Raw genomic sequence first — 57,671 nt, 5'->3', positions numbered from 1 at the left:
GCAGCGCAGTCTTTAATTCTTAATTCAGAACAAGCACAGGAATCACGATATGATTCCTTGAAGCGTGTAAAGCTGAATCGAGTTGAAGGGATCAGAAGCTTTTATCGGACATTGTATACGAATTTTGACGTTACTGAGGACGCTAATGGGCAATCATTGCTTGATATTTACATCCCTGTCATTGCGATGATCGGATATGACGGATATTATATCTACGCGGATGAAGAGTTCAAGAACGAACAGGGTGAGACTGAGATTCGCCATGTCTGGAGTATCAAAAAGCCTTATGCTTATCAGGATAACGCAGGGAATACCATTGCGTTTACACTGGATAATTATGTTATTGCCTACGATCAGATCAATAGGACATGGGTCAAAGGGTTCCAACGTGAAATTGGAGAGTCGACTTCGATATCCTTATTGCAGCCTAACGCGATGTTTGAGCAAGTGCGTCGACAGTCGATCGTACATTTGATTCAGGAAGATCTGCGTTATTACTTACAGAAACACAATACATATGCGAAGCAACTGGGAATTACGTATACCTTCACATTGCCTACAATCAGTCAAGAAGCGTGGAACAATACAATAGATGATGTTGGGGTCATTGCTTTTGTACAAGGAATTCCAATAGGGGATCAGCATTACAACAATTATGCTTTAGGCGGAGCCAGATTAGTGAAAGCATCTACGTACCGAGGGATACAAGCGAACGGTGTGAAATATTATTACCGGGAAAGGGACTGTGCATCAACGCTTCCTACGATTGAAACCTTCCTCTCAGAGAAAGAAGCAGCCCTGCAGGGGTATTATCCATTGTCATGTCAACGCTAGTTTGTTACAATTAACAATTGTAATTTTGAAGTATTCGTTGATTCTGATTTGGATAAGGAGCTTTCATTTAAATATGAGTTTATTAACAGTAGAAGATGTGTCCCATAACTTTGGCGAACGGCAGCTGTTTAAGCATGTTTCATTTCGTCTTTTAGCAGGAGAGCATGTTGGTCTTGTGGGCGCAAACGGTGTTGGGAAATCTACGCTTATGAATATCCTGACGGGCAAGCAGCTTAAGGATCAAGGAAAAGTGGAGTGGATGCCGAAAGTACGATATGGCTACTTAGATCAGCATACATTGCTGACGCCTGGTAAAACGATCCGTGATGTTTTGAAGGATGCTTTCTTGCCTTTGCTCGAATTGGAAAAGGAAATGATGAACATCACGGATCAGATGGCAGATGCCAATCCCGATGAACTGGATATCTTACTGGAGCAGATGGGTGAGATTCAGGAACAGTTGGAAATCGGAGATTACTACATGCTGGATGTTAAGGTGGAGGAAATGGCGAATGGCCTTGGACTAGATGTCATTGGACTCGATCGTGACGTAGCGTCGTTAAGCGGAGGTCAGCGTACCAAAGTTCTATTAGCCAAGTTATTGTTGGAGAAACCAACGGTATTGCTCATTGACGAGCCTACGAACTATTTGGATGTAGAACACATTCAATGGTTGACGAACTATCTGAAGGAATATCCGTATGCGTTCATTTTGATCTCACATGATACCGAATTTATGAATCAAGTCGTAAATGTCATTTATCATTTGGAATTTGCCAAAATGACGCGATATACGGCAAACTACGAGAAGTTCTTAACCATGGCAGATATGAATAAGAATCAGCACATCGAAGCCTATGAGAAGCAGCAGGAGTATATCAAAAAACAAGAGGATTTCATTCAGCGTAATAAAGCCCGTTATTCTACATCCAGTCGTGCCAAGAGCCGTGAGAAACAATTGGATCGGATTGAGCGAATTGATCGTCCGGAAGAAGCATCCAAGCCAACCTTTCAATTCAAAGAATCACGGGCAAGCGGTCGTACGGTGTTCGAAGGTACTGATTTTGAAATTGGATATTCACATGCTTTGCTGCCTAAAATGTCGATGACCATTGAACGCGGGGAGAAAATTGCGATCGTTGGTTGCAACGGGGTAGGTAAGTCCACGCTGCTGAAAACCATTCTAGGCAAAATCCTTCCGATTAGCGGAAAAACCTATCTTGGGGATTACTTGCAGCCTGCTTATTTCGAACAAGAAGTGAAATCTGCCAATATGACACCTATAGATGATGTATGGAATGAATTCTCCTATATGAATCAGCATGAAGTTCGCGCTGCACTTGCACGTTGCGGATTAAAAAATGAGCATATTACACGCCCATTGCGTATGTTGAGTGGGGGAGAGCAAGCCAAAGTCCGTTTATGTAAGCTTTTGATGCATGAGAGCAATTGGTTGCTTTTCGACGAGCCTACGAACCATTTAGATGTTGTGGCAAAGGAAGAACTTAAACGCGCCCTGAAAGAATATAAAGGTACCATCTTACTTGTATCCCATGAACCTGATTTCTATGAAGATTGGGTCACGAAAATTTGGGATGTAGAAAAATGGTCGCTGCAGAATGCCTAATCCATATAACCGCTCGGAGACGAGCGGTTTTTTGTTGTTCTGATGCATGTTTTTATCGGCTTGTGACACACTATTCAAGATAATAACGGACTGACGGGTGGAATTTGAGGTGCCAGAACGGATTTTAATTATTGAGGATGACACGGATATCGCCAGATTGGTTCAACAGCTATTCGAATCAAATGCGTATGAAGCTGTGGCCGTGCATGATGGAGAAATTGGGCTGAAAGTGGCATTAGAAGAGACGTGGGATTTAATTCTGCTGGATTTAAGTTTGCCTGAAATTAGCGGTATTGAATTGTTAAAGATCCTTCGTGATCGAGGCAAGAAAGTGCCCGTTATTATCGTGACCGCTGTGGACCGAACGGAAAGCGTTGTGGAAAGCTTTGAAATCGGTGCAAATGACTATGTAACCAAACCATTTAATACGAGTGAATTGTTGGCCCGAGTTCGTAATATGCTGAACATATTCAGCCATATCCAGGACCGACAACCATCAAAGCATCCCATTACGGTTGGAGACTTACATATTGATCCAGAATCCCGCAAAGTAACCCGTGGGGAGGATCAGATGGAGCTGACACCCAAGGAATTTGATCTATTATGCTATCTTGCCAGCCATAAAAATAAAGTATGCTCCCGTGAAAACATTTTAAATGATGTCTGGGGCTATGATTTTATGGCAGATACCAATGTCATTGATGTCTTTATTCGATACTTGCGTCAAAAAATTGATAAAGGCCGAAAACATAAAATGATTCAAACGGTTCGTGGGATCGGATATTCCTTGCGCGACCCAGAGAGTACTGAAATGAACGAAGAGGAACAAGAAGAGAATTAATACGCATCAAAAGAGCCTTTTGCATGATCGCAAAAGGCTCTTGGTCATTTATATGGATAGGTGGGTAAGCTATAATACACGTCGCGCACCGACATAACCATCTTTCCATGTCGGAGCATCTAAATCCGAAAACGTTACACCTGGACTGCCGTACGTATGAAGAATACGCCCATTGCCTGCGTAGATAGCAACATGGTTGACGTTCCCATGACCGTTGCGATCGGTTGTAGAGAAGAAGACGAGATCGCCGACTTGAAGATCTGATTTAGATACCTTTTGACCCACATGGGATTGTTCAATGGATGAACGCGGTAAATCAATTCCAATCTGTTTGAATAGATATTGCGTAAAGGATGAGCAGTCAAATGTGTTGGTATCACCGCTGCGTGCACCGAATGTATAGGGAACGCCCATAAAACGCGAGCCTGATTTGATAATTTGATCTGCTTTCGAAGAAGAAGTGATTTGAGCGCTTGGGTTTGCGTAAGCTTGGTGATGATTTGAATCTGCGAAAAGTACGCCTGTTAACCCAAATGTCGCACATAGTCCGATAGCGATAAGTTGTTTGATGTGTTTTTTGTTATTCATAAGAACCTCCGTTTATCGTGAAGTTATGTTTGACACACAAGGAGTATAACAGACAAAACCTCTCCTATAATTTACTAATCCCTATTACATACCAGATGCCGCAAGGCATTCGGACGTATTATTAAAAAATGATAAAAAGTTTTCATCTTTCTTTTCTTGACAGCGTTTTCTTTGCGTACTTTTTTGCTAGAATGCTTGCGTGATAAGAGTTTAAGGATGCGAATGAAACATGACAGAACTGTCATGATGTTTTTTTTATTTCATCTTCAGGAAAAATTTATGTTAAATTCAGAAACCATGACAAGAATAGAACGTGTAGATGTGCAGCACCATCGCATGACATATTCAGGAGGAATAAGGAATGAAAAAAAATGTTGTTTGGTTCGCAGCAATGGCTGTGATGTTATTTGCTATACCAATGCATACTCAAGCCGCTACGGACGAGTCTATGACTGCGACACAAAGCCTAGAAGCGACGAGTCAGACTGAGAAGCAAGCCTTCCCCGGTCCTGCTCATCATGGACATGCATCCAAGAAAATATTCAGCGCGAAATTGCAGACATTGTTGAAGCTGGATGAGAAAGCGCTGCGGGAACAACTAAAAGGAGGCAAGACACTGGCCCAAATCGCCGAAGCACAAGGCGTCTCTCGTGCTGATTTAAAGGCAACGCTAATTGCAGCCAATAATGAATCATTAGATCAAGCCAAAGCCAAGTTTGTCGAACACGTAGATCGCATCATGGATTCTACACTGCAAGATCATGGTAGACATAAACGCCATATGAAGCTTGATTTTGCTGAGACGGCGAAATTGCTTGGGATGAGCAAAGAGGATTTGAAATCTGAGTTGAAGAAAGGAACAACACTTGCTGATTTAGCGAAGCAAAAAGGGGTAGAAGTTCAGAAGGTCATTGATCTCCTCGCATCGCAGATGATCACGCGTGCTGACCAAGCCTTGAAGGATGGAAAGATCACACAGAACGAATATAATGAGCGAAAGACCAAAATCAAGGACGTGGCTACAAAAATCGTGAATGGCGAGTTCCATTCTCGACATGAGCAGTCGAATTCCAAATAAAATCTTACGTGTAAGAGATGCTGCACAAAACGAGAAAAGGCCGTCGAAATTCGACGGCCTTTTCCAACTATATTCTAATCTTTCGATTGAATGACAAGAAGTACGCCATCGGCGATATGAATGATTCCCTTTTCGCCAACCAATTCATTACTGACGGACAGAGACTTCCCTAACGTTAAAGTTGCTTGGTGAAGGGGGTATTGGAAACCTTCTAAGGTAACCCCGGTCACTTCCATGGATAGGGGCAAGAGTGAGACATATGTAAAGCCGTGATCCATCACCGTAAATGATTGTCGAGCGTCCATTAAACATATTTCATTATGATCATCTGCGAGGGTGCATTGAATCCCTAATTCTAAGGTGCGCCGCAGAAGATGAACATTGGACAATGAATGATCAAACCGAGTTCCTAGGGCACCCAGCATCATGATCTCGACAGGTTGTTGTTCAAGTGCAATCTCAAACGCCATCTCCGTGTCCGTTAAATTCTTATAGACGGGATCACAGTCAATAAAGCGATCGCAATTTATCGCAATGTCTATTTTCATTTCCTCTGTAACAGAATCAAAATCCCCAACTGCAATATCCATATGTATGCCATGTTTCGTTAAGAACGCGGCTCCACGATCAGCTCCAATAATGAAATCTTCGGGTTGAATATATTTCAAAGCTTGCTCCGATAACTGACCACCTGAAAAGATCACAACTTTTGTTTTAGTATGCTGCATCATTCTAGCCTCCGACATTTACAATTCGATCCCATAGGGTCTTGCCAATAGCTTACCAATCTCCTAACCATCTCGCAATGTTTTCGCCCTAATATTAAGTGTTGGCAATTGTCGAATATCCATATAAAATGAAAAAAACGAATTTTATTCATCAAGATGGAGAAAGGATGCATAGCGTTGGATTTGGAAGTGTTTGAACTTTTCAGCATCATTGGCACCATAGCCTTTGCCATGAGCGGAGCGGTAGTCGCTATGGAAGAAAAGTATGACATCTTGGGTGTGTTCGTTCTTGGCTTAGTAACCGCGTTTGGCGGGGGCGTCATTCGTAATGTGCTGATTGGCGTGCCGGTTACCACCTTATGGAGTCAAGGTTTATTTTTGAAAATTGCTATTGTTGCGACAGCTATTGCATTCGTCTTACCGCTTAAATGGATTCGTCATTGGAAACGGATTGAGGCATTCTTTGATGCGATCGGCTTATCTGCCTTCGCGATTCAAGGGGCCTTGTATGCTACACACATGAATCATCCTGTGAGTGTTGTAATGGTTGCTGCCGTTCTTACGGGGATCGGGGGCGGAATGATTCGGGACTTATTGGCTGGTCGAAAGCCACTCGTACTGCGAGATGAGATTTATGCAGTGTGGGCCATGCTTGCCGGATTATTGATTGGGCTTGGATGGTTAACGACAGATATTGAAATGCTGGCCTTATTCGTTGTTGTTATTGTCTTACGTATGTTCTCTGTATATTATAAATGGAAGCTGCCTCGTCGTTCGATTCAGAAGATGGGCTAACACGTAACAAAAGGAGGGTTTTGCGATGAAGCAAATCCATGTATTATTCGTATGTCTAGGAAATATCTGTCGCTCGCCGATGGCCGAGGCGGTATTCCGCCATTTGGTTCATGAACGTGGATTAGATCAACAAATCATGACCGATTCCGCAGGCACGGGAGATTGGCATATTGGGAAACAACCTCATGAAGGTACAAGGGGGATCTTGGACACCTATCAGATTTCCTATGAGGGAATGAAGGCACGTCAATTTTCAGATCATGATTTTAATGGGTTTGATTACATCGTATGTATGGATAACAACAATCTGCGCGATGTGAAGAATATCCCCGGTAGTCAACAACATTCGCACATGATTCGATTTATGGATTTACTTCCTGAGGAGAATGAAGAGAATGTTCCGGATCCCTATTACACAGGGAACTTTGAAGAGGTCTATCGGTTGGTAAGTACGGGTTGTGTGAGACTCTTAGATCAGATCCAGCACAGCGCATAGCCATTTTTAGACATAAAAGGAGCGACATCCATCATGGAATGTCGCTTTTGTTTTGGATATAGTAGTGTCACATGTAACCGTTTTATTGTAAAAAGTATTTCAGAGCTTCCGGGATGTGCTGCTGCCAGAATCCCCATAAATGATAGCCGTCTCGTTCGTCGTATTGGATCTTGGCATGCTTCTCAATAAATAGATCTCGCGTTGCCCGGTTATACGCGACGAAATCAAACGTACCGTGATCGGTCTCAAAGGACGTCTCTTGTAAGCCGACCAGCATCCATATTTCTAGCCAAGATAAATCCGGTTGTAGAGCAATGATCGATTGTGAGTCTGGATAGAAAGCACCGGAAAGGGAAATAACTTTCTTGAATAAACTCGGGAACCTGAGCGCAATATGCAGGGAGACACTTCCGCCAAGCGAGTCGCCAGCAAGAATCCGAGAGTCCGCATCATTGCGAACGGGATACTTACCTTCTATATAAGGGATGAGTTCATGAGCAAAAAACTGTACATAGTTCTCATGCCGTTCACCGCTAGGCGAATACTCTGAGGTGCGTATTCTTTTATCCACTTCAACCCCAACAATAATAAAGGGTTCAATATCATCATCCAAGATGATTTGATTGGCATGTGTCGCTACACGTCCAAAATTGAAGAAGTCTTCGCCGTCTTGGCAGTAGACGACTGGATAACTTAGCCATTCTTGATAACCCGGCGGAAGATATACTCTTAAATTCCGAGTTTCGTTTAAATAGGAGCTTTGTACCTCTTCTTTGACAATGGTTCGTTTCAAATAACGATCGTCTGTCATGGAATCACCTTTTTCGTAGTAGTATCCGTATGTTTTGTAAATAATAGGGGGGATAACCCAACATTTTCACGGAATCTTCACAGTTGTATTAATCTGTACTATATAAATGTTGGGACTGTTATACATACAAAAGAACAAAATATGTCGTTTAAAGCGATATTTTTTGACCAATTGCATATAACAGGTGTATAATAAATTCTATAACAGAGGAAAATGATTTTCAAACTTTTTGTTGAGGTGAAGAAAATGAGTAAGCTTTCTTTCGAAGTTCAGGCGGACGCAGTTGAAGCATTATCTGTACTATCCCCTGATGGTGAAATTATTAATGAAGCAATGATGCCGTCTTTAACAGATGAGCAGTTAAAAGAAATTATGTACCGTATGGTATTTACTCGTACTTGGGACGAGCGCGCAGTAAATCTTGGTCGTCAAGGACGTCTTGGATTCTATGCACCTGTATCTGGTCAAGAAGCATCCATGGTGGGTAGCGTATACCCATTGCAAAAAGAAGACTTCGTTGTTCCTGCATATCGTGATATGCCGCAAATCGTATGGCACGGACTTCCGCTTTATCAAGCGTTCTTGTATTCCCGTGGTCATCAACATGGCGGACAAATTCCAGCAGGCGTTAACGTATTGATGCCGCAAATCATCATCGGTGCACAAATTTTGCATGCGATGGGTCTTGCAATGGGCTTTAAATTGAAAAAACAACCACAACTAGCAATCACATACACAGGTGATGGTGGTTCTTCCGAAGGTGACTTCTACGAAGGTCTTAACTATGCTGGCGCATTTAAATTGCCGGTTATTTTCTTTGTACAAAACAACGGTTATGCAATTACGACACCATTCGCAAAACAAACCGCTGCGCAATCGATCGCTCATAAAGCTCTTGCAGCAGGTATTCATGGCTTGCAAGTAGATGGTATGGACGTATTGGCTGTTATTAAAGCCGTTGAAATCTCTGCTGAACGCGCTCGTAAAGGCGAAGGCGCTACATTGATCGAAGCGTTGACTTACCGTTTCCGTCCACATTCCATGGCTGACGATACGACAAAATATCGTACGAAAGACGAAGAAGCTGAATGGAGCATCAAAGATCCACTTGTTCGTTTCGGTAAATTCCTTGAGAAAAAAGGTCTTTGGTCTGACGAAGAAACAGCTCGCGTAAAAGACGAAGCAAAAGCAAAAGTAAACGAAGAAATCAAGCGTGCTGAACAAACAGAAAAAATGACTGTTGCAGGATTGATTGACAGCATGTTCGAAGTAACTCCGAAACATCTGGAAGAGCAAAAAGCAGACTTCCAATAATATAGATTCGAATTGATTCGGCTTAAATGATGGACACGACATACAAGTTCGAAGCAAAGTGCTTCCGAACACGTTTAAGGGAGGAAACGAAGCAATGGCACAGATGAATATGAAAGAAGCAATTCGCGATGCAATGCGCGTAGAGTTAAACCGTGATCCTAACGTTGTGATTTTCGGTGAGGACGTAGGTCATGTCGGCGGCGTGTTCCGTGCGACTGAAGGTTTACAAAAAGATTTTGGTGAAGAGCGTGTATTCGATACACCGCTTGCTGAATCCGCAATTGGCGGTATGGCATTAGGTCTTGGTATCCAAGGTTTCCGTCCGATCGCAGAAATTCAATTCGTTGGATTTATTTATGAAGCACTAGATCAAATTTGCGTTCAAGCTGCACGTCTACGTTACCGTTCTGGCGGTCGTTATAATGCACCAATCGTATTCCGTACACCATTTGGCGGCGGCGTTAAAGCTGCGGAATTGCATACAGATTCTTTGGAAGGACTTCTTGTTCAAACACCAGGGATTAAAGTGGTTGTTCCATCGAACCCATATGATGCAAAAGGTTTGTTGATCTCAGCAATTCGTGATAACGACCCTGTATTCTTCATGGAGCATTTGAACTTGTACCATGCATTCCGTGATGAAGTACCTGAAGGCGAATATACAGTTGAGCTTGGAAAAGCAAATGTTGTTCGTGAAGGTAAAGATGTAACGATCATTGCTTATGGACTTATGGTACGTACAGCAATGAAAGCTGCAGAAGAACTTGAAAAATCCGGTATCCAAGCAGAAGTGATCGATATTCGTACGCTTGTACCGCTTGATATCGATACGATCGTAGCTTCAATTAAGAAAACAAACCGTGCAATCGTGGTTCAAGAAGCACAAAAAACATCAGGTGTTGCTGCTGAAATCATTGCCCAAATCAATGAAAAAGCAATCTTAAGTCTAGAAGCACCGGTTCTTCGTATTACTGGTCCAGATACGGTTTATCCGTTTGCACAAATTGAAGACCAATGGCTTCCGAACCCTGCGCGTATTATTGCGGGTGTAAATAAAGTACTTAACTTCTAAGAAACAGACATCAAAGAGCAGTGATAAAGGATAAGGGAGGTTTCTCGCGTGGCTAGATTTGAATATTTGTTCCCAGAATTGGGCGAAGGCTTACACGAAGGCGAAATTATTAAAATGCATATTAAACCAGGTGATACCATCACAGATGAAGATATCATCATGGAAGTTCAGAATGATAAAGCAATTGTAGAGGTACCAAGCCCGGTTAACGGTAAAGTGCTTGAAGTTTTAACAAAAGACGGTCAAGTATGTCATATGGGTGAAATTGTTGCCATCATCGAGGCTGAAGGTGATATTCCTCATCAAGAAACTCCAGCAGCAGAAGCTCCGGCGGCAGCTGCACCAGCAGCTCCAGCGGCTGAAGCAAGCGCACCTGCGGCAGCAGCGGCTCCTGCACCTGCAGCACCGAGCAAAGAAGTTCTAGCAACACCAAGTGTACGCAAATTTGCACGCGAACAAGGCGTTGACATTGCACAAGTGAACGGTTCTGGCAAAAACGGAAAAATCACTCGTGAAGATGTTCAAGGATTTGCTAACGGCGGAGCGCCTGCAGCAGCGGCAACAGCTCCAGCAGCTGAAGCTCCAAAAGCAGCAACTCAAGCAGCTTCAACAGTAACTGCGAACGGTGAAGAAGAACGTGTACCATTCAAAGGAATCCGTAAAGCGATCTCCAATGCGATGGTTAAATCGGCTTACACAGCACCGCATGTTACCATCATGGATGAAGTTGACGTTGCAGAATTGGTTGCATTCCGTACTCGTATGAAACCAATCGCTGAGAAGAAAGGCATTAAAGTAACTTACTTGCCGTTCATCGTCAAAGCGCTTGTTGCGGCTTGCCGTCAATTCCCTGCTATGAACGCAATGATCGACGAAGTGAACAACGAAATCGTCTACAAAAAATACTACAACATCGGTATCGCTACAGATACAGATAACGGATTGATCGTTCCTGTCATTAAAGACGCAGATCGTCGTAACATCTGGACAGTTGCAAGTGACATCAAAGATTTGGCTACTCGCGGTCGTGACGGCAAATTAGGCCCTAACGAATTAAAAGGCAGCACAATCACAATTACGAACATTGGCTCTGCGGGCGGTATGTTCTTTACACCAATCATCAACTTCCCTGAAGTTGCAATCTTGGGTACAGGCCGTATCTCTGAGAAAGCCGTTGTTAAAAATGGAGAAATCGTTGCTGCACCTGTGATGGCATTGTCCTTGAGCTTTGACCATCGCCTAATTGACGGCGCGACAGCACAAAACTTCATGAACTACATCAAGATGTTGCTCGCTAACCCAGATCTATTAGTAATGGAGGTGTAATCAATGGTAGTAGGAGATGCTTCTTTAGAAATTGATACAGTCGTAATCGGTGCAGGTCCTGGTGGTTATGTCGCTGCGATTCGCGCAGCACAATTAGGACAAAGCGTATTGATCGTAGATAAATCCGAGTGGGGCGGCGTATGCTTGAACCGCGGATGTATCCCTTCAAAAGCGTTGATCTCTGCAGCGCATCAATATGAAACAGTTCAAAACGCTTCTTCCATGGGAATTACGATGGAAAATGTGAAAGTGGACTATTCGAAAGTTCAAGAATTCAAACGCGGTGTCGTTAGTAAATTAACTGGCGGTGTTGCTGGCTTGTTGAAAGGTAACAAAGTACAAATGTTCAAAGGTGAAGCTATGTTCATCAATGAAACAGAAGTACGTGTGTTCAACGATCAAGAAGCTCCACGTTACAAATTCAAGAACTGTATTATCGCTACAGGTTCCCGTCCAATCGAATTGAAACCATTCCCTTACGGCGGACGTATCTTGTCCTCCACAGAAGCTTTGGAATTGCCTGAAATTCCAAAAAGCTTAATCGTTATCGGCGGTGGTTACATCGGTGCGGAATTGAGCCAAATGTTCGCGAAATTCGGAACGAAAGTAACAATCATCGAAGGCGCAGATATGGTATTGCCTGGATTTGATAAAGACTTAACTCAACTTGTGTCGAAGAACATGAAGAAACATGGTTTCGAAATCTTCACAAAAGCACAAGCGCAAAGCGCAACACAAACCGACAAAGACGTAACTGTGAAATTCACAGTTGACGGTAAAGAACAAGAAGTTACTGGCGACTACTTGCTCGTAACTGTAGGACGTCGTCCGAATACGGACGGTGAACTTGGTCTAGACATGATCGGTGTGAAAATGACAGATCGCGGCTTGATCGAAGTTGACCACCAAGGTCGCACGAGCATTCCTCACATCTACGCGATCGGTGATATCGTGCCTGGCTTGGCACTTGCTCACAAAGCTTCTTATGAAGCTAAAGTGGCAGCTGAAGCTATTGCTGGATTGCCAAGCGTTGTAGACTACAAATGTATCCCAGCGGTATGTTTCACAGATCCAGAATGCTCCAGCGTTGGTTACAGTGAAGCAGAAGCGAAAGAAAAAGGCTACAATGTAAAAGTGGGTAAATTCGCTTACGTAGGTAACGGTCGTGCATTGTCCTTGAACGCACCAGAAGGCTTTGTTAAGATCGTTGCTGATGCTGAAACAGGTCTTGTCCTTGGCGGACAAATTGTTGGTATCGAAGCATCTAACTTGATTTCTGAAGTTGCTCTTGCGATCGAGAATGCTTTAACTCTTGAAGATATCGCATTGACAATCCATGCGCATCCAACGCTTGGTGAGCTTGTGATGGAAGCAGCTGAAGTGGCACTTGGCCACCCAATCCATGCAATCGTAAGATAAGATTGTAGGATCAAGTTTTTTCACATATGATAAGGAAGAGGCTTGTCGCTCCGGGCGCGAGCCTCTTTTTTCTTTCCATTGATACAATTAAACGTTAGATCAGGAGGATTCTTATACATGGAACCAAAGTATGTTCGTGAATCACGCACCATCTTAACACAACTGGTATTTCCGTCAGACACCAATATGCATGGCACGATGTTCGGCGGTATCGTCATGGAATATATCGATAAAATTAGTGCCATCGCAAGTATGCGTCACGCCCGTAAGGCGGCTGTAACCGCATCTAGCGATAGCTTAGACTTCTTAGCACCTATTCGTGTTGGGGAAGCTATTGAGCTAGAAGCGTTTGTCACATGGACGCATAAAAGCTCGATGGAGGTTTATGTGAAGGTTGTCTCCGAGAATTTGATAACAGGGGAACGAAAATTGACCATGAGATCCTTTTTGACGTTTGTTGCCGTGGATGAAAATGGCAAATCTTCACCCGTCCCACCCATCATTCCCGAGACGGATGAAGAGAAGAGACTCTTCGCGACAGCACAGGAACGCTATGACCAACGTAAGCTCAGAAGACATAAATCGATCTAGATTGAACAGAAATTGTATATCAGGTTGACAGAAAATCTGTATCAACATCGGAGATTTTCTGTGCTACACTAGAAGAAGTAATTGTTACAGAAGCAAAGAATAAAGAGGTGTCTTTGATTTGAAAAACTATTTAGATTTATTACAAGATATTCTGGATCACGGTGAGAAGAAAGAAGACCGTACGGGCACGGGGACGATTTCGGTGTTTGGCCGCCAACTTCGTTTTGATTTATCCCAAGGTTTTCCGCTCATGACCACAAAAAAATTGCATTTGAAATCGATTGTCCATGAACTATTGTGGTTCCTGAAAGGCGATACGAATATCCAATACTTAAAAGATAACGGGGTTACCATTTGGGATGAATGGGCTGACGAGGAAGGAAATCTCGGTCCTGTATATGGCTCACAATGGCGCAATTGGGAAGCAAAAGATGGGCGTACCATCGACCAAATCGCGAATGTTATTCATCAAATCAAGACCAATCCGGATTCACGCCGGATTCTAGTCAGTGCTTGGAATGTAGGGGAGATTGACAATATGAAGCTCCCACCGTGTCACTTGTTATTCCAATTTTATGTTGCGAATGGCAAGCTGTCGTGCATGCTTACCATGCGTTCGGTGGATACGTTCTTAGGCCTTCCTTTCAATATTGCAAGCTATGCTTTACTAACGCATATGATCGCGCAGCAATGTGATTTGGAGGTCGGAGAGTTCGTCTGGTCTGGCGGGGATGTGCATATTTATTCCAATCACTTTGAACAAGTGGAGCGCCAATTAGCTCGGGAACCTTATCTATTGCCTAAGTTAGTGATCAAACGCAAACCAGAATTCATTTTTGATTATACGTACGATGATTTTGAATTCGAAGGTTACCAACATCACCCAGGGATTAAAGCGCCTGTGGCGATCTAGGAGGTCTAATATGGGATTAACGTTTGTATGGGCGATGGGAAAAAATCGCGTAATTGGTGCGAACAATCAACTTCCGTGGCGTCTGCCAGCGGATTTAGCTTATTTTAAACGCGTAACGATGGGAAAGACGGTTCTCATGGGTCGAAAGACGCATGAATCCATTGGCAAGCCTTTGCCGCAGCGTCGGAACGTTATACTGACAAGAAGTATGGAATTTGAGGCTCCTGGTTGTGAAGTGATTCATACGTTGGACGAAGTTTCTCTTCTTGCTGCGCAAGAAGAGATCATGGTCATCGGAGGTGCGGAAATCTACAAACAGCTTCTGCCTCTGGCAGATCGTCTGCATGTGACAGAAATTGGAGAATCGTTCGAAGGCGATGCTTTCTTTCCTGTGTTCTTCTTAGAGGACTGGAAAGTTATTGAGCGTACGCCAGGGATTCAGGATGAGAAGAATATCCATCCGCATGAGTTTGTCGTCTATGAAAGATTGTCCTGATTCTAGGTAAAAAGTACAAATTGTTGTCTTGAAAATCCATTTCAAGAACCTGACACCGAATGATACGATATTGAGAAATTCTCTTGGGATTGTAGAGATAGATCGGATGGAGGAACGAACATGTCAACACCGACAGGATTTATGGAGATTACAAGACAACTTCCGGCAGATCGTGATCCGTTAGAACGGATTAAAGATTGGGAAGAATTTCACTTACATTTATCGGAAGAAGAATTGCGCAGTCAGGGTGCTCGTTGTATGGATTGCGGTACACCGTATTGTCATACAGGGATGGAGATTAGCGGAGGTACTTCGGGTTGTCCGGTGAACAATTTGATACCAGAATGGAATAACTTAATCTATCGCGGTCAATGGAAAGATGCATTGGATCGCTTGCATAAGACGAATAACTTCCCGGAGTTTACGGGGCGTGTGTGCCCGGCTCCATGTGAAGGAGCTTGTACGGTTGGCCTGATCGGCAGCCCGGTAACGATTAAGAATATTGAAAATACAATTATTGAGCGCGGATTTGAAGAAGGTTGGGTTGTCCCTCAACCGCCGACACAACGAACAGGCAAGCGTGTGGCAATTGTTGGTTCGGGTCCCGCAGGACTTGCAGCTGCAGCGCAGCTCAATAAAGCTGGACATGAAGTAACCGTCTACGAACGTGCTGATCGCATTGGCGGATTGTTAACGTATGGCATTCCGACGATGAAATTGGATAAAAACGTGGTTCAGCGCCGTGTAGATCTCTTGGAAGCCGAGGGCGTTACTTTTGTAACGAATACGGAAATTGGGAAAGATATTCCTTCCCAGCAGCTTGTAGATGAATTCGATGCGGTGGTTCTTTGCGGCGGTGCAACGAAACCTCGTGAGTTCGATATTGAAGGCCGCGAATTACAAGGCGTTCATTATGCGATGGACTATTTGAACGGAACCATTAAGAGTTATCTGGATTCGAATTTGGAAGATGGCAACTATATCTCGGCTAAAGGACAAGACGTGATTGTCATTGGCGGCGGGGATACGGGTACGGACTGCGTAGCAACTGCGCTTCGTCATGAATGCCGCAGCATAACCCAGTTCGGTACGCACACGAAAGCGCCATTGACGCGGGATCCAATTGCGAATCCATGGCCTCAATTCCCGAACGTGTATACATTGGACTACGCGCAAGAAGAAGCGAAGGCACTCTACGGTCAAGATCCACGCGAATTCTCGATTATGACGACGAAGTTCGTCGGTGACGAAAACGGTCATGTGAAAGAGCTTCACACGGTGCAAATTGAACGGATCGTGGACGAGACAGGTCGTAAAGTGTATAACCCGATTCCAGGCACAGAGCGTGTATTTCCAGCTCAATTAGTCCTGATTGCGATCGGGTTTGACGGACCGGAATCGACCATCATCGATCAATTGAATTTAGAGCAGGATCGCCGTTCCAACGTGAAGGCGGCATACGGTAAATACCGTACAAATACGGACAAAGTATTCGCAGCCGGCGACATGCGTCGCGGTCAGAGTTTGGTCGTATGGGCGATCAACGAAGGTCGTGAAGCAGCGCGTGAAGTGGATAAATTCTTGATGGGCTCTTCCCTTTTGCCCTAAATTCGGTCATAATTAGATAACGCACGACAAGTACGGAGCTGCGCAAGGCGCGGCTCTTTTTGTCCGTAAACATAGGAAAGAGCGGTATATAAGTCTCTTTCTATGTCTAGTTGGAACGTATTTCGTTATGGTGAAGTATCGATTGGCGTTCCAGCTTGGATGAACGGATTGAAGGGGAGGCGCTTAAGCTTGAAGACGTTAGTTATTGCCGAGAAGCCAGATATGGGGCGGACGATCGCTGCTGTTATCGAGCCGAAAGGCAAGAATAACCGAACGTATATTGAAGGAGAACAATATATTATTACATGGGCCATTGGTCATTTGGTTGGACTTGCTGAACCGGATCTTTATGATGATAAATATAAGAAGTGGAATTTTGGAGATCTGCCGATTATTCCAGATCAATTCAAGATCATTGCAAATCCGAAGACGAAAGATCAGTTAAAAGTCATTGGCGAATTGGCCAAACGCTGTGATCATGTCGTTAACGCATGCGATGCTGGACGGGAAGGGCAGTATATTTTTGCGCTTATCCAACAATATTTGAAATTATTTCAGCCGGTACAGCGATTGTGGATATCTGACTTGACCGCGGAGACGATTCGATCTGGTTTTGCATCGCTTCGAAACGGTGTGGATTTTGAAAACCTATCCTTAGCTGCGAGATCCAGAAGTGAAGCGGATTGGTTAATTGGCATGAATGCATCGCGTGCTTTCACGACGAAGCATCGGAACTTACTATCCGTTGGCCGAGTTCAGACACCTGTTCTCGCGTTGATTTATGATCGTCAGAAGGAAATAGAAGCATTTGATTCTTTAACGTTCTATGATTGTATTGCAGATTTCGCTCAAGCGAATTCGAACTATCAAGGAACCTGGCAGGGGGAGCGAATCACCTCGAAGGAGCAGGCTGAAGCTCTGGCTGCCAAAGTAAAGGGACAACCGGCTGCAATCTCCAGTTATGATGTGAAGGAAACCAAGGAATACCCGTATAAATTATATGATTTGACCTTATTGCAACGGGATGCAAATGCAAAGTTCGGTTTCTCAGCAAAAAAGACGCTAGATATCGCTCAGGCGTTATATGAGAAACATAAAGTGATTTCATATCCAAGAACGAACTCGAACTATGTTACTGAACAGAATATAGAGCCCATGCATAAGACGCTTCACATGCTCAAATCAACGAACTATAAGGAATATGTAGAAGGTGCAACGCCATCGATTGTACATATTAACAATAAGTCGATTTGTAACCCTTCGAAGGTGGAAGACCACCATGCTATTCTGCCGACGTTGAAAAGACCAGGGACGTTGGCCCCGGATGAACAGAAGATTTATGATTTGGTCGTTCGTCGATTTCTGACGCAATTTTATCCACCAGCGGAGTATAAGCAGCATACGTTGATGACGGAGGTTGAAGGGGAGACCTTTAAGACCAACGTAAAGGAATTGCTCTTTATCGGTTGGAAGGCCGTGGTCGGTGATGATCCGAAAGGAAAATCAGCGAAAGCCAAAAGTAAAGGGAATGCCAATAAAGAAGGCGAAGACGATGAATCGGAAGAAGTGTCCCTTGATCCTTTTGCCGTCGATCCGAACGCTGCAACACAATGTACGGATGCGAACATGAAAGAGAAGAATACGCAACCGCCAAAATCATACACGGAAGGTACGTTGCTGAAGGCGATGGAGAGCGCGGGAAAGCAGATCGAGAACGAAGAAGTGCGTGATGCGATGAAGGATGCCGGCCTAGGAACGCCAGCGACTCGGGCAGCTACGATCGAGCGTCTGAAGCATGTTGGTTATATTACCATGCAAGGAAAACGGATTACGGTCACCCAGAAAGGAAGAACAGCCATTGAATTGATTCGTCACGCTGGTGTAGACTTATTAACATCACCAGAAATGACGGGTCAATGGGAACGTCGGTTGAATCAGATTTCTAAGGGTGAGGCTTCGAATGATCGGTTTATGGAGAACGTGAAGAAATTTACGATGTTCATTATCGATAAAGTGAGGACGCAGCGTCCTGCTGCCAAGGAAGCGTTCGGCGACACGGAAGATTCGAACGCCAAAGGAAAAGGGAATGCCAAAAGCCGAGCCAAAAAACCTACATCCTCGACTTCTGCGTCACCTTCGGGGTCAACGCGCTCGTCTAGTGCTCCACTAACCCTTGAACCCATTGGTCCGTGTCCGCGTAAAGGCTGTGGTGGATCGATTATTATGGGGCGAAAAGGATACGGATGTAACCATTTCAAAGAGGGTTGCAAGTTTGTCATCTGGAAAACGAGTCTCGGCAAAACCTTGACGGATGCCATGATCAAATCATTAATCGAAAAAGGAAGTACGCAAGTACTATCCTTTAAGCAAGAGGATGGGACAACCCAGAAAGCACGTATTGTGTTATACAATCCGGAGACAGGTGAGCTTCAGATAGAACAAACGTAAGGAGTGAAGTGTCATGGCTTCACAGCGAGTACGCGCAACTATACCGAAATCATTAACCGAGATATGGCATGATGTCATCAGTATTGCAGTCATTTGCGTTCTTATTCTCTATGTAGGTCTATTGTGGACGAACGTACAGGATATCATTCCAATTCATTTCAACGTAGCAGGAGAAGTGGATGGATGGGGAAGTAAATATTTGATGTTGTTTCTTCCAGCTACGAACTTATTGATATTCAGTTTATTGTCGATGATCAGCCGATATCCGCATACGTTCAGTTATCCCGTTGAAATAACAGAAGTGAATGTGCAAGAGAAATATGGGTTGGCTCGCATGATGCTAAGCTGGTTGAAGCTTGAGATTACCTTACTAAGTAGTTATGTCGAATGGAGTATGATGCAGGTCGCGCTTGGTGAACGGATGGGATTAGGAAGTTGGTTCCTACCTGTTTCGTTCATCGCGGTATTTGGCACAATCGGTTGGTACTTTTACCGACTCATGCGAAAATGAGAAAACCTCTATCGAGGTCTTTCGAAGATGAGCGACCGCAAATAGATGTAGGTCTTGTGGTAAAAAAGCCTCTGACGTAGATGGTGTCTACGAAAGAGGCTTTTTGTCACGGCGCCGTGTGCTTGGCAATAACGTTGGGCACTTCGGATAAGGATTTAATGGTGTACATGGTTGCATCTGGACCGAGTTTGTAATCAACGATGTTGAATTTCCATTCGTTCTCCTGTTTGATATATATGGTTCGAATCCCCGCAGTTAATGCCGGCGTAATGTCGGTACGCAATGAATTCCCGATCATCCACGTCCGTGTGCGGTCAAATTTCCCGTCGGTTAGAATGGCTTCCAACGCTTCCTGATTTTTATGCTGACGAATATAGATTCGATCATCGAAGAAATCATGGAGTTTCATCGCTTCGATTTTACGCTGTTGAATGACAATTTCTCCACCTGTGTACAAGTAAAGCTGATGCCCTTCATCCCGAAGGTGTGTAAGGGTTTCAAGCATCCCTGGATAAGGTTCAACGGGCTGTTCGTACACGCTTAATCCTAATTTGTAGAGAAGATTCTCTTCTGAAGAATGAACGGTTCGGCCAAGCAAAGTGCTGAAATAGCGATACGTATCCACAAAGGATTCAGGGAAATGTTCACTGACAAACCCGTCTCGACTCACGCGAGCTAAATCAATCTCAATTTGCTTCTGTTTGAACTGCTTGGCTGTAACGTCATAGGTATGAAACCACGTCTCCATCAGATCCAGAAATTGTTCAATGATAAGATAGAAGTATTTGTTGGTGTATACGAGTGTATCGTCTAGATCAAACATAATTTGCTGTATATTCTTAGGTTGCAAGGTGGCTTCACTCCTTTCTAGCTGCCATTCGTTGCTGCGTTATAAGCGAAGGTATGACTCTAGGAATAGCTGCATCTCAGCCACGCCGTCCAATCGGATACTAAATCGCTCGTTGGAATCGTTCAAATGTGTCCGAAGAAGTCCAGCGGCACGTAGGGTCCGTATATTCGAGGAGACGGCTTCCGGCGTCATTTGCATCATGTTCGCAATATCAGAGGTTGTACGCAAATCATGAGCAAGATAGCGAAGGATGCGCAGTCGCTTCTCGTCGGATAGAGCACGTGTAAATCGGGTTAACCCCGTAGGTACTTGATCTTCATTCGTCTCTGGAATATCAATCGCATATTGAATGATGAACATGCCTTGATATCGGCTGTAGTAATTCACAGGCCGACAGTGAATCATCGGCATAATGACAATGGTATGTATATCCTCATGCGGTTCAATGACGACACCGTTGGTCGCATATTCGACGAGATCTTGAGGCTCCATTTTTGAACTCAAAAGCCGCTTCTCGGCAGCGTCCTCTTCAAGCAATGGAATTAATGTATGCTCGATTCCAACAAAATATTGCGTGTTCCATGCCCTTAATAATGGAATATAGCCATCTCGTATCCGGGTTGCTTCAGAAAGCGTTACATCTGTGATATAAGGAAGTGCTATCTCATAAAGCTCCTCCATTGGAGTTTCCTCCAAATACGTAAGACATGATTCAACATCCGTATACGGATCACGTAAAACCGTCCATAGATATAGAATGTCATAGTCCGTCAATTCCCATGTGTGAATCTTCTCAATGCGCTGAACTAAATCAGGATCAAGCTGTTGTGTGACCTCATCAAGCCATTCATTGCTCCAATCTAAATTTTCTGTCCATTTTCGAGTCGAGTATATTAAGAAGCTGCACAATAGCTCATACATTGGAGAGTGATATACTTTGATCTCATAACTCATGAACCAATTCCTCCCATAAAGTGACAATCCGACAGACCTACACTTGTTATTATGGCTTGTTTTACAGCGAATTGTCCACTATTATGTTCAATATAACGATAGTTCTGCAGAAGGAGATTAACGTGATGATTAAAGTTGATAAATTGGTCAAAAAAATTCCGGAGTCGACACTGCTGGATCATATTCATATGGAAGTTGAAGAGGGCGAATTTATTGCGGTCATTGGTCCAAGCGGCAGCGGGAAATCCACATTATTGAAATGTCTGGCATTACGCGAGAAATGGACTTCCGGAACGTACATCGCAGATGGGGTCGATATTTTTGCGAACAAAATGACGGGCATGCGTAAAATTCGCCGTGAATGTGCCTATATTGAACAGAATCCTACGTTATACCCGAAAAAAACTGCACTCAAGAACGTGCTGATCGGACAATTGTATCAGACGCCAATCTGGCGGATGGTGACGGGGATGGTGCGTTCGGATGATTACATGGGCGCGATGGATATTATCGAACAAGTAGGTTTGCTGGACAAGGCCCATGCGAAGATCGAACAACTGAGTGGTGGTGAACGTCAACGTGTTGCCATTGCACGATCATTAGCGCATGGAGCGAAGGTTATACTGGCCGATGAACCGGTCTTGGGACTTGATCCGCAATCGGTCGACGGCGTCATGCAGCATTTGCAGAAGCTTTGTCGCGAACAGAAAATTACCGTGATCGCCGTCATTCAACAAATCGAATTAGCTGAAAGATTTGCGAGCCGCATCATAGGTTTGGAAGCCGGGAAGATTGTTGTTGATGTCAAAGGACGCCGTTTAACGCAGATGGAGAAAAATAAGATATTTTCATAGAGCAACTATTTTTCATGAAATAATTAAATATCATCCCATACGGGGCGAAAGAGTGATAAAATTGACGAGTATTGTAATGTCTTTGTCACTCTTTTTGTGTTGCCCTCTTTTATAATTTGATAGGGACAACGATTCCAAAAATCACATAGAACAGGATGCGATTCTAGTGAAAAAAATTACTAAACTAACACTGGTTGTCATGTTAGTCGCTTGTGCCTATGTTATTTTTCAAATGACGGTTCTTGGCGATTCTTCAAAGGAAGTGAAAGATTCATTTCAAAATCCAACAACAGTAACGGATAAGCCTTCAGTAGACGGTACGGTTGATACATATGGAGATGAAGGGGATAAGCAAGTTCCCCCAGTGATTTCGAATTCTAAAGATCCTGTGAAGAAAGATGACAAAGAAACTTCGAAAGATAAGGAAGATACGTCGAAGCCTTCAAAGTCGGAACAGGGTAAGCCAGCGAAGAAGCCTGATCAGGATAAAGCCGTAGAACCAGCACAGCCGACAGAACCTACACCACCAGCGGCAAAAGAAACGAAGCCACTCACCGGTAAAATTGCGTATTTGACCTTTGATGACGGTGCAAGCCCGTATACGAACCAGATACTGGATGATCTGGATGAGTATGATGCGAAAGCGACATTCTTCATGCTCGAGCCGAACATGCGTAAACATCCAGATGCTGTGAAACGTATCGTAAAAGATGGCCATATGCCTGCCATGCACGGTGTGACACATCAAGTCAAGAAGTACTATGCTTCCCAAACCTCGGTTGTCAACGAAATGGTAGCAGGACAGCAGCGAATTAAGACACTCACAGGTGCCGATACTTCACTGATTCGTACACCTTATGGCAGCGCTCCTTACATGAAGAAGGAATATATGCGTGCTGTTAAGAATGCTGGCTTTACACTTTGGGATTGGAACGTAGACAGTCTGGATTGGAAATATCGGGATGCCAGATTTGTGAATACAGTCAAACAAGAAGTTACGGCATTAGAGAAGAAGAATGTATCTCCTGTAATCTTAATGCATGATCGGAAGGAAACCATGAAATATTTGCCTGAAGTGTTGAAATTTCTGAAAGATCGCGGTTATCAATTTAAGACATTAGATGACACGCTTAAACCGATACAATTCAGTAAAAGCTAATTGCAGGAAAGAAAGGAAGTGTGATTGAGCTTGAAATTTAGGTTGGCCACCATACTGTTGTGTTGTGTGATGCTCGTGCTAAGCGGTTGCGATTTGACGAAGGATCCCAGATCCCTCATGAGCATTCCGCGCCTTCCCGAAGATAAAGAGAATCTAAAGAGTTTGATCATGGCTCAACTTCCTGAAGGAGCATCCATTATCCGACCTACGAATATTAAAGATACGAGTGCGATTCGTATCGCTGATTTGAACAATGACGGGGTTAGCGAGGCCGTCGTCTTCTATCGCACGCCAGATCAAGCTGTCCGAATTCATGGGATGATCTGGGAGAGTGACGGTACCACTTGGAAGAAGAAGCTTGTATTCGACGGAGAAGGATTAGAGCTGGATTCCTTTGACTTAGTAGATATTATGCATGATGGCAAAGTCGAACTCGTCGTTGGTTATTCCAGCGGGGATACGGAAGTCCAAAAAGGTCTTATCGTTTATTCGTATGAAGATGATCAGCTCCAAAAAGTGTTTGAGAAATCATATACGAATTATGTGATCAATGATTTGAACGGAGACGGCAAGTTCGAGATCAGTATTTTAACATTTAAGCCGAATCAAATTGCTGAATTGACATCGATTCAATACAATGAACACGTAAATAAATTTGAACCCCTCAGCACGCTGCAGTTGGAACCGAATGTAACCGGATATTATAATGTCATCACAGGCATGGTTGCAGAGAATGTCCAAGGAATCGTGCTAGACGTCGGCGTCGGTGCACATTCCGCGTATACCGATGTCGTGATTATGAAAAATAATACGTTAACGAAAGTTCTCTCTTCCGAGGAGACGTATAAACCATATGCAACGATCAGTTCTGATGAGAATAAGGATGGGATCATTGAAATCGCCATGCTTGAAACGCCATATGGCTGGGAGGATATTGCCCTTTCGTCAATCCCATGGTTTATTACATACCATCGATGGGATGGGGAACATGGACTAAAATTCGTGTTTGAGCAATATCGTGACTTACAGGATCGCTTCTACTTCAACTTCCCGGCGGAATGGCATCACAAAGTTACCATATCGATTGATTCGAAGCTGGAAGAATACTTGAACTTTATTAATATTGAAACCGGTGAGACCATGGCTGAGATTCGCTTCTTTAGCTTATCGGCTTGGGAACGGAATCACGAAGGCTTCAAGTTACTGGCGAGAACAGAAGAGAAGGTCATTGGACTGCGTTCCACAGTTGACTTAAATGCAGGAAAAGGGAAGGTTGAGATTACACCAGTCGTCTCCATGAAATAAAGGAAAGGGTGACTTCGAAGATGAGTAAAGTATTAATATTGGAAGATGAAGAATCCATCCGTAGTTTTATTGTCATTAACTTGAAGCGAAATGGGCTAGAAGTCGTTGAAGCGGCTACAGGTGAAGAAGCATTGCAGAAATTCCATGCTGATCCGACGTTCGATATCGCGTTATTGGATGTCATGGTACCCGGCATCGATGGCTTTGAAGTATGCCGCCGTATTCGTGAAACGAATGAGCGTATTGGGATCATTTTTCTAACGGCAAAAGTGCAAGAGCAGGATAAGGTATATGCATTGTCCGTCGGGGCAGATGATCACGTCAGCAAACCTTTTAGCCCGACGGAATTAATTGCACGGATTCAATCCTTATTGCGTCGTGTCAATGTGCATAGCGAGTCAGGGGCGAAGGTAAGCTTCGAGTCTGGACCTTTCACATTAGACCTTATCGCAAAACAGTTCAAGAAGAATCATCAGTCGATCGAGCTGACGCCAACGGAGTTCTCCTTGGTTCAATTGTTCCTAGAACGTGAGGATGTCCCCTTAAGTCGTGATGTCTTATTGGATCACGTATGGGGTAAGGAATATATGGGAGATCCCAAAATCGTTGATGTGAATATTCGACGGTTGCGGCAGAAGCTAGAGGATGACCCATCAACGCCAATGTACATTGAAACGGTATGGGGTCACGGATATAAATGGAAGGGAAGTCGTCATGTTTAAAAAAGGATTGCGGCGATCCGTCGTTATGCACTATTTCATCGTAGTGTTCTTAACGATCATGATCGTGGAAGTGATCTTCATGATCTCCATTCAAGCGTATTACTACAACAGTATTTCGAACGTCATGACGAACCAGGCATATAGTTCAACATCTTATTATCAGAAATTTATAGGGACATCCTACACAGAAAATGATACGAATTACTTGCCTGATCTTCTGAAAATGTTCGCACTCGAGAATACGGAGCTTCAGATCTTGAATACGAAGGGCGATGTGATCATCAGCTCTTCAGGCTTCCAGGTTGAGAAAGGACTCCAGACATCGGATGTGATTCAAGCGAAGAATGGAAGTCAATCCAGGTGGATTGGCAGTCAGACAAGTACGGGAGAGCAGGTTATGGCGGTATCTACTCCGCTGATTGACCAAGGACAGACGATATATATTCTTCGATATGTCACTTCATTAGAAGCGATCAACAATAAAATAACCAGTATCATTCTGATTGCAATAGGCGTGGGAGTTGTCGTACTTGCTGTCGTACTGCTCATTAGCTTCGGACTTGCGAACTCCATCGTCAAACCCATCAATAACATCACAGCCTTCTCTGGTCAAATGGCAAAAGGGAGGTTCGATGTACGCGTTGAAGGGGACTATAGGTACGAGCTAGGGGAATTGGCCTCCTCCTTGAATTACATGGCCGAAGAGATTGTGCGAAGCGATCAGGTGAAGAATGATTTTATATCTTCCATCTCACACGAGCTGCGGACGCCACTTACGGGGATTAAAGGCTGGACAGAGACGTTGGTTTCAGGCAATTTCTCAGACCCTGAAGAGACGAAATTAGGCATGACTATCATTGCGAAGGAAACCAACCGATTGATTGGGCTCGTGGAGGAGCTGCTTGACTTCTCAAGACTTCAGCAAAAAGAAGTAAGGCTTAATCAAGACCCTGTAGATATCGTAGCGCTATTAACGGAGACGAAATTGCAGGTGAAAACAAAGGCAGATCAGAAGCAAGTTCGTCTAACATTGAATGTCAGCGGCATACCTGTACCCATCATTGGGGATACGAACCGCTTGAAGCAAGTGTTCCTGAATATTATCGATAATGCACTGAAATTTTCACATACGCAGTCGAACATCTTCATTCATATTGAATACGAACCAAAGGAATGTATTATTACCGTTCGCGACACCGGCATAGGTATAGGCGAAGAGCATATTACCAAGGTGACGGAGAAATTCTACCAGGTTAATCCTTTGGGGGGTGGAACGGGCTTAGGACTAGCTATAACGCGTGAGCTCGTCGAACAACATGGAGGTCGTTTATCGATTACGAGTATCTCCGGTGAAGGGACCTCAGTGATCGTGTCGCTGCCTATTTGTGACAAGGTCCATGATATCATTAAAGACCAGGCAGAAGAAGAAGAACTACAAGCTTAAGATTGAAATCGATCCAGAATCATATGATGACGGATCGGTTTTTTTGTTGTTTTTTCGCTAGCATAGTTCTATTCATGGGAAGGGTCTCCTATGGACGATCTATGGATTCGAATCGAATTGACAATTTAACCACTGTAAGATTAACCAATCTTAGAATTGTCGAAGAGAGTTGAAATGTGTTGAAAAAAGTTATTGTATAATCATACAGTCTGCTGTATAATTAGCCTTGCGTATTAATTTCAGGCATAAAAGGATTGATAAAATGAAGAAAATTCAAGCTTTATTGGTATGTTTATTCGTGTTCACATGGATTACCGGATATAGCACTCCGGCGTTAGCAGCATCGGATAATCAGACAAAAAGTAAAAAATTGGTATTAGGGACGAGCGCAGATTATCCTCCCTATGAGTTTCATAAGAAGATTAACGGCAAAGATCAAATCCTCGGGTTCGATATTGAGATCGCTAAAGAAATTGCCAAGGACATGGGTGCGGAATTAGTTATTGAGGATATGAAGTTCGATAGCTTGCTGCTTGCGCTAAATGCAGGCAAAGTCGATATGGTCATGTCAGCCATGAATCCGACAGAAGAACGACGTAAAAATGTTGATTTCTCGAATATCTATTATCAATCCGATCAAGCGGTGTTAATCCGTGCGGAAGATAAGGATAAATATACAACGATGGATGATCTCAAAGGGAAGCATATTGGGGCTCAAAAATCGAGTATCTATGAGGATATGGCACGTGCTGTGCCAAATGCAACGGTTGATGCGCTGGCGAAGATTTCAGATCTTGTCTTGAGTTTGGAATCGAAGCGTATTGATGCCATCGTGTTGGAGCTGCCTGTAGCAGAATCCTATGAGAAGAATCGTTCAACATTGGCTGTAGCTGAAGCGAAACCGGAATCTAGTGAAGATGGTTATGCGATTGCCTTCCGTAAAGGCAGTACAGACATGGTGAATCAAGTCAACACGACGATTGACCGATTAGAGAAAGCAGATATGATCAATAAATACGTCGCGGATGCGTCGAAACTTGCAGAAGCACCTAGCGGAACGAATATCTTTACCTACTTTAATCAGAACAAGCAGTACTTCTTAAGCGGGGTAGGCTGGACGTTATTATTATCTTTAGTCACGGTCGTTTTCGGATTAATTCTCGGGATCATTCTGGTATTAATGCGGTTATCCAAAGTTAAACCGTTGAAATGGATCGCGGTAGCTTATATTGAGTTCTTGCGCGGTACGCCGCTTATGGTTCAGTTATTTATCATTTATTTCGGATTACCATCCATCGGTATAGAATTCCCAAAATTTCTTGCGGGTGCCATTGCATTATCCTTAAATAGTGCGGCTTATTTGGCGGAGATCTTCCGTGCAGGGATTCAATCAATCGATAAAGGGCAGTTGGAAGCTGCTCGATCACTCGGGATGGGTCATAGTATGGCCATGCGTTTCATTATCCTGCCCCAAGCCTTGAAGCAAGTATTGCCGGCGATTGGGAATGAGTTTGTCGTCATCATCAAAGAATCATCCATTGTATCCCTGATTGGGATTACCGATATTATGTATCAAGAAGAAGTCGTTCGGGGAAGCACGTACGCAGGATTGCCGCCGTTACTTATCGCAGCAGTACTATACTTTATTCTAACATTTGTGTGCACGAAGTTACTCGGCATTGCGGAACGGAGGCTGAAGACTAGTGATTAAGATTACGAATCTACACAAGCATTTTGGCAAATTAGAAATCTTAAAAGGCATAGATATGGAGATCGCGAAGGGCGAGGTTGTCGTCGTGATCGGACCAAGTGGATCGGGTAAGAGTACGTTCTTGCGTTGTCTGAACTTGTTGGAGGTACCGACGAAAGGAACGATTGAGTTCGAAGGGGCCAATATTACGGATAAGAAATATAATATCAATGAAACACGCGAAAAGATGGGCATGGTATTCCAACAATTTAATTTATTCCCTCATATGAGTGTAATGAATAATATTACGTTATCTCCCGTTAAAGTGAAAAAGATGGCAAAACCGGAAGCAGAGAAAATCGCTGCAGATTTGTTGAATCAAGTTGGTCTAGCCGATAAGAAGGATGCTTATCCGTCGCAATTGTCCGGAGGGCAGAAGCAGCGTATCGCCATTGCTCGCGCCTTGGCTATGCAGCCGCATGTGATGTTGTTCGATGAACCAACTTCGGCATTGGATCCGGAGATGGTCGGCGAAGTGTTGGATGTAATGAAGCATCTGGCGGCGGCAGGGATGACCATGGTTATCGTCACCCATGAAATGGGCTTTGCTCGTGAAGTAGGCGATCGCATTGTGTTTATGGATGGGGGCTTTATCGTGGAAGAAGGCGACCCGAATGAAGTCTTTAACCATCCGAAGCACCCACGTACGCAGGAGTTCTTAAGTAAGGTTCTATAACTCGTTGATCCTCCGTCCTTTTGGACGGGGGATTTTTTTTTGAACATTTTATGATGAACTGAATATCGTAGGGTTAAACGCCTATTTTTTTGAGTAAAAAGTTGCGCGAAGGAAAAACCTTTTGTCCGATGCACAACTAGAAGAACGAACTGAACCATCAATTGGGAGTGAATGAGATGGAGAATAATGTTGAGTTAAAACAGCAGCCATGGCGCCAAGATCGGCACCAAGCTTCCTTGCCCGAAGTGCATCGATCCATGAAAATACCCACGAAAGGGTCTTGGATTAAGAAATTTCTTGCTTTTGCAGGTCCTGGTTATCTTGTCGCTGTAGGCTATATGGACCCGGGAAACTGGGCGACGAGTATCGCTGGCGGCTCCATGTTCGGATACACCTTACTGTCCGTTATTTTCATCTCCAATCTCATGGCTATGATCCTGCAAGCTTTAGCCGGCAAGCTGGGCATCGTAACAGGCAGGGATTTAGCGCAAGCTTGTCGTGACCATTACACGAAGCCCGTCAATTTTGTACTATGGATTCTTTGCGAGCTGGCCATAGCAGCCTGTGACTTAGCAGAAGTCATCGGATCAGCGATAGCACTTTATTTACTATTCGGGATTCCTCTCGTGTATGGTGTTTTGATCACGGCAGTGGATGTGCTGATTGTCCTTCTACTGCAAAATAAAGGGTTCCGTTATATTGAGATCCTTGTAATTGTGTTAATTGCCACAATCGGCGGGTGTTTTCTGGTCGAATACTTTCTGGCGAGACCGAATTTTGGCGCAATAACGCAAGGTTTCGTCCCTTCCGTTGAAATAATCACCAATCCGACGATGCTGTATATCGCGATCGGGATTCTCGGGGCAACGGTCATGCCTCATAACTTGTATTTGCATTCTTCGATTGTTCAGACGAGAAGGTTCGATCAGAGCTCAAGAGGCAAACGGCAAGCAATCAAATACGCGACGTGGGACTCGTCCATTGCCTTAATGTTCGCATTGTTCATTAATGCATCCATTCTCATCATCGCAGCAGCAACGTTCCACGAAGCCGGGATGACGAACATCGCGGAGATCGGCGACGCATATCATATGCTCACACCGCTGTTGGGTACGACGCTAGGCAGCATCGTATTCGGCGTAGCTTTGTTGGCATCGGGCCAGAATTCCACATTAACAGGTACGTTGGCAGGACAGATCGTCATGGAGGGATTCTTGAACATTCGAATGAAGCCGTGGCTTCGCCGATTGGTTACGCGAATGATTGCCATCGTTCCAGCTGTGATCGTGACAATGATGTATGGAGAGAAGGGCGCAGGAGAGTTGCTTATTCTTAGCCAAGTGATATTATCGTTACAATTGTCATTCGCTGTCGTACCGCTCGTCAAATTTACAAGCGATCCTGCAAAAATGGGAGAGTTCGTCAACAAACCTTGGATGAAATGGCTCGCTTGGTTCGTTACATTTGTGATTATCGTGTTGAATGTGTACCTCTTGTACAATACCTTTTTCTAATCGTTAGCAGGTAAAAGAAGAACCAATTTAGGCCGCCATTTGGGATGCTTAAATTGGTTATTTTCGCTGTGTAAAGACAATAGTTTCAAAAATTTAACCGAAAAAAACGTTGATAAACCGCGTGGTTGAGCGAATTGTAAATATTTGCTTGCGCGTTGGTTACAAATTTGTGATATATTGAGTTAGCCGAAACTTTGAAAGTAAAGTGCGGGGGATGATTTAAAGTTCATTGCGCGATAAGAATGGACAAGCGTAAGAGCTAGGGGTGAATCGTATAGACGACGATGGGTTGTTTCCTCAATCCAAACCCGACAACTAACCTCGTAGGTGATTAAAAGGAGGAACTATGAAATTCAATTTATTACAGAAACTATCGGTTACTTTTGTGGCTGGATTCCTAGCGATTCAGACTGCACCTGCTTTCGCCGCTGCTCCCTATTACGCAAAAGATGGGGATACGTTTTATAAAATCGCGCAGCAGGCTAACATGGATGTCAATACGTTAATGAATGCAAATCCAACGGTCAATCCATTAAATATTTATCAAGGGTTGCAAATTGAAATGCCTGAGAAAACAGTCAAAGCAGCATCCGCAGATACGAAAATGATTGAAACGCCTGTGAAAACACAAGATGCGGCTGAAGCTCCTGCTAAAAGTCAAGCGGCTCAAAAAGCACCTGCTAAGAAAGCTGCTGTGACAACGAACTCCGTGAATGCGGATGAGAAAATCATCAATGTAGCTGGCAATGAACTTAACTATAAGAAAGCAATAAATGTGAAGGCAACTGCTTATACGGCTGCAGCAAGTGAAAACGGCGCGTGGGCAGGGTTGGATTACTTCGGTAATGCATTGTCACATGGTACGATTGCCGTCGATCCGAAGATGATTCCGCTAGGTACAAAAGTATTCGTAACAGGTTATGATTTCAACGGTCTGCCTACCGGCGGATTTGTGGGAACTGCGAAAGATATCGGAGGCAGCATTAAAGGAAATCGTATTGATATCTTCGTAGGAACAAGCCAATCGAATGCATCCAAGTTTGGAATTCAGAACGTTAAAGTTTTCATCCTAGAATAAGTAAAAAGAGAGCGAATGCTCTCTTTTTTTTGTATCCATCGATCCTATCGATTTCTCGGAATATGGAACATCTCTGTCAAGGTAACAAATTGATAATTCTGACGCTCAAGACGCTCAATGATATAAGGAAGGGCTTCAAGCGTACCATTTAGAGCGCCACCTTCATTTCCACCTGCATGTTGAAGAATGATGGATCCTGGTTTCGTCGTAGAGAGGATGTTTTTAGATACTTTGCTTGCGCTCAGACCGCGCCAGTCTTGCGAATCCACATTCCAATTAACAATGATGTATCCTTGGCGTCCTGCCCATCGCACTTGCTGTTCATTAATTTCGCCATATGGCGGGCGAATGAATTTGGGATGATATCCTACAATTCGGTAGAGGATTGCATCCGTTCGTAGAATTTGACGTTCGAATTTAGCCATGGGTATTTTGGTGAGCAAGGGATGGTTATAGGAGTGATTCCCAACTAAATGTCCTTCGCGCACCATCCGCCTTACAATTTCAGGATGAGCTTCGGCTTTATAGCCCACGATAAAGAACGTAGCTTTCACATTATACTTTTTCAGAGTATCAAGAACCTTGTTCGTAAAGGCATCTGGAACATCATCAAAGGTAAGCGCGATTTTACGAGATTGCGATGAACCGTTGTTCTTAAAGATCTGAGGGTACTTGTGACGAAGTCTAGATAAAGCCGCATAGCTCTTATGAGCGCGTGATTGCGATTTGCGGGTTGTAACGCGTTTACTGGTTTCTCGTGCGGGCTTCTGTTCCAGCTTGGATGTGTGATTCGTTATCGCGGTGGTTGACGGTTTGCTGGTCTGCTGCGATGTGGTTGACGTATCCTGCGAGCATCCGGTACAGCATATGAGAAAAGTGAGAAGCACGATACCATAGATACGCATCCGGATAACCCCCCCTTTGGTAGCCATAATCATGAACAAGCGACCCTAATGGTATGTCCTTAATGCACCAGAATTATGCGAAATCTACCATGGAATAACTGTGAACTATGTTACAGCAAACTTCTTCGATCCCGTTGCATAGTTAAGAAAGTTAAAAATGCAGCTAAAGGAGTCTGAACGTGCCAATTGTAAAATCAAATGTCAAAATTGCTGAACACACGTATATGTTGACCATTGAAGGCCAGTTTGAAGGACGAATGGGACAATTCTACATGGTAAGAGCATGGTCGGATTATCCTGTTCTGTCGCGTCCGATCAGTATTTATGATATTCAACCCGAATCTATTGTTTTTCTATATCATGTCGTAGGTGAAGGCACGGAGCGTTTCGCAGCCCTTGAACAAGGGGACTCAATAGATCTAGAAGGTCCTTTCGGTAATGGATTTCTCGAGGTGTCAGGGAAGGTTGCGCTCGTCGGAGGCGGGATTGGAATCGCCCCTTTGTATTTCGCAGCCAGACAGTTGAATAAACCAGATATTTATCTAGGCTTCAGTCGGGAAGCTTATCTTGTTGAAGCATTTAAACCGCATGCGAATGAAGTAGTATGTAATGTTGGCGGCATGATTGTCAACGAAATAGACTATTCCCAATATGATGCCATCTTGACCTGTGGTCCCCACGTGATGATGAAGGCGCTGGCTGAGCGTGCGAAAGATTCGGATGCTGAAGTCTATGTCTCATTAGAGAAACGTATGGCTTGCGGAATTGGTGCCTGTCTTGTATGCAGTGTCATCTGTCAACACGGGAATAAGAAGGCTTGCGTCGATGGACCGGTTTTTAAGGCGAAGGAGGTTAATTTTGATGCGGAATATGGCGTGTAAGTTAGCTGGCGTACATTTCAAAAATCCCATTGTCATGGCATCGGGCACGTTCGGATTCGGAAAAGAATATACCAGATTGTATGATATTCAACAGTTAGGCGGGATATCGGGCAAAGGATTGACCCTTCAGCCAAAGGCAGGGAATACAGGGATACGTGTATGGGAGACGCCTTCCGGTATGTTAAATAGTGTCGGGTTAGAGAATCCAGGCGTGGCGGCCTTCTTGCGTGATGAGACACCGAACTGGGAATCGCTAGATACAGCACGAATCGTGAATCTGGGCGGGGGGAGTATTGAGGATTATGTTACGGGTGCGGAACTGATTACGGAACATGAAAATCGCCTGCGCCGATTAGGACGCTCTTCGATTGATATGATTGAGTTGAATATTTCCTGTCCGAATGTAAAAGAAGGCGGTATTGCTTACGGGGTTCAGACGGAAACGGCCCGTGAAGTGGTTCGCCAGGTTCGAAGAGCAACTTCCCTGCCTTTGATCGTGAAGCTCTCTCCGAATGCGGAGAACATCGCGGGGATGGCAGTCATGTGTGAAGATGAAGGCGCAGACGGAGTTTCCTTAATTAATACGATTTCGGGCATGAAGATCGATATTAAGCAACGCAAAAGCGTATTTAACAACGTATATGCCGGTCTATCCGGACCTGCGATCAAACCCGTAGCCCTGCGGATGGTGCATCAGGTGGCACAGCATGTGAAGATCCCGATTATGGGAATGGGAGGCATCGCTTCGGCTCATGATGTCATCGAATTTATTATGGCAGGTGCAAGCGTCATTCAAGTAGGAACCTACAATTTCATGAATTTACGCGCGGGTGAGCAGTTGGTATCAGGCATCATGCAATTCATGGAACAAGAGAATATTTCGTCTTTGGATGAAATTCGAGGCATTATTTAAACAAAACGTTGATACAATGTACAGGGAACGAGTCTCGTTTCTTGTACTTTTTTTTTTTGTGAAAAAGCGGAACCAAATGGTAAATCATTGCGTAATAACTTAACATAATACAATAACCGAATTTTCGAGGAGGATTTACAAATGTCTATTTTTAAAAGATTAAGAGACCTTACCTTGTCCAACGTGTACGCGCTAATTGAAAAAGCAGAAGATCCGGTGAAGCTAACTGACCAATATATCCGTGATATGACGGAAGATTTAGAAGATGCCGAGAAGGCCGTTGCACAACAAATCGCGATTGAGAAGAAATTCAAGCAGCAATACGAAGAACAAGAAGCACTTGTAACGAAACGTACGGAGCAAGCGCACATGGCGGCTCAAGCTCAGAACCTTGATCTCGCGCGTCGTGCATTAGAAGAGAAAAGATCTGCTGAGCAAAAACGGGATGAATTCAAAACAGCGTATGATCAGAACAAAGCGGCTGCAGATAATCTTCGTGCAAAACTAGATGAAATGCGCAAGCAATTGACTGAAATGAAAAACAAACGCGAGACATTAGTTGCTCGTTTCAACGCAGCCAAAGCACAGAACGAAATCAATAAAGCCATGACCGGGTTCAGCTCCGATACAGCTGCAGCGGGATTGAAACGTATGGAGGAGAAAATGCTTCATATGGAAGCGCAAGCCGAAGCAAGCAACGAAATGGCTTCGAAAGACAAATCACTCGATGATGAATTTGCCGCACTAGGCAAAGATAAAGCCGTTGAGGATGAGTTAGCAGCGCTTATGAAGCAATACGAAAATAAGCAATAATGTATAAAGCAAGAAACTAAGAAGGAAGGAGAGCGTCTAACAGGCGCTTTTCTTCCTTCTCCAATGAAATCGTAAATGGGAGGATTACAATGACAATTGTATGGGCGGATTTAATGCGAATCCTGGTTTGGACAGGTGCTGGGGCCGTTTTGCTCTGCATGATTATGTTCGTAGATTCACTTTTTACGCCATATAAAGATATGGAAGAAATGAAGAAAGGCAACACCGCCGTGACGCTCCGATTCGTAATGAAGTTGGTCGCGCAAGGCTATATCCTGTCATCCTCCATTGCTAAATCGGATAGTCTTTGGGATGGCCTTGTCATCTCAGTCGTGTCCTTCATTATTCTATTGGTATTGGAATGGCTTGTACGCATGGTATTGCGCAGTGCTTTCGGATTGAAGCTGGATGAAGGTACGAAGGAAGGTCTAATCCCACATGCGCTATTTGGAGGTTCACTACATATCGTAGGTGCATTAATTATTGCAGCTTGTCTGTAAGGAACGAGCTGTATTTCGACCATGAAGGAGCGTTCGACATGAGTATTTTCAAACGAATTAAGAATATTATTGCCAAGCCTGAACCGCCTAAGGCCGAAAAAAGCGTTTTGCAACTGAATCCCGGTGACGTCGTGGAGGTATCCCTCGTGACGTATCAGATTACGGGGCGCACGAACAATCGGCAGCGGAATGCCGTTGTCCTAACGTTGCAAGACGGGAATACCATCCGTTATTTGCATGTAGAAGATCGCGAACAAGTCGTGTATGCTTTGTACGAACCGATTGATGGTCGGCTGGATTCGCCAGATGAAGTACCGACAACCATTGAGATGGAAGATCGGACTTATTATTTAGAAGAACAATACTCTGGGAACGTCCTCGTAACTGGGAAAACTCCATTCATGCAAGCAGGTGAGCAGTATGTATGGCAATATCAATCCGATGATTACAAGCTGCTGCGCATTGAATGGCAGAACGGCAGGTTCATGTTATATGAAGGTGAGAAGTTATTAAATGCCGACGTACAAGTTATGAGAGGGACGTAATCGCATAAAAAGCAAGGAGCGTGAGACGATGTCGAAGCGGCTGCTGTATGCCATCAAAAGTATTCTTATTGTTGCCCTTATGGCCTCGGTTCTTAGTGGTTGCGGCTCACCAAAAGTCAGCGATACGTACCCGCTCGAATCGGTCAATAAAGACGGCGCTGAAACCTCGTACGTGTATCGGGCCGAAGGCAAGACCGTGCCCGTCGTTGCGACGGAGCTGAAGGATCAGCGCAAGCCAAAGGAAATATCGAAGGAAGATCCAGACCACATGTTCCTCGTCTATTCCGACGAATGGATTCATGTGATGAAAGACGAGAAGAAGCCGGAGGATTCACTCATTGAAGTGGATTCCAAAGCCTATGTTCAACGAAATTATAATCCGAGTTTTCTAGAAGCTTATGTAATCGGCAGTATTGTCGGGAACTTATTCGATTCATTCGGCGGGAAACGGTATGGCGATTATCGGGGATATTCGAGTTCTGATACGTATAAACCTAGTAAGAAATATCATGCGCCAACTGCAAGCGAGAAAAAGGCTATTCCTCCAATGACCGTAGACCGTACAGGTTCCATCTTCAAGCGGGGATCCACGAGCGGCACATCCAAATCGGATGATGGCGGATTGTTCTCGAAGAAGAAGTCATCAGGTTCGATAACGAAGAATAAAGGTTCTACATCCGGTTCCTTCTTCTCCCCGTCCAAGTCCAAAGTTCCTCGAACCAAGTCAGGTACAGGGAAAATATTTAAGCGGAGTCGAAGATGATTCGGTTTTATTTATCCCAAAAAACCTTCAGCGCAAGAACATGGATATCACATGTTCGCTCAGAAGGTTTTTTTGTTGTCTCTCACGAAGAAATGTTATTTCATGATCCATTGACGCGACGCTCGATAGCATCGGACATTGTCTTATCCGTCAAATGTGCATAGACTTCTGTGGTCTCGGTGGATGCATGACCTAGCTGTTCTTTGGTCTTGTAGATATCGTTCTGCAGATAATAATCGGTAGCAAAAGAATGACGAAGTTTATGAATGGTTAGATACGGTTTGCCAAACGCTTTCGCATATTTGATAATCATCGCTTGCATAGCGCGTTTTGTCATTCGTTTGCCTTCCTTTTGTCCGTTAGGTACCGCGAGGAATAGGGCTTTTTCTCTTTTGGGTGCTATATATCGAACAGAGCGCATTTCCATATAATCCACTAGATCAGGCCGAGCATCTTCCCGAAAGTAGACAGGGGCTTTAAAGGTCTCATCGTGATTCCCTTTACGATATACATAGACAAGTTTATTGTTCAGGTCGACATCTTCGATGTTCAAATTCACGACCTCCGAGACCCGAAGCCCGGAATTCAAGATAAGACTCGTAATACATGCATCACGTTGTTTATTGATTTCATAAGCATAGATAGCCTGTTTGTTCTTCGCAATATCGACGCCGTACCCTTCTTGAATATAATGGATGAATTCGTTTAACTCATGTTCTTCAAGCAATTTCCCTTTGAGCTTGGCTGCTGTATCTTTGGGTTTATGTATGCGTTTGATTTCAACTTTGGCCATAATATTACGTTTCAGCAACGGATAGAAGTTCTCATCTTCTGCAATTTGACTTAAGTAATGGAAAAGTGAACGAAGTGAGGACAATTTCCGAGAAATCGTAATTTTCGCATTTGCTTGTTTCTTGAAGGTCGAGAGGTAGATCCGATAGTTTACAATACTCTCCATATGGAGCACCTCAAGCTCTTGCAGTGTAATCTCTTTCATCTCCTTGGCCGAGGTCAGCCCTTCAGCCATGAGCCAGCAAAAGAAGATTTCATAGTCTCTTGTATATTCCAGTAAAGTGGAAGGGGATAGGTCCGGTAATTTGTAATCAATAAATTGTTGTACATACCAAGGGAACAGTGGAACCTTCTGGTCCAGCTCTTGGCGGTCTTTGATCTTCTGGATATTCAAAAGTCTCACTCCCCAAATCGTTATGAAGTACTATGATCTATATTATAAGAGATTTCGCGGTTGAATCCTAGGTTGGTGTGCTTGTTCGTCATGTAAGGTATCGTGTACAATGATGAGGCAGAGGCATGAGAAGGGACGGGTTCGAAGATGACCTTACGGATTGGCATGATCGGATTAGGAGATATCGCACAGAAAGTTTATTTACCACTATTGTCCACGAACAGCAACATTGAAATCGCGGGTGTCATGAGTACGACGCAGCGTACGGTGGACCATATGATGCAGCAATACCGGCTTCCTTTCGGCACGACGAATATATCGCAACTGTTCGAGCGTAACTTAGATGCTATGTTTATTCATAGTCCAACACCATCGCATTACGAGCTTGTGATGGCTTGCTTGGCCAAGCAAATTCCAGTGTACGTGGATAAACCGCTTTCGTATGATCTACATGAATCGCAAGCAATGGCAGCGATGGCAGAGGAGAAAGGGGTATTACTCGGCGTGGGCTTTAATCGAAGATTCGCTCCGCGGTATATCGATGCCAAGCAGTGGATTGAACAGAACGGGGGCTTTGAATGGTGTGCCATTCAAAAGCATCGGACACGTCAGCAGAATCATCACGCGAAGCAAAGTGTGTACGATGATTTGATACATATCCTGGATATGATGTTATGGTTAGGCGGTACAAGGTATGAGCTTGGAACCCATTCACTTCGGATCGACAACGACGGCAAAATGCGCAGTGCCTCGGGTTTTGTGAATTTCGGTGAAGCAGAAGGATCCTATAGCATGGTTCGGAAAACAGGATTTGACTTAGAAAAGCTGGAGGTTTACGGGCATGGCCGTTCGGCTGAAGTCGTGAACATGGAGAATGCAGTATTCTATGAAGCGGGTACGCGTCCTGAACAGCTCTATTTTGGCAGTTGGGATACCGTACTTCATCGGCGTGGGTTCGAAGGGGCAGTGAATCATTTCTTATCGAATTTGAATACACCGGAACAATGTTCCATTCGAGCGGATCTCGTGATGGAGAGCCACGTGCTTGCTGAACGAATTAGTTCATTATGAAAGGAGTCGTCATGAATCATGGCGTATCAAGTGATTTCCTTGAATGTGGGGAAACCTGCACCTTTACAGGATCAAAAGCGTGAAGTTTTGAGTGCTATTCATAAAGAGCCTGCCCATGAACGTCTATATTTGTCCAAAGTGAATTTCACTGGGGATGAACAAGCGGACAAGGTGCATCATGGCGGCGAGGATAAAGCGGTATGTGTATACAGCTTGGATCATTATCCTTACTGGGAGAATGAACTGGGGTTGAATCTTCCTCGTGGTGCATTCGGTGAGAATTTAACCGTTCAAGGCATGCGTGAGACAGATATACATATAGGAGATGTTTTTCAATTAGACGAGGCTGTGGTACAAGTCAGTCAACCTCGTCAGCCTTGTTACAAACTGGCTGCGAAGTATCGAATCCCGGATTTAGCAGTTCGCGTACAAGATACGGGATTCACAGGTTTTTATTTCCGTGTTCTGCAAGAAGGGTGGGTATCTCCCCAATGTACGATCCTTCCTTTGGAGAGGGACACCGCTTTCGTGACCCTCGAATATGCGAATCAAATCATGCATCACGACAAACGAAATCTCGAGGGCATTGAACGGATCTTAGCTGTGCCCGCTCTATCCGAAAGCTGGCGATTGACCTTAGAGAAGAGAAAGTCTAAGGAGTAGGAGGATCTTTCCTTAGGGAAGTTGTTTTCGGATCGATTGACGCAGGTTTTTGTTCTTATCATCACCTTGATCGTCTTCTTCCTGTTTATCTTCCTTTTCTTCGTGAAATTCCGTAGCGGATTGGCCCATGATGTAATCGAATGGGGTATAGTGGCTGTTCGGAATTTCTTTGCGACGAATCATTTTGACCGTAATGATCCCAAGCAAGACAAGAATGGGTACGATGAGCGATAACATGACGAAGGCTGGGAAATCATCCATGGACTTTTCCTTCTTTCCATAATGTTTGTGTTCTAATACGTTAGGTAAACCACAAAGTTTCAATGTAGAACGAGTGAAGTGACTGAAGTCATTTTACCCTAAAGTAGCCGGAGTCTCCCGTTGGAGGTTGCGGCTATTTGTTCGTTCATAAGGAATCGAGCGAATGGACATACTTAGGGAACCATGGAGGTGGATGAATGTGGAACAGACGGTACTTTCTGAGGTCCTGCAAGACAATGTTGAACAGTTGAAGCAAGTATTTGAACGTAATAGTGATTGCATCTTTCAGTCGATCATGATTGCTGGACGCTTCCCAGCGATGATTACTTATTTTGATAACACCTGTGACACGAAGGAATTGAATCGATCTGTGATCACACCTCTGCACCGGATGCAGCAAATTCGCCAGGTCAACATGGATGATTTACGGAATGTCATTGACCTGTCCCATATGAAGACGATTCAGAACCTTGATGAAGCGGTTCAAAATATATTGAGCGGGAATCCGGTTCTCCTTACCGATCAAGTGCAAGGAGGGCTTGTGTTTAGCCTTGCGCAGTGGGAGCAGCGCGGGATTGAAGATCCGATGGCAGAGAACGTCATTCGTGGTCCGAGGGAAGGGTTTACCGAATCGGTGGGCGTTAATATTTCTATGGTTAGAAGGCGGTTGAAAACGTCCGATTTCAAAACAGAGGAATGTACCATCGGTACGATGACGAACACGAAAGTCGTGGTGGCTTACTCTGACAGTTTATCGCATCCGACCATTCGTGAGGAACTCAAAAAACGATTGCAAAAGATCAAAATCGATAAATTGATCGAAAGTGGTGAATTGGAAGAGTTAATTGAGGATCAGCCTTATTCTCCATTCCCAACGATTATTGCATCCGAACGTCCGGATGTGATTACAGCAGCCATCACGGAAGGGCGAATCGCCATATTTACAGATGGTACACCATTTGTGTTAGTTGTACCTAGTACCATGAATTCATTCTTTCAGTCGCCGGAGGACTTTAATCAGCGACTTCTTATTGGATCCTTTATCCGTTTCTTGCGATACGCGTTTTACTTTATATCCTTATTGGCACCGGCTACTTACGTGGCGCTTTTATCCTTCCATCAAGAAATGATTCCGACTTTATTATTACTGAATATTGCTAGCAGTCGGGAATCCGTTCCTCTACCCGCTGTTGTCGAAGCCCTGCTCATGGAAATTATGTTCGAAGGTCTTCGCGAGGCTGGGGTCCGGCTGCCGAAACAGATCGGGGCTGCAATCAGTATCGTTGGAGCTTTGGTCATCGGGCAAGCCTCGATCTCAGCGGGGCTCGTCACCGCACCGATGGTGGTTATTGTGGCAATTACAGGCATCGCTTCGTTCATGGTGCCTCATTATGCGGAAGGCATTGCCCCCCGGCTGCTTCGATTTCCCTTGATGATCATGGCGGGTACCATGGGTTTGCTCGGACTAATGCTCGGGACGATTGCCGTCGTTATTCATCTATGTTCATTGCGGTCTTTCGGGGTACCGTATCTCGTGCCCGTCCGAGCGAAGGATTTAAAAGATACAGTCATTCGTCTGCCGATATGGAGTCTAGATGAGCGGCCAAGTACGGCAGTACCCGAAGAGATAACCAGACAAGCTCCACATCAAAAACCAGAATAATGGGAAGGAAAGGAGGGGTTTCATTGGGACAGAAAGAACAGATTTCAGGATTGCAAATGGCGCTATTGATGTATACGGCGATATTGGCAACGGCCGTATTACTTATTCCATCGATATCTGCAAGCTTTGCGATGCAAGATATGTGGATATCGCCCTTATGGACCGTGTTTGTGGGCGCTACTTTAGTGTTTGGGATGTATCGGCTTCACCTCAAGTTCCCAGGGGAGAACTTGATTCAATACATACCTCGGATTGTAGGTCGTGTACCTGGGGTTGTGATGACCATGGGATTGATTCTCGTACAAGTCTTATTCACTGGAGTTATCGTTAGAGAGTATTCTGATTTTGTCATTGGAGCTTATCTGAACAAGACGCCAGATATCATGATCATGTTCGTCATGATCGCTGTCTGCGCGTATTGCGTATATCAAGGCATTGAGGTGATGGGGCGGTGTGCCATATTTTTCGTCCCAATCTTTATTTTTTTGATTTTCATCGTAAGTGTGTTATTAATTCCAGAGTTTGATGTGACGAATTTTATGCCCGTTCTTGGGAACGGAATCCTCCCTTCCATGAAAGGTTCCTTTGTCATACATGAATGGATTAGTGAGTTTGTTCTCATATCCTTCTTGTTTCCTTTTCTTGGGAAGAAGGAAAAGGCATTGAAATGGGGGATGATTTCGTTAGGTGCTGTGATATTTAGTATGGTTATCGTGAATTCAGTCGGTCTATTATTGTTCGGGAGTATTGCGGCAAGGCTAAACTATCCTGTCATGGCAGCTTCTCGTTATATCAGTTATGGGCAATTCGTTGAGCATGTCGAATCTGTCGTGCTGACCATATGGGTGACCGGAACCTTCTTGAAGATTACGGTATTTTATTATGTCTCTGTGATCTCGATCTCCCATTTTCTCAAGTTGAAAAATTACAGAACACTGATTTTTCCTGTTGGCTTATGGATCATCGTACTAGCGAAATGGACGGGGCATAGTGCATTAGATGTCTCTATTGGTATATCGACTACTTTGGTCGTTATTGCAATGGTGATTTTCTATCTCTTTCCCATGTTATTAGTTGTCATCGCGGAAATGAGATTTCGAAAACCGAAAGAAGGCGCGCGGTGATGAGGATCCGGTTCGTGAGTTGTCGAATGCGTAAGTTAGGGGTTATACTATTGATCTGCGCAACCACGGTGGGAATTACTGGATGTTGGGATCGGAAAGAGATTTCAGATTTGGCGATTGTCTTAGCGATAGGTATTGATGTGATAGAAAATGATCAGGTAGAAGTTACACTTCAATTCTTTGCTCCATTAGGCAACAAGAGCGGTTCTGGAGGAGGTGAGAGTGGAGGCCAGGGGCAGAAATCGCAAGGAGGAAGCTCAACAACGATAAATCGATCCGGTGTCGGGGTAACGGTGTCCGATGCAATTCATAATTTGCAGAAGAAGGTGCCGAGAAATATATTTTTAGGTCATAATGAAGTGTATATACTTGGGGAGAAATTAGCGAGTAAAGATCTTCGAGAGCCGCTAGATTACATGTTGCGGGAGACGGCTTCTAGAGAACGTGCTGATGTATTCATCTGTGAAGGACGCGCAAAAAATGTATTAAAAGCGCCGTTATATTCGGAAGCGAGCATTGCGCAAGTCCTTCGAGCGAAGATGGCAAATAATCCTGGAATGAGTAAATCAGTCAAAGAATTGGCCGACGATTTATTAGGAGACTCCGGATCGACAACGTTACCATATATCAAATTCGCGAACGTCAAAGAGGATAAGCCCGGAACCTTTAATTTAGACGGTCTTGCCATCGTCAAAGATAATCATTTTATCGCACATTTTAATGAGCAACAAGCGATGGGATTATTATGGATACGGAACAAATATCGCACCATGAACATTACTTTACCTACAGGCCAGGAAGGGTATATTACATTACAGATGATGAAAAGTCGTACCCGATTAAAGCCTGCGTTCCGGGATGAAAAATGGACCGTGAACATCGATTCGCGGGTACAACTCGTTGTGGATCAGAATACGACTTCAGAGAGTGCAACGTCCATTCGTTATGTACAAGAGCTTGAGTTGCGTGCTTCTAACCATATCCAATCTGAGATCAAGAAGACGTTGGAGGTCTTACAACACCAATATAAAGTGGATGTGCTGGATATTCATGGGATGTTCTATAAGAGCTATCCGAACTTATGGAGACAGAAGATAAGAGGTAAATGGGAGACCGTATATCCGAATGTGAATTTTGACTATAAGGTGCGAGTAGACTTAGTGAACGCGGGAATGGAACATCGTGGTGGCAAGACGAAAGGAATGAACAAACCGTGAATATCGCGATGTGTATTATTTTAGCAGCCTGTATCGCTTTTGTTAGCAAGTTATTATGGAAGCGAATTGGAACGCAGCGAGAGAAAGTTACATTTCTAACGTTAACCGTCACGGGTTGGATCATGGCCAGCATTCTAATTATTAATCCGGAATTCCCGGGAATCGTTGAAATGCTGGATCAGCTCTTTCATCCTTTCATCGGCAACATGCCATAAACGAATTCGAGGGGGAGAAAACATTTGACATCGATGATGATTGAAATTTTTGGTATTGCCATCTTAGCTGGTATTGTTGGCGCGGTACTGGGACTAGGTGGAGGTATCGTCGTTACGCCGGCATTAACACTGCTATTTGGCGTGGATATTAAGACCGCGATCGGAGCCAGTATTATATCGGTTATTGCAACTTCTAGTGGTTCTGCCATTGCATACATACGAGATCGTATTACAAATTTGCGCGTCGGTATGTTCTTGGAAGTGGCCACGACGGTGGGGGCCATCACGGGAGCTTTTATCGGAGGATTAGTGGCGCCGAATGTATTGTATATGATTTTTGGTTTATTATTGCTGTACTCGGCTTACGCGATGGTGAAGAAGACGAAAGATGAGCTTCCGCAGGAAGTGAAGTTGGACCCGCTGGCAGAGAAATTAAACCTGCAGGGAGAGTATTATGATAAAGCCCTCCAGAAAACGGTCAAATATAATGTAGATCGGGTATACGGCGGATTTGGTGTGATGTATGGTGCTGGCGTGATTTCCGGGTTGCTTGGGATCGGTAGCGGGAGCTTTAAAGTTATGGCGATGGATGTGTTCATGAAATTACCGTTAAAAGTATCCAGTGCAACAAGTAATTTCATGATGGGTGTTACAGGAGCCGCAAGTGCGGGGGTCTATTTATTCCGGGGAGACATTAATCCGTTCTATGCGGCACCCGTCGCCATTGGTGTTTTAGTGGGTGCAACAATTGGGGCGAGAATCATGCAACGATTGAAAAGTAAAACGATTCGTAAAATATTCATTCCGGTGATGGCTTATGTCGCGATCCAAATGATTCTACAGGGGGTTGGCATTAAGATATGAGTACGAACCCAACCAATGAACAAAAAATGCAAGAGGAAATCTTTACAGCAGAGCTGTTCGTAAGTCGCGTTTTACGGATCGGTGTATTGTGCAGCGGTTTTGTTATTCTTGTGGGAATCCTGTGGTTCCTGATCTCGGGGGATAGCGGTTATCCAGGAGATGTCTACCCTACAACACTCATGGAGATGTTTGAAGGCGCTGTTCAAGGCAAACCTTTTGCCGTCATGTTAATCGGATTATTCTTATTGATCCTGACGCCGATACTCCGTGTGGGGATCACTGTTCTTGTCTTTGTCAAGGCGAAAGACAGCCTCTATATCGGAATTACGTCGTTGGTCTTTGTTATTCTTATCATTAGTTTATTGTTAGGGAAAGTAGGCTAAATCAACGGTTGATGTGATGTTTGTACTTCTTGTGTGATTTTTTGTACAGACAGCGCACAAATTGTTTGCTTTCTCAAGTTGAAACCTTATAATGAACAATGGATAGGAAAAAACAATAGAGGAGAGGACAAATGCATGGCGACACTTCAAGGAGATACGAGTCAACAAGAGTTCTCATTAAAGGCCATTATAGGGCCACTTCTTGCTGTCATTATCGGAATGATTATGGTTATTCTGGACAGCACGGTTGTCAATGTCGCAATTCCTAAGTTCGTAGAAGATTTTAATACGGGATTGTCGACAATTCAATGGACCATCACAGGCTACACGTTAGCATTATCTGCTGTTATTCCCTTAGCAGGATGGATGGTCGACCGATTTGGTGCGAAGCAAGTGTTTCTGGTTACAATTGCTTTGTTCACGCTCGGATCTTTATTATGTTCGCTTGCAACAACGCCGGAACAATTAATTGTTTATCGAATTATTCAAGGGATCGGCGGAGGTATGGTATCACCAATCGGGATGGCTATGGTGTTTAGACTTGCGCCTCCTGCGAAGATGGGTTCCATCATGGGGATGCTCGGTGTACCAATGCTGCTAGCACCTGCGTTAGGACCTGTATTATCGGGTTATTTCGTTCAGTACGTCACCTGGCACTGGATTTTCTTGATTAACCTTCCAATTGGTATTATTGCTATCTTAGTTGGGTTGAAGTATTTGCCGAAGATCGAACGGAAGACCGTTCCTTCATTAGATTTGCTTGGAATTATTCTGGCACCAATTGCGTTTGCTTCATTAGCGTATGCTGTGAATGAAGGCGGGAAGAGCTGGACGTCTACACAGGCTATTACGGGTCTTATCGTAGGTGGCGTGGCGCTGTTGTTATTCATCATCGTTGAATTGCGTCACAAACAACCATTGCTTGAATTGCGCGTGTTCGGATCGTCTGATTTTACGCGGGGAGTTATCATCTCATGGGTATCTCAAATTGCCTTATTTGGCGCGATTATTCTGATGCCGATCTTCTTACAACAAGTCAAAGGATATACGCCAGTCGAGACAGGATTAATTTTACTTCCTCAAGCATTAGCTTCCGGAATTTTTATGCCGATCGGCGGGAAGCTTTTCGATAAGTATGGAGCACGTCCATTAGCGATTACGGGATTAGGCATTATTTCTGTCGCATTATACTTGTTATCCCGAATTACATTGGAAACGGGTCTTGGCATGGTCATTTTACCACTAGCCTTAATGGGCGCTGGTATGGGTCTTTCCATGATGGCCATTAATACACATGTCCTGCAATCAGCTCCGCGTCATCTTGTTAATCGCGTGACCCCGTTAACAACGGCGGCGCAGCAAGTGATGACATCATTCGCAGTAGCAGGGTTAACCGGGTTTTTCACTTCTCGTACGACAACGCATATCGCGGAAGGTGTAAATCCACTCCAAGGAACCGTATCTGGATTTACAGATACCTTCTTATTGACGATGGCGATTGCCATGTTTGGTGCGCTATTATCCATTATTCTTCGTAAACCGAAGAGCGGTGGCGGCGAAGATGGCGTGTCAGAACCATCCGAAAGTGGAGAGAATCCGAACGCAACCATGATGATGGGACACTAATACAAAAGATTTAGCAGCAGTCCTCCCTACCCTAGGGATGGGCTGCTTATTTTTGTTCGTCTACTAAATAGTTAACGTGACAACTGTTGGCGAATGATTTAAACTAACAGAAGAAGAGGTGAACATCCATGTATAAATTAGGTGTATTAGATCATTCCCATATTGGTGAAGGGCAGACAGCCCTCGAAACATTACAGGAGACAACACGTTTGTCCCAAGAAGCTGAGAAGCTGGGATATGCTAGATTCTGGGTGTCCGAACATCATGGCTCAAAAGCTTTGGCTCAATCCAGCCCAGAGGTCTTGTTGGCACATCTAGCAGCATCCACGGAACGAATCCGTGTCGGTTCCGGCGGTGTCATGCTCTCCCATTATAGTCCTTATAAAGTGGCGGAGAACTTCCGATTGCTGGAAGCTTTGCATCCAGGCAGAATTGATCTGGGATTAGGGCGTGCCCCGGGCGGAATGCCGTTATCAACAAGAGCTCTACAATCAGGTATGTATGCTGGAATCGATCAATATCCGAATCAAGTGGAGGATTTGAAAGGGTATTTGCATGATAACTTACCGCCCAATCATCCATTTGCGAAGTTATCCGCAGCGCCGATCCTATCCACCGCGCCAGAAATGTGGTTATTGGGTTCAAGTGACGGTAGTGCTCGAATTGCAGCTCAACAAGGTCTGCCATTTGCCTATGCGCAATTCTTCGGCGTACCGGGTGGGGAAATCGCGATGCAGCATTACTTGAATCACTTCCAGCCTTCGGACTTATATGACCAGCCAAAACCGTTGGTTTGTGTCATGGCAATCTGTGCAGAAGAGGAAGAAGAAGCACGGAAGCTTGCGACAAGTACAGCGCTATTCTTTTTACAATTAGAGAAAGGGATGGAGTTATCTACGTTCCCTTCCGTAGAAACGGCGCTTAACTTCCCGTATACTGAATATGATGAAGCTCGTCTTCAACAGAGACGCCATCGGAGTATCGTGGGTACACCGCAGCAGGTAAAAGAAGGTATTATCGCGGTGAGTGAGCGCTACCAGACGAAAGAGATCATGATTGCTTCACCCGTTCATCAGTTCGAAGCGCGTGTTCGTTCCTATCGTCTTATTGCGGAGGCGTTCGGACTCTAATCATGGGGGTAAAGGAGAATAAAGTTGCCTTTTGATCACATTGTATCGAGATTTTTCCCCCACACCCATTACCAAGTGCAATCAGGTGAGACGGGATGGAACAATACAACAAGATATGTGGAGACGGAAGAGGGACGTTATGTCCTTCGGATTTATGAGACGCACCGAGAGTCTGCGAAGATTCGGTTCGAGCATGAAGTGCTGTTAGCGCTGGATACATGTCAGTTACCTGTCGCAACACCGATTCCTATGCGAACTGTCGAGGGAGATACGTATGTGCTCGTGGAGGATGGGTCTGAACGTTATGCGTGTATGTTCAGGTATTTGCCTGGTGTCAGACCGAATGGGATGTTGAAGGAAACAGCATACTCTAAAGGACAAGTTATGGGGATATTATCAAAAGCACTTGCGAATGTACAAGTATCCGTACCGCCGGCCTATCCACCTTATTATGAGCTGGATTCAGCCCATCCTACCTGTTCACAGGAGAAAATTGCGGCATTCTGTCTCACTCCTCCAGCTCCATTTGAGGATCAAGCGGATGAATTGAAAGAGATCTATAGCGCACTTATGAATTTCCGGGCACATGTACCCGAATTGCGTGCATTGCCGCATCAGCTTGTGCATGGAGATGTCAATGATTCGAATCTATTGGTACATGAGCAGAAGCAGTTAGAGATAAGCGCTGTGTTAGACTTTGAATTCTGTACCTTGGATCTGCGAGCCATGGAGCCTGCCGTTGTGTTATCCGGGATGCTGGTGGAAGAACCTGCGTGGGATGCGATCGATGCTTTCTTGCGTGGTTATCGGTCCGTCATACAACTGTCGGAAGAAGAGAGACGGGCCATGCCATTTTTGATTCAGCTCCGAAAGTTGGATGTATTCGTGCACTTTCTCGGTCGCTATTTTGATCAAGTAGATCGTAGTGAGGTATTAGTTGAACAAATTCAAGATGCCGCAAAAGGATTGAGGATGCTTCACATTCATAACCAGCGTATCAAGGAATTTATTGAGGCAACTGTATAAAGTGGGTAGAGAGTTGGGATGTCGTTGAGGTTTATTCCTGTCGTAATTACGTTTATTATCATTAATCTGTATGTGGGCTGGCATGGAAACTGGTTGTTGTCTTTTTATGATGTACCGCTGGCGGGTACGTTGTATTGGATTTTGTTCTGGGTCGTAGCATTATCTTATCTCATCGGAAGATTTCGACTGGTGCCGGGTCCGTTAGGTAGAGGCTTGAAGGTCGTTGGCTCGTATTATATTGCGGTTCTAGAGTTCGCAGTTATTCTGCTGCCCATCACAGACCTTGTGGCATGGTTCTTGCATCTTGCAGGCATCGCGAGTACATCTTATGTTCCATTTCTGAGCGGAATTGTGGGTATCGTGCTCATTGCGCTTCTGCTGCGCGGATCATGGAATGCCTGGTCGACAGTCAAACGTACTTACGAGTTAGAAGTACCGAAGATTGCCGGGGGTCTAAAAGAACTACGCATCCTGGTTGCTTCGGATATTCATCTCGGAAATATTGTCGGCAAAAGACATTTGCGACGTCTGATCCTGCACATGCGAGCGATGCAACCCGATCTTATTTTATTGCCCGGTGACGTGATCGATGATGATATTGAACCGTTCATGCGCAATAACATGGCCAAGGTGATGAAACAATTACATGCGCGCCTTGGTGTATATGCTGTATTGGGAAATCATGAGTATTACGGCGGACATATCGAGCAGTATGTGAAAGAAATGAAGAAGATTGGCATTCAAGTGTTGCGTGATGAGACCGTCCTCGTGGACAATTTGTTCTATGTCGTTGGGCGAAAAGATAAAGCTGCGGAGGGTATGGATCCCGAAGGAAGAGCAGGAATCGAAGCCTTATTAGCGCCATTAGATCATTCGAAGCCGATTATTGTGATGGATCACCAGCCATATCATTTTGATAAAGCAGCCCATGCAGGGGCAGATCTCTTGTTATCGGGCCATACCCATCGCGGACAATTTGCTCCGAATCATTGGATTACGCGCCGCTTGTTCGAGCTGGATTGGGGTTATATGCAAAAAGGAATGATGCATGTCATTGTCTCCTCAGGCTTTGGTAGCTGGGGGCCGCCGATCCGACTAGCCAGTCGTTCGGAAGTGATTGAGATCGTATTACATTTCCATGAGAAGAAATAGATAAATAAAAAGACGCAATCGATCTCATCGAATGCGTCTTTTTGATATGTTCTGCGTATTATAGCAATTTCTCGATATCGGCTGTCAAGCTCTCCGGTGTCGCATAGGATTCAAAGCGGCTTACGACCTGACCTTGGCGATTCACTAAGAATTTCGTGAAATTCCACTTTACCTCATCAGTTTTCAACTCTTCGGGCATTCTTTGCTCGAACATGCCTTGAAATCTCGCACCGCCTTGGTCTTCCGTGTTAAACCCTTGAAATGGCGCATCATGGATCAATGTTTTGTATAGTGGATGCGCATCGTTGCCTTTCACATCCGTCTTCGCGAAAAGCGGGAAGCTTACGCCGTAATTGATTTGGCAGAAAGATTCCACTTCTGTGTTATCCCCAGGTTCTTGACCACCGAATTGATTGCTAGGGAAGCCTAGAATTTCTAAACCTTGTGCTTGATATTTCTTGTAAAGTGCTTCAAGCCCCTCGTATTGCGGCGTAAACCCACATTTACTCGCCGTATTCACAACAATAAGTACCTTGCCATCGTAATCGGATGTATTGGCTGCTTGGCCTTGAATGGTCTCTAACGGGATATTATAGATGGACATGTTAGGATTCCTCCTCGGTATATTGGTTCAGAATGTTCGTTAATTGGGTTAATTCATCACGGAGTTTGATCAGTTCTTCAGGTGAAAGTTGAGTTCGATGAACGATTTGAAGCGGGATCGCACAAGCTTGTTGTTTCATGGCGATACCTTGCTCCGTAAGCCGCACGATGACAACTCGCTCATCTTGTGCATCTCGCTCCCGACGGAGCAGTCCTGAGGCTTCGAGCCGCTTCAGTAAAGGAGTTAATGTCCCAGAATCTAGAAAAAGCTTCTGACCTAGGGTTTTGACCGAAATCTCATCCTTTTCCCATAAAGCCAGCATGGTGATGTATTGTGTATACGTGAGTCCAAGATCCTCAAGAAGAGGACGATACAGCTTCGTCATTTCTTTCTCACAGGTATACAAGGCAAAGCAAAGTTGTTGATCTAGTCGTAGATAATGATCGGATAACTGTTCCATAAAGCACCTCAATAAGGATGTAATTCAAATTCTGATTGCGCACAATTTAATTGCTATGCCTAGCGTATCATTATTTTATCCGATCGTCAAATCAAATAACCCTTCAACGTAGGTTGAGGGTTAGTGATATAGAGTCAACCAAATCTATGATGGCATGGGCGTCGGTGTTGGCGCAGCGTAACCTTCCGCATAGGTCTGATCGATATAGGTACGGATATCTGAAGTGGACAATCCCTTCTCTTTTAATGCCGCGGTCGTCAGTGCAATTTCCATGCAAACCCCACAGCGTGTTCCGTGATCGTCCCAGATAACGGATCCATCTTCTTGAATCTCGTCGATGAAGCAGTTCAAATTACTCTCATGCCCAGCACTCTCTCCGCAGCCGCAATAACATGGAATATAGGGGAGTGAATCCGTGACCGTAGAAGCGGTAACATAGGCAGAACGTATCGTTTCGGAAGCTTGATCAAGAAATGACGGCAGCTTCGATAAGGAACCCGTTTTTTCTTGTAGATCGCCATTCGCGGTGTGGTGCTGCTCTTGGGATTCTGAACTGTTGCTGCATCCAGCAAGGAATAGTGTGGATAGAATGGCTAGACTAGCGGTAATACGAGCAAATTTTGATACCAACGAAGGACACTCCTTTTTCCAAATTATACGTATTTCATTATACCACTGGGATACATCATGAAGAGGGAGAGGTTGTGGCAGAAATTAGGATGTTATTGCTAGGCGTTCGTAAGATATAAATTGTATACAATTTCCACATGGTGTAACATATTCAATAGATGTGTAAAAGAAAAAATGAGCTCATTGAGGGTGGAAAGATGTTTACTTATCAGGTGGATGGCACCATATCATTGAAATTATTCGAGACAAGAGACGCGGAGGCACTGTTCCAATTAATAGATTCGAATCGAGAGCATCTGAGTTCGTGGTTATCATTTCCTACGATGACTTGGGAAGTAGAGGATTCGAAGAAATTCATCGAAAGTAAGCGGATGTCATTTGCGAAGGAAGAAGGGTATTGGTTAGGGATCTGGATCGAAGAGACACTCGTAGGTTCTATTGGATATTTATATCTTGATCAAGATCATCGGAAAACGGAGATTGGTTACTGGCTAGGAAAAGAATTTGAAGGTAACGGGTATGTATCCAGATCTGTCAAAGCACTTATTCAACACGCATTCGTTCATTACAATCTTAACAAGGTGGAAATCGGGGTGGCGTCCGATAATGAGAAGAGCCGAGCCATTCCAGAAAAGCTAGGTTTTATCCAAGAGGGGGTGTTACGAGATTACGAGCTTCTGCAGGGACGCTTTCTAGATCGGGTTATGTATGGTTTAACTCAGGAGGAGTGGCGAAATAAGTGATGCCAGGGCGGCGAATAATTTTTTTTATCCTTCTTTTTATGATCTCTTATACGACGGGGTTTTTATCCTATAAGTACACCTTATGGTATGGCTTCGGCCAGACAATAGGTGGAGATTTAAGGGCATTAATCTATTGGTCTGCAGTTAGTTATTGCTTGGTATTGGCACCTCTCTATCTATTGATTTGCTATTTGGTCAAGAAGAGCGTGCATCATTGTATCAAATATTTGCTATACCCTATTATGTGCGGAGTCATGTGCATCTTTCCAGTTTATTTTATCGTTCGTTCTTTTAGTGGCGGAGATTGGAGTGCATTCTTGTCATCTGAAACACTTTTATTTATTTGCTTTTTTGCATCATCTGGTCTCGTATTTGGAACTGGATATGGGTTGATAACTTACAGCATGCAACGTTTTCATAGGGAAATCTAATCTCGTTGCGTGATATTAAATAAAGAAATAAGGGGAATGAACATGATTATCTATAGAACCATGACGATCGAAGATTGTAACAAACTTAAAGAAATAGATCGATCCGAAGCGATCGACTATACTTATGAGTATCTTAATGGAGCATTAATTGAAACAGATGCAAATCATGAATGCCCCAGTTGGGATCAGGCTACGCTGCAAGAAATCGAAAATCGGTTCGCGGAGGAATTAACCCTTGGAGGACGTGCCTTAGGGGCTTTTGACGGAGATTTACTTATTGGTTTTGGCGTGCTTGCACATCGTTTCCGTGGGGTGAATCAAAATATTCTGCAGCTCGATTTGATGTATGTATCCAGATCCTATAGAAGGCAAGGTGTGGGGACGACCATCATGAATGTGCTGAGTGAGGAGGCGAGGAGCAGAGGAGCGAAGTACTTATACATCTCTTCGACAGAGACACGATCCGCGGTATACTTCTACCAGCATCAGGGTGGCCAGATTACGGACGATGTCGATCCGGAACTGTTCGAGAAAGAGCCTTTTGATATTCATATGTTGAAAGAATTATAGAAGATTGCTATGTTGGATAAATCCACTAACTTTAACGGATTTGCCTATATTTAAGCGTCTATAGTGTATATTTCCAACATACTAGGACGAAAAACACCAATAATCCTCAATTCGTGAATCCTATCCTGTATTCATCCAACATAGATGAGTAACGAAGCTCATCCAGACGTCCTATCCTGTACGAATCCAATATAGATGAATAATAAGGCTCATCCGGATGAAAAAATCGAGGAAGGCCCGCTTCTACAATTGAATTATAAAAGTTTCGACGTATCGAAACTAAAAAATCGATTTGGTGATATAACCCACATCTAAACGCGGTCGCTCATTCTCGAAAGGCCGAGGGTAGAGGATTTTATATTAAGGTCAAAGGCTTTTTCAGTACTTTCTAATCCAATGGGAGGTCATTTTTATGACGGTCAACTATTTAGGCGCAGTATTCGTACATGTAAGTAATCTAGAGCAGTCCATCGCATTTTACTCTGATGTACTGGGACTCGCATTGCGTGATGTTGAGCAGTGGGATGAGGGGCGTGGTGCGAATTATCGGATTGGTGAACACTCACCGCTGCTAACATTAATCGAAGACCGGGATTTCCAAATTTACGAGCAGCCGGTATTTAATTTGAATTGCAGCCATGTGCTTGATCTTTACGAGAAGTTTACACAACAAGGCATCAAAGTTGGCCCCTTACATAACTGGTCCTCAGCCCGGAATGTTCATCTTGATTTCGACATCTATGATCCAGACGGTCATGCGATCAATCTGATCGAATGGCATGAGAGAACAGATATCAATGATTAAGTAGTTATCAAAGTCACAAGCGTGTCAAAAGAGTATGCAATCGAATTTTTTGAAGCAGGGGTGCGTAGTAGAAGTGAAATCATTATTTTACTATAACTGGCAGGTACGGGATGAGTGGTTCAAGGCGTTGGAGACCGTACCTGACACGGAATTGTGGCGTGAACGAAACGGAGGTCTGGGCTCCTTTCTAAAAACGATGTTGCATCTGATCGACGTCGAGTATAGCTGGGTGAGAGCCGTCAACAATGAAACGGATATTCCCATCCAAATGGACGAATATAAGGATCTGAAATCCGTCAAAGAATTATCAGATCGGCTAAGAATGGAGTTACGAGTGTTTATCGAGCAGTGGCAAGATGAGATGGAGTATGAACAGGTAACATCCTCTTGGGGAGGAGAGACCTTCTATAAAAGCGAAATCATGCGGCATGTGATTGTGCATGAAGTCCATCATGTGGGACAACTCTCCATATGGGCGAAGGAAATCGGGATTCCCGTCGTCTCTGCGAATTTCATTGATCGAGATTTGATGAAGCCAAGTACTGTTCGATAGATTGAAAATCAACAACAAGGGGCAAATGATAATGACGAACGAACAAGTAATTCGGAGTTTTTTTGAAACAGTCAGATCAGGGAAGGATCCGGATCAAGCACCACACTATATGGCGAATGAAGTGTTAGCCCATCAAATCAACGGGGAAAATCGTGTGACGGTACATCGTACACCGCAAAATTATGCCGACCATGTGCGCGAGATGATCGACGCGTTTGGAACTTTTCAATTAACTGTGGAAGAGGTTATATCACAAGATCCTAAAGTATATGTGAGATGGCAGCAGCGTGGCACACACATTGGGGAATACGAGGGTTACGCTCCAACGGGCAAAGAAATCATTGAATTAGCTAGCGCCGTATATCGATTAGAAGAATGCAAAATCGTAGAATATTGGATTCAAATCGACCGTCTTGGCATTTTAGAACAACTGAAAAGGAATCAAATGTGATGATGGTGGCATCGGTGCTCCATCAAATTCGTCTTGCGAACGAATCTATCTTAACCATGTGTGAACAGTTGAGGGATGTTGATTTAAGCAAGAGACCCCATGGTGAGAAACGCTCAATCTGGGAACTTCTTACGCATCTTGCGGTCCTATGTCAAGCAGATTTGCTGATCTCGAATGAGGCGACGTCCATAGAAATGACGAAATTCTATGATAGTCATTCATTTCATTCTCTGGATGATATCATGGAGGGATTAAGGAAGAATTATGAGGATCTGGTCGCTGAATACACGCCATTGAACAACGAACAATTGGCTGCGTACACAACGTCGTACTGGGGCGTTCGTTATTCGAAGTATGAATGGTTGCTTGAAATCCTTGGACATCTGTATCATCATCGAGGCCAATTATATACCATGTTGACTTATGAACAAGTTACGGTCCGTGTCAGTTTATTTGAATAATGTCGATGGTCGATGGTGTAGAAAGTGAGCATCGAAGGCAGTCAAAACGGTAGTTTCGTTTTGAACTGTCTTTTGTTATACCTATTTGTGATTTAGGGAGGGTTCACCATGCAATTGGAAACAGAGAGGTTGGTACTGCGTGATTTTACACGTGAAGATTGGATTTCAGTACACGCATACTCTTCCAATAAACAAGTTACACAATACATGCTGTGGGGTCCGAATTCAGAGGAGGACACGAAAGCGTATATAGAGCAGATGATCCGTTCGCAACAAGAAATACCTCGCCAATCCTATGAACTTGCCGTTACCTTGAAGGGTTCCGGGGAGCTTATCGGTGGTTGTGGGTTAGTGCTTCATAGGAGCAATGGGGAGGTCGGATATTGTTTTCACCCAGATGCATGGGGGAAAGGTTATGCAACAGAAGCAGCGCAGGCACTTGTCACGTTCGGGTTTCAGGGGCAAGAATTGCATCGGATCTACGCAACATGCCGTCCGGATAATGTGGGTTCCGCGAATGTTATGCGAAAAATGGGGATGAAGCAGGAGGGTCATTTAAGAGAGCATAGATGGGCCAAAGAAAAGTATCATGATTCGTATTTATTTTCGATTTTACGACAGGAGTATCAAGCGATCGCAGAAGTTTAACAACATCCGAATGAGCTGTTTAAATTTTGTTTACATTCATTATGTATCCTATCCTCAGAACAAATATATGAACACAATGGAATAGGGGTTGAATGTAATGAAACCATCTACTGAAGCATCACAGCCAAACTGGCGACAATTTCTTCGGTTAATTCGAGAGACGAAGCCGTCGAAATGGATGCTAATTACTGCATTATGTCTAAGTGTTGTCTCAACGCTCGTCGGACTCGTGATTCCGATGTTTACGAAAAATTTGGTGGATAGCTTCTCGTTAGCGTCATTTAGCGGCTGGCAAATCGCTGGACTCGTGATTGCTTTCGTCGCACAGACGATCGCGGCTGGGGTATCGATTTATATGTTGAACTATGTAGGGCAGCAGATTGTAGCGAATTTAAGGGATCGGTTATGGAAAAAGCTGCTCGTCCTTCCCGTATCCTACTATGATAACAACCGAACAGGTGAGACCATTAGCCGGATGACCAATGATACAGGAGTCGTAAAAGGACTTATCTCAGAACACCTATCTGGATTGTTTACAGGTGTGATATCGGTCATTGGGTCATTGGCTGTATTAATCTATCTCGATTGGCAAATGACATTAATCATGCTAAT

General features: G+C 44.2%; 62 protein-coding genes and 1 riboswitch (2 of these 63 cut by a window edge). Of the genes, 51 read left to right on the top strand and 11 right to left on the bottom strand.

The window, feature by feature from the left end; all coding sequences use genetic code 11:
* The 3 genes from BVG16_RS23120 to BVG16_RS23110 all read left to right on the top strand — a co-directional run.
* Positions 1 to 834: the 3' portion of a hypothetical protein gene (locus tag BVG16_RS23120; protein ID WP_078501564.1), read on the top strand. It extends 144 nt beyond the left edge of the window; 834 of the gene's 978 nt are visible here — the last part of the coding sequence; its start codon lies off the left edge, out of view; its stop codon occupies positions 832 to 834.
* 73 nt (positions 835 to 907) lie between these two features.
* Positions 908 to 2,461 carry an ABC-F family ATP-binding cassette domain-containing protein gene (locus tag BVG16_RS23115; RefSeq protein WP_078501563.1) on the top strand — a complete coding sequence of 518 codons (1,554 nt, stop codon included), beginning with the start codon at positions 908 to 910 and terminating at the stop codon, positions 2,459 to 2,461.
* A 109-nt stretch (positions 2,462 to 2,570) separates the two neighbouring features.
* Positions 2,571 to 3,302, top strand: a complete 732-nt coding sequence (locus tag BVG16_RS23110) for a response regulator transcription factor (protein WP_078501562.1) — start codon at positions 2,571 to 2,573, stop codon at positions 3,300 to 3,302.
* Positions 3,303 to 3,371: 69 nt separating this feature from the next.
* Here the strand turns inward: BVG16_RS23110 and BVG16_RS23105 are convergent, their stop codons facing one another.
* Positions 3,372 to 3,890 carry a C40 family peptidase gene (locus BVG16_RS23105; protein WP_078501561.1) on the bottom strand — a complete coding sequence of 173 codons (519 nt, stop codon included), beginning with the start codon at positions 3,888 to 3,890 and terminating at the stop codon, positions 3,372 to 3,374.
* Positions 3,891 to 4,251: 361 nt separating this feature from the next.
* Here BVG16_RS23105 and BVG16_RS23100 point away from each other — a divergent pair, with 361 nt between their 5' ends.
* Positions 4,252 to 4,968 carry a hypothetical protein gene (locus BVG16_RS23100; RefSeq protein ID WP_078501560.1) on the top strand — a complete coding sequence of 239 codons (717 nt, stop codon included), beginning with the start codon at positions 4,252 to 4,254 and terminating at the stop codon, positions 4,966 to 4,968.
* A gap of 74 nt (positions 4,969 to 5,042) precedes the next feature.
* Here the strand turns inward: BVG16_RS23100 and BVG16_RS23095 are convergent, their stop codons facing one another.
* Positions 5,043 to 5,699, bottom strand: coding sequence for a thiamine diphosphokinase (locus BVG16_RS23095; protein WP_332888803.1), 657 nt, complete (start codon positions 5,697 to 5,699; stop codon positions 5,043 to 5,045).
* Positions 5,700 to 5,873: 174 nt separating this feature from the next.
* Between BVG16_RS23095 and BVG16_RS23090 the strand changes: the two genes are divergently transcribed.
* Positions 5,874 to 6,491, top strand: coding sequence for a trimeric intracellular cation channel family protein (locus BVG16_RS23090; RefSeq protein ID WP_233147149.1), 618 nt, complete (start codon positions 5,874 to 5,876; stop codon positions 6,489 to 6,491).
* A 25-nt stretch (positions 6,492 to 6,516) separates the two neighbouring features.
* Positions 6,517 to 6,987: a low molecular weight protein-tyrosine-phosphatase gene (locus BVG16_RS23085; protein ID WP_078501557.1), complete on the top strand. Its 471-nt coding sequence runs from the start codon at positions 6,517 to 6,519 to the stop codon at positions 6,985 to 6,987.
* Between the two features lie 82 nt (positions 6,988 to 7,069).
* Here BVG16_RS23085 and BVG16_RS23080 read toward each other — a convergent pair whose 3' ends face one another.
* Positions 7,070 to 7,798: an alpha/beta hydrolase gene (locus BVG16_RS23080; RefSeq protein WP_078501556.1), complete on the bottom strand. Its 729-nt coding sequence runs from the start codon at positions 7,796 to 7,798 to the stop codon at positions 7,070 to 7,072.
* A 246-nt stretch (positions 7,799 to 8,044) separates the two neighbouring features.
* Between BVG16_RS23080 and pdhA the strand changes: the two genes are divergently transcribed.
* From pdhA to BVG16_RS23030, 10 genes are all read left to right on the top strand, one after another.
* Positions 8,045 to 9,112, top strand: coding sequence for a pyruvate dehydrogenase (acetyl-transferring) E1 component subunit alpha (gene pdhA, locus BVG16_RS23075; protein ID WP_078501711.1), 1,068 nt, complete (start codon positions 8,045 to 8,047; stop codon positions 9,110 to 9,112).
* 94 nt (positions 9,113 to 9,206) lie between these two features.
* Positions 9,207 to 10,184, top strand: a complete 978-nt coding sequence (locus tag BVG16_RS23070) for an alpha-ketoacid dehydrogenase subunit beta (protein ID WP_078501555.1) — start codon at positions 9,207 to 9,209, stop codon at positions 10,182 to 10,184.
* 48 nt (positions 10,185 to 10,232) lie between these two features.
* The gene (locus BVG16_RS23065; RefSeq protein ID WP_078501554.1) at positions 10,233 to 11,510 is read left to right on the top strand and encodes a dihydrolipoamide acetyltransferase family protein; all 1,278 of its coding nucleotides are present in this window, start codon (positions 10,233 to 10,235) and stop codon (positions 11,508 to 11,510) included.
* Between the two features lie 3 nt (positions 11,511 to 11,513).
* Positions 11,514 to 12,929: a dihydrolipoyl dehydrogenase gene (lpdA, locus tag BVG16_RS23060; protein WP_078501553.1), complete on the top strand. Its 1,416-nt coding sequence runs from the start codon at positions 11,514 to 11,516 to the stop codon at positions 12,927 to 12,929.
* Between the two features lie 117 nt (positions 12,930 to 13,046).
* Positions 13,047 to 13,520: an acyl-CoA thioesterase gene (locus BVG16_RS23055; RefSeq protein ID WP_078501552.1), complete on the top strand. Its 474-nt coding sequence runs from the start codon at positions 13,047 to 13,049 to the stop codon at positions 13,518 to 13,520.
* A 118-nt stretch (positions 13,521 to 13,638) separates the two neighbouring features.
* Positions 13,639 to 14,433 carry a thymidylate synthase gene (gene thyA / locus BVG16_RS23050; protein ID WP_078501551.1) on the top strand — a complete coding sequence of 265 codons (795 nt, stop codon included), beginning with the start codon at positions 13,639 to 13,641 and terminating at the stop codon, positions 14,431 to 14,433.
* A 10-nt stretch (positions 14,434 to 14,443) separates the two neighbouring features.
* The gene (locus BVG16_RS23045; protein ID WP_078501550.1) at positions 14,444 to 14,929 is read left to right on the top strand and encodes a dihydrofolate reductase; all 486 of its coding nucleotides are present in this window, start codon (positions 14,444 to 14,446) and stop codon (positions 14,927 to 14,929) included.
* 120 nt (positions 14,930 to 15,049) lie between these two features.
* On the top strand, positions 15,050 to 16,537 hold the full coding sequence (locus tag BVG16_RS23040; protein ID WP_078501549.1) for a glutamate synthase subunit beta: 1,488 nt from the start codon (positions 15,050 to 15,052) through the stop codon (positions 16,535 to 16,537).
* A gap of 189 nt (positions 16,538 to 16,726) precedes the next feature.
* Positions 16,727 to 18,985 (top strand): type IA DNA topoisomerase, encoded by a 2,259-nt coding sequence (locus BVG16_RS23035; RefSeq protein ID WP_078501548.1) that lies wholly within the window; start codon positions 16,727 to 16,729, stop codon positions 18,983 to 18,985.
* Between the two features lie 13 nt (positions 18,986 to 18,998).
* Entirely contained in the window at positions 18,999 to 19,496 is a 498-nt protein-coding gene (locus BVG16_RS23030) for a DUF1648 domain-containing protein (RefSeq protein ID WP_078501547.1), read from the top strand.
* 106 nt (positions 19,497 to 19,602) lie between these two features.
* Here BVG16_RS23030 and BVG16_RS23025 read toward each other — a convergent pair whose 3' ends face one another.
* Together BVG16_RS23025 and BVG16_RS23020 are read right to left on the bottom strand one after the other, a co-directional pair.
* On the bottom strand, positions 19,603 to 20,346 hold the full coding sequence (locus BVG16_RS23025) for an HAD family hydrolase (RefSeq protein WP_408635368.1): 744 nt from the start codon (positions 20,344 to 20,346) through the stop codon (positions 19,603 to 19,605).
* Between the two features lie 39 nt (positions 20,347 to 20,385).
* On the bottom strand, positions 20,386 to 21,300 hold the full coding sequence (locus tag BVG16_RS23020) for an ArsR/SmtB family transcription factor (RefSeq protein WP_078501546.1): 915 nt from the start codon (positions 21,298 to 21,300) through the stop codon (positions 20,386 to 20,388).
* A gap of 125 nt (positions 21,301 to 21,425) precedes the next feature.
* Here BVG16_RS23020 and BVG16_RS23015 point away from each other — a divergent pair, with 125 nt between their 5' ends.
* From BVG16_RS23015 to BVG16_RS22975, 9 genes are all read left to right on the top strand, one after another.
* Positions 21,426 to 22,154, top strand: coding sequence for a phosphonate ABC transporter ATP-binding protein (locus tag BVG16_RS23015; RefSeq protein ID WP_078501545.1), 729 nt, complete (start codon positions 21,426 to 21,428; stop codon positions 22,152 to 22,154).
* 166 nt (positions 22,155 to 22,320) lie between these two features.
* On the top strand, positions 22,321 to 23,313 hold the full coding sequence (locus BVG16_RS23010; RefSeq protein WP_233147148.1) for a polysaccharide deacetylase family protein: 993 nt from the start codon (positions 22,321 to 22,323) through the stop codon (positions 23,311 to 23,313).
* Positions 23,314 to 23,430: 117 nt separating this feature from the next.
* A complete protein-coding gene (locus BVG16_RS23005; protein ID WP_078501544.1) occupies positions 23,431 to 24,618 on the top strand; it encodes an FG-GAP repeat domain-containing protein in 1,188 nt (395 codons plus the stop codon).
* 20 nt (positions 24,619 to 24,638) lie between these two features.
* Positions 24,639 to 25,340: a response regulator transcription factor gene (locus BVG16_RS23000; protein ID WP_078501543.1), complete on the top strand. Its 702-nt coding sequence runs from the start codon at positions 24,639 to 24,641 to the stop codon at positions 25,338 to 25,340.
* Entirely contained in the window at positions 25,333 to 26,784 is a 1,452-nt protein-coding gene (locus tag BVG16_RS22995) for a sensor histidine kinase (RefSeq protein ID WP_078501542.1), read from the top strand. Before BVG16_RS23000 ends, BVG16_RS22995 begins: the two co-directional genes overlap by 8 nt.
* Before the next feature lie 262 nt (positions 26,785 to 27,046).
* Positions 27,047 to 28,495, top strand: a complete 1,449-nt coding sequence (locus tag BVG16_RS22990) for an ABC transporter substrate-binding protein/permease (protein WP_078501541.1) — start codon at positions 27,047 to 27,049, stop codon at positions 28,493 to 28,495.
* Complete coding sequence (locus BVG16_RS22985; RefSeq protein WP_078501540.1) at positions 28,488 to 29,210, top strand: amino acid ABC transporter ATP-binding protein; 723 nt, start codon at positions 28,488 to 28,490, stop codon at positions 29,208 to 29,210. The genes BVG16_RS22990 and BVG16_RS22985 overlap by 8 nt, the downstream gene beginning before the upstream one ends.
* Positions 29,211 to 29,386: 176 nt before the next feature.
* Positions 29,387 to 30,724 (top strand): Nramp family divalent metal transporter, encoded by a 1,338-nt coding sequence (locus tag BVG16_RS22980; protein ID WP_078501539.1) that lies wholly within the window; start codon positions 29,387 to 29,389, stop codon positions 30,722 to 30,724.
* A gap of 174 nt (positions 30,725 to 30,898) precedes the next feature.
* Positions 30,899 to 31,070, top strand: a riboswitch (cyclic di-AMP (ydaO/yuaA leader).
* Entirely contained in the window at positions 31,071 to 31,802 is a 732-nt protein-coding gene (locus BVG16_RS22975) for a 3D domain-containing protein (RefSeq protein WP_078501538.1), read from the top strand.
* A 44-nt stretch (positions 31,803 to 31,846) separates the two neighbouring features.
* Here the strand turns inward: BVG16_RS22975 and BVG16_RS22970 are convergent, their stop codons facing one another.
* Entirely contained in the window at positions 31,847 to 32,707 is an 861-nt protein-coding gene (locus tag BVG16_RS22970) for a polysaccharide deacetylase family protein (protein ID WP_233147147.1), read from the bottom strand.
* 179 nt (positions 32,708 to 32,886) lie between these two features.
* Here BVG16_RS22970 and BVG16_RS22965 point away from each other — a divergent pair, with 179 nt between their 5' ends.
* From BVG16_RS22965 to BVG16_RS22940, 6 genes are all read left to right on the top strand, one after another.
* Entirely contained in the window at positions 32,887 to 33,588 is a 702-nt protein-coding gene (locus BVG16_RS22965) for a dihydroorotate dehydrogenase electron transfer subunit (RefSeq protein ID WP_078501537.1), read from the top strand.
* Positions 33,569 to 34,501, top strand: a complete 933-nt coding sequence (locus BVG16_RS22960; RefSeq protein ID WP_078501536.1) for a dihydroorotate dehydrogenase — start codon at positions 33,569 to 33,571, stop codon at positions 34,499 to 34,501. The genes BVG16_RS22965 and BVG16_RS22960 overlap by 20 nt, the downstream gene beginning before the upstream one ends.
* 141 nt (positions 34,502 to 34,642) lie before the next feature.
* Entirely contained in the window at positions 34,643 to 35,314 is a 672-nt protein-coding gene (locus BVG16_RS22955) for a PspA/IM30 family protein (RefSeq protein WP_078501535.1), read from the top strand.
* Positions 35,315 to 35,409: 95 nt separating this feature from the next.
* The gene (locus BVG16_RS22950; RefSeq protein WP_078501707.1) at positions 35,410 to 35,814 is read left to right on the top strand and encodes a DUF350 domain-containing protein; all 405 of its coding nucleotides are present in this window, start codon (positions 35,410 to 35,412) and stop codon (positions 35,812 to 35,814) included.
* A 38-nt stretch (positions 35,815 to 35,852) separates the two neighbouring features.
* Positions 35,853 to 36,359 carry a DUF4178 domain-containing protein gene (locus BVG16_RS22945; RefSeq protein WP_078501534.1) on the top strand — a complete coding sequence of 169 codons (507 nt, stop codon included), beginning with the start codon at positions 35,853 to 35,855 and terminating at the stop codon, positions 36,357 to 36,359.
* A gap of 28 nt (positions 36,360 to 36,387) precedes the next feature.
* Positions 36,388 to 37,122, top strand: a complete 735-nt coding sequence (locus BVG16_RS22940) for a DUF4247 domain-containing protein (RefSeq protein ID WP_078501533.1) — start codon at positions 36,388 to 36,390, stop codon at positions 37,120 to 37,122.
* A 100-nt stretch (positions 37,123 to 37,222) separates the two neighbouring features.
* Here the strand turns inward: BVG16_RS22940 and xerS are convergent, their stop codons facing one another.
* Positions 37,223 to 38,308, bottom strand: a complete 1,086-nt coding sequence (gene xerS / locus BVG16_RS22935) for a tyrosine recombinase XerS (RefSeq protein ID WP_078501532.1) — start codon at positions 38,306 to 38,308, stop codon at positions 37,223 to 37,225.
* 147 nt (positions 38,309 to 38,455) lie between these two features.
* Here xerS and BVG16_RS22930 point away from each other — a divergent pair, with 147 nt between their 5' ends.
* Together BVG16_RS22930 and BVG16_RS22925 are read left to right on the top strand one after the other, a co-directional pair.
* Positions 38,456 to 39,379: a Gfo/Idh/MocA family protein gene (locus tag BVG16_RS22930; protein ID WP_078501531.1), complete on the top strand. Its 924-nt coding sequence runs from the start codon at positions 38,456 to 38,458 to the stop codon at positions 39,377 to 39,379.
* A gap of 18 nt (positions 39,380 to 39,397) precedes the next feature.
* Complete coding sequence (locus tag BVG16_RS22925; protein ID WP_078501530.1) at positions 39,398 to 40,042, top strand: MOSC domain-containing protein; 645 nt, start codon at positions 39,398 to 39,400, stop codon at positions 40,040 to 40,042.
* 12 nt (positions 40,043 to 40,054) lie between these two features.
* Here BVG16_RS22925 and BVG16_RS22920 read toward each other — a convergent pair whose 3' ends face one another.
* Positions 40,055 to 40,303: a DUF3951 domain-containing protein gene (locus tag BVG16_RS22920; RefSeq protein ID WP_078501529.1), complete on the bottom strand. Its 249-nt coding sequence runs from the start codon at positions 40,301 to 40,303 to the stop codon at positions 40,055 to 40,057.
* A gap of 193 nt (positions 40,304 to 40,496) precedes the next feature.
* Between BVG16_RS22920 and BVG16_RS22915 the strand changes: the two genes are divergently transcribed.
* The 10 genes from BVG16_RS22915 to BVG16_RS22870 all read left to right on the top strand — a co-directional run bounded on the left by BVG16_RS22915 (position 40,497) and on the right by BVG16_RS22870 (position 50,703).
* The gene (locus BVG16_RS22915; RefSeq protein ID WP_408635367.1) at positions 40,497 to 41,966 is read left to right on the top strand and encodes a spore germination protein; all 1,470 of its coding nucleotides are present in this window, start codon (positions 40,497 to 40,499) and stop codon (positions 41,964 to 41,966) included.
* 23 nt (positions 41,967 to 41,989) lie between these two features.
* A complete protein-coding gene (locus tag BVG16_RS22910) occupies positions 41,990 to 43,090 on the top strand; it encodes a GerAB/ArcD/ProY family transporter (protein WP_158081762.1) in 1,101 nt (366 codons plus the stop codon).
* A 14-nt stretch (positions 43,091 to 43,104) separates the two neighbouring features.
* The gene (locus tag BVG16_RS22905; protein WP_158081761.1) at positions 43,105 to 44,307 is read left to right on the top strand and encodes a Ger(x)C family spore germination protein; all 1,203 of its coding nucleotides are present in this window, start codon (positions 43,105 to 43,107) and stop codon (positions 44,305 to 44,307) included.
* Positions 44,304 to 44,522 (top strand): hypothetical protein, encoded by a 219-nt coding sequence (locus BVG16_RS22900; protein ID WP_078501525.1) that lies wholly within the window; start codon positions 44,304 to 44,306, stop codon positions 44,520 to 44,522. Before BVG16_RS22905 ends, BVG16_RS22900 begins: the two co-directional genes overlap by 4 nt.
* Before the next feature lie 33 nt (positions 44,523 to 44,555).
* Positions 44,556 to 45,386 carry a sulfite exporter TauE/SafE family protein gene (locus BVG16_RS22895; protein ID WP_078501706.1) on the top strand — a complete coding sequence of 277 codons (831 nt, stop codon included), beginning with the start codon at positions 44,556 to 44,558 and terminating at the stop codon, positions 45,384 to 45,386.
* Positions 45,383 to 45,769: a DUF1634 domain-containing protein gene (locus tag BVG16_RS22890; protein ID WP_078501524.1), complete on the top strand. Its 387-nt coding sequence runs from the start codon at positions 45,383 to 45,385 to the stop codon at positions 45,767 to 45,769. The genes BVG16_RS22895 and BVG16_RS22890 overlap by 4 nt, the downstream gene beginning before the upstream one ends.
* A gap of 135 nt (positions 45,770 to 45,904) precedes the next feature.
* A complete protein-coding gene (locus BVG16_RS22885; RefSeq protein ID WP_078501523.1) occupies positions 45,905 to 47,395 on the top strand; it encodes a DHA2 family efflux MFS transporter permease subunit in 1,491 nt (496 codons plus the stop codon).
* 128 nt (positions 47,396 to 47,523) lie between these two features.
* A complete protein-coding gene (locus BVG16_RS22880; protein ID WP_078501522.1) occupies positions 47,524 to 48,525 on the top strand; it encodes an LLM class flavin-dependent oxidoreductase in 1,002 nt (333 codons plus the stop codon).
* A gap of 24 nt (positions 48,526 to 48,549) precedes the next feature.
* On the top strand, positions 48,550 to 49,551 hold the full coding sequence (locus tag BVG16_RS22875; RefSeq protein ID WP_158081760.1) for a phosphotransferase: 1,002 nt from the start codon (positions 48,550 to 48,552) through the stop codon (positions 49,549 to 49,551).
* An 18-nt stretch (positions 49,552 to 49,569) separates the two neighbouring features.
* Entirely contained in the window at positions 49,570 to 50,703 is a 1,134-nt protein-coding gene (locus BVG16_RS22870; RefSeq protein WP_078501520.1) for a metallophosphoesterase, read from the top strand.
* Between the two features lie 58 nt (positions 50,704 to 50,761).
* Here the strand turns inward: BVG16_RS22870 and BVG16_RS22865 are convergent, their stop codons facing one another.
* From BVG16_RS22865 to BVG16_RS22855, 3 genes are all read right to left on the bottom strand, one after another.
* A complete protein-coding gene (locus tag BVG16_RS22865; RefSeq protein WP_078501519.1) occupies positions 50,762 to 51,307 on the bottom strand; it encodes a glutathione peroxidase in 546 nt (181 codons plus the stop codon).
* Position 51,308: 1 nt separating this feature from the next.
* The gene (locus BVG16_RS22860; RefSeq protein WP_078501518.1) at positions 51,309 to 51,767 is read right to left on the bottom strand and encodes a MarR family winged helix-turn-helix transcriptional regulator; all 459 of its coding nucleotides are present in this window, start codon (positions 51,765 to 51,767) and stop codon (positions 51,309 to 51,311) included.
* 144 nt (positions 51,768 to 51,911) lie between these two features.
* Complete coding sequence (locus BVG16_RS22855) at positions 51,912 to 52,397, bottom strand: PCYCGC motif-containing (lipo)protein (RefSeq protein ID WP_078501517.1); 486 nt, start codon at positions 52,395 to 52,397, stop codon at positions 51,912 to 51,914.
* Positions 52,398 to 52,594: 197 nt separating this feature from the next.
* Between BVG16_RS22855 and BVG16_RS22850 the strand changes: the two genes are divergently transcribed.
* From BVG16_RS22850 to BVG16_RS22815, 8 genes are all read left to right on the top strand, one after another.
* On the top strand, positions 52,595 to 53,140 hold the full coding sequence (locus BVG16_RS22850) for a GNAT family N-acetyltransferase (RefSeq protein ID WP_144027465.1): 546 nt from the start codon (positions 52,595 to 52,597) through the stop codon (positions 53,138 to 53,140).
* Positions 53,141 to 53,613: 473 nt separating this feature from the next.
* A complete protein-coding gene (locus tag BVG16_RS22845; protein ID WP_078501515.1) occupies positions 53,614 to 54,141 on the top strand; it encodes a GNAT family N-acetyltransferase in 528 nt (175 codons plus the stop codon).
* Between the two features lie 412 nt (positions 54,142 to 54,553).
* The gene (locus BVG16_RS22840) at positions 54,554 to 54,946 is read left to right on the top strand and encodes a VOC family protein (RefSeq protein ID WP_078501514.1); all 393 of its coding nucleotides are present in this window, start codon (positions 54,554 to 54,556) and stop codon (positions 54,944 to 54,946) included.
* A gap of 73 nt (positions 54,947 to 55,019) precedes the next feature.
* The gene (locus tag BVG16_RS22835; RefSeq protein WP_078501705.1) at positions 55,020 to 55,499 is read left to right on the top strand and encodes a DinB family protein; all 480 of its coding nucleotides are present in this window, start codon (positions 55,020 to 55,022) and stop codon (positions 55,497 to 55,499) included.
* A 31-nt stretch (positions 55,500 to 55,530) separates the two neighbouring features.
* A complete protein-coding gene (locus BVG16_RS22830; RefSeq protein ID WP_078501513.1) occupies positions 55,531 to 55,950 on the top strand; it encodes an ester cyclase in 420 nt (139 codons plus the stop codon).
* The gene (locus BVG16_RS22825; RefSeq protein ID WP_144027464.1) at positions 55,950 to 56,411 is read left to right on the top strand and encodes a DinB family protein; all 462 of its coding nucleotides are present in this window, start codon (positions 55,950 to 55,952) and stop codon (positions 56,409 to 56,411) included. The genes BVG16_RS22830 and BVG16_RS22825 overlap by 1 nt, the downstream gene beginning before the upstream one ends.
* Positions 56,412 to 56,519: 108 nt before the next feature.
* Complete coding sequence (locus BVG16_RS22820) at positions 56,520 to 57,059, top strand: GNAT family N-acetyltransferase (RefSeq protein ID WP_078501511.1); 540 nt, start codon at positions 56,520 to 56,522, stop codon at positions 57,057 to 57,059.
* A gap of 97 nt (positions 57,060 to 57,156) precedes the next feature.
* Positions 57,157 to 57,671, top strand: the beginning of a protein-coding gene (locus BVG16_RS22815) for an ABC transporter ATP-binding protein (RefSeq protein WP_078501510.1). The gene runs 1,243 nt beyond the window's last position; the window shows 515 of its 1,758 coding nt (coding positions 1-515); its start codon is at positions 57,157 to 57,159; the stop codon falls past the right edge of the window.

The organism is Paenibacillus selenitireducens (genome assembly GCF_002021565.1).
Lineage (GTDB): Bacteria > Bacillota > Bacilli > Paenibacillales > Paenibacillaceae > Paenibacillus_K > Paenibacillus_K selenitireducens.
The sequence above is the reverse complement of the archived record's forward strand: the minus strand, read 5'-3'. Positions and strand labels throughout refer to the sequence as shown.

Bases quoted from the DNA above. Each gene is read 5' to 3' on its own strand.
- BVG16_RS22870 (WP_078501520.1), top strand. From the start codon at position 49,570: ATGTCGTTGAGGTTTATTCCTGTCGTAATTACGTTTATTATCATTAAT.
- BVG16_RS22820 (WP_078501511.1), top strand. From the start codon at position 56,520: ATGCAATTGGAAACAGAGAGGTTGGTACTGCGTGATTTTACACGTGAA.
- BVG16_RS22995 (WP_078501542.1), top strand. From the start codon at position 25,333: ATGTTTAAAAAAGGATTGCGGCGATCCGTCGTTATGCACTATTTCATC.
- BVG16_RS22890 (WP_078501524.1), top strand. From the start codon at position 45,383: ATGAGTACGAACCCAACCAATGAACAAAAAATGCAAGAGGAAATCTTT.
- lpdA (WP_078501553.1), top strand. From the start codon at position 11,514: ATGGTAGTAGGAGATGCTTCTTTAGAAATTGATACAGTCGTAATCGGT.
- BVG16_RS22895 (WP_078501706.1), top strand. From the start codon at position 44,556: ATGATGATTGAAATTTTTGGTATTGCCATCTTAGCTGGTATTGTTGGC.
- BVG16_RS23070 (WP_078501555.1), top strand. From the start codon at position 9,207: ATGGCACAGATGAATATGAAAGAAGCAATTCGCGATGCAATGCGCGTA.
- pdhA (WP_078501711.1), top strand. From the start codon at position 8,045: ATGAGTAAGCTTTCTTTCGAAGTTCAGGCGGACGCAGTTGAAGCATTA.
- BVG16_RS22915 (WP_408635367.1), top strand. From the start codon at position 40,497: ATGAATGTGGAACAGACGGTACTTTCTGAGGTCCTGCAAGACAATGTT.
- BVG16_RS22925 (WP_078501530.1), top strand. From the start codon at position 39,398: ATGGCGTATCAAGTGATTTCCTTGAATGTGGGGAAACCTGCACCTTTA.
- BVG16_RS22850 (WP_144027465.1), top strand. From the start codon at position 52,595: ATGTTTACTTATCAGGTGGATGGCACCATATCATTGAAATTATTCGAG.
- BVG16_RS23100 (WP_078501560.1), top strand. From the start codon at position 4,252: ATGAAAAAAAATGTTGTTTGGTTCGCAGCAATGGCTGTGATGTTATTT.
- BVG16_RS22980 (WP_078501539.1), top strand. From the start codon at position 29,387: ATGGAGAATAATGTTGAGTTAAAACAGCAGCCATGGCGCCAAGATCGG.
- BVG16_RS22830 (WP_078501513.1), top strand. From the start codon at position 55,531: ATGACGAACGAACAAGTAATTCGGAGTTTTTTTGAAACAGTCAGATCA.
- BVG16_RS22930 (WP_078501531.1), top strand. From the start codon at position 38,456: ATGACCTTACGGATTGGCATGATCGGATTAGGAGATATCGCACAGAAA.
- BVG16_RS22945 (WP_078501534.1), top strand. From the start codon at position 35,853: ATGAGTATTTTCAAACGAATTAAGAATATTATTGCCAAGCCTGAACCG.
- BVG16_RS23095 (WP_332888803.1), bottom strand. From the start codon at position 5,699: ATGATGCAGCATACTAAAACAAAAGTTGTGATCTTTTCAGGTGGTCAG.
- BVG16_RS22865 (WP_078501519.1), bottom strand. From the start codon at position 51,307: ATGTCCATCTATAATATCCCGTTAGAGACCATTCAAGGCCAAGCAGCC.
- BVG16_RS22860 (WP_078501518.1), bottom strand. From the start codon at position 51,767: ATGGAACAGTTATCCGATCATTATCTACGACTAGATCAACAACTTTGC.
- BVG16_RS23015 (WP_078501545.1), top strand. From the start codon at position 21,426: ATGATTAAAGTTGATAAATTGGTCAAAAAAATTCCGGAGTCGACACTG.
- BVG16_RS23000 (WP_078501543.1), top strand. From the start codon at position 24,639: ATGAGTAAAGTATTAATATTGGAAGATGAAGAATCCATCCGTAGTTTT.
- BVG16_RS23040 (WP_078501549.1), top strand. From the start codon at position 15,050: ATGTCAACACCGACAGGATTTATGGAGATTACAAGACAACTTCCGGCA.
- BVG16_RS23020 (WP_078501546.1), bottom strand. From the start codon at position 21,300: ATGAGTTATGAGATCAAAGTATATCACTCTCCAATGTATGAGCTATTG.
- BVG16_RS22825 (WP_144027464.1), top strand. From the start codon at position 55,950: ATGATGGTGGCATCGGTGCTCCATCAAATTCGTCTTGCGAACGAATCT.
- BVG16_RS23045 (WP_078501550.1), top strand. From the start codon at position 14,444: ATGGGATTAACGTTTGTATGGGCGATGGGAAAAAATCGCGTAATTGGT.
- BVG16_RS22880 (WP_078501522.1), top strand. From the start codon at position 47,524: ATGTATAAATTAGGTGTATTAGATCATTCCCATATTGGTGAAGGGCAG.
- BVG16_RS22960 (WP_078501536.1), top strand. From the start codon at position 33,569: ATGCGGAATATGGCGTGTAAGTTAGCTGGCGTACATTTCAAAAATCCC.
- BVG16_RS22955 (WP_078501535.1), top strand. From the start codon at position 34,643: ATGTCTATTTTTAAAAGATTAAGAGACCTTACCTTGTCCAACGTGTAC.
- BVG16_RS23030 (WP_078501547.1), top strand. From the start codon at position 18,999: ATGGCTTCACAGCGAGTACGCGCAACTATACCGAAATCATTAACCGAG.
- BVG16_RS22885 (WP_078501523.1), top strand. From the start codon at position 45,905: ATGGCGACACTTCAAGGAGATACGAGTCAACAAGAGTTCTCATTAAAG.
- BVG16_RS23080 (WP_078501556.1), bottom strand. From the start codon at position 7,798: ATGACAGACGATCGTTATTTGAAACGAACCATTGTCAAAGAAGAGGTA.
- BVG16_RS22975 (WP_078501538.1), top strand. From the start codon at position 31,071: ATGAAATTCAATTTATTACAGAAACTATCGGTTACTTTTGTGGCTGGA.
- BVG16_RS23105 (WP_078501561.1), bottom strand. From the start codon at position 3,890: ATGAATAACAAAAAACACATCAAACAACTTATCGCTATCGGACTATGT.
- BVG16_RS22970 (WP_233147147.1), bottom strand. From the start codon at position 32,707: ATGCGTATCTATGGTATCGTGCTTCTCACTTTTCTCATATGCTGTACC.
- BVG16_RS23085 (WP_078501557.1), top strand. From the start codon at position 6,517: ATGAAGCAAATCCATGTATTATTCGTATGTCTAGGAAATATCTGTCGC.
- BVG16_RS23005 (WP_078501544.1), top strand. From the start codon at position 23,431: ATGAGCATTCCGCGCCTTCCCGAAGATAAAGAGAATCTAAAGAGTTTG.
- BVG16_RS22845 (WP_078501515.1), top strand. From the start codon at position 53,614: ATGATTATCTATAGAACCATGACGATCGAAGATTGTAACAAACTTAAA.
- BVG16_RS23115 (WP_078501563.1), top strand. From the start codon at position 908: ATGAGTTTATTAACAGTAGAAGATGTGTCCCATAACTTTGGCGAACGG.
- BVG16_RS23055 (WP_078501552.1), top strand. From the start codon at position 13,047: ATGGAACCAAAGTATGTTCGTGAATCACGCACCATCTTAACACAACTG.
- BVG16_RS22940 (WP_078501533.1), top strand. From the start codon at position 36,388: ATGTCGAAGCGGCTGCTGTATGCCATCAAAAGTATTCTTATTGTTGCC.
- BVG16_RS22920 (WP_078501529.1), bottom strand. From the start codon at position 40,303: ATGGATGATTTCCCAGCCTTCGTCATGTTATCGCTCATCGTACCCATT.
- BVG16_RS22840 (WP_078501514.1), top strand. From the start codon at position 54,554: ATGACGGTCAACTATTTAGGCGCAGTATTCGTACATGTAAGTAATCTA.
- BVG16_RS22990 (WP_078501541.1), top strand. From the start codon at position 27,047: ATGAAGAAAATTCAAGCTTTATTGGTATGTTTATTCGTGTTCACATGG.